Raw genomic sequence first — 57,671 nt, forward strand, 5'->3', positions numbered from 1 at the left:
CAAGGTGATCCCGCTGCGCCTGCAGGGTGAGGATATTCCCGAGGTGCTGGAAGTGCGCGGCGAAGTCCTGATGTTCAAGCAGGACTTCGAGCGCCTGAACCAGCGCCAGCGCGAGCTTGGGCAGAAGGAATTCGCGAATCCGCGCAACGCCGCCGCCGGCAGCCTGCGCCAGCTCGACGCCCGCATCACGGCCCAGCGCAAACTGCGCTTCTTCGCCTACGGTATCGGCGTGCTCGAAGGCGCGGCGATGCCGCAATCGCACTCCGCTGTGCTGGACTGGTTCGAACGCCTCGGCCTGCCGGTGTCGAAGGAGCGCGCGGTGGTGCAGGGCTGCGAAGGCATCCTCGACTACTTCGGCTCGATCGGCGAGAAGCGCAAGTCCCTGCCTTACGAGATCGACGGCGTGGTCTACAAGGTCGACCGCATCGCCGACCAGGCGCGGCTCGGCTTCGTCTCGCGCGCCCCGCGGTTCGCGCTGGCCCACAAATTCCCGGCCGAGGAAGCGCTGACCACGGTCCAGGCGATCGACGTGCAGGTGGGCCGTACCGGCGCCATCACACCGGTGGCGCGCCTGACGCCGGTGTCGGTCGGCGGCGTGACCGTCACCAACGCCACCCTGCATAACGAGGATGAAGTGCGCCGCAAGGACGTGCGCATCGGCGACACCGTAATCGTGCGGCGCGCCGGCGACGTCATCCCCGAGGTGCTGGCGGTGGTGCTGGAGCGCCGTCCGCAGCCCGCGCCGGCCGTCTACGAGCTGCCGAAGACCTGCCCGGTGTGCGGCTCCCACGTGGTGCGCGAAGAGGGCGAGGCGGTGGCGCGCTGCTCCGGCGGCCTGACCTGCGCGGCCCAGCGCAAGGAAGCGATCCGCCACTTCGCCGGCCGCCGCATGATGGACATCGAAGGCCTGGGCGACCGCTACATCGACAGCCTGGTCGAGTGCAACCTGATCCACGGCGTGGCCGACCTCTACCGCCTGACCCTGGACGACCTGCTGGCCATGAAACGCCTGGCCGACGAGCGCGACGGCAGCACGCCCGAATCGGACAAGCCCGCGCTCAAGCAGGGCAAGGTGGCGACCAAGTGGGCCGACAACCTGCTGGCCGCGATCGCCGCCAGCAGGCGCCCGCCGCTGGAGCGCCTGCTGTTCGCGCTCGGCATCCGCCACGTGGGCGAATCGACCGGCAAGACCCTGGCCGACTGGCTGGGCAGCCTGGCGCTGGTGCGACGCGCCCCGGCCGCGCTGCTGCGCGTCCTGCCCGACATCGGCGGCACCGTGGCCGAGGCGATTGCCGAATTCTTTGCCGAACCGAAGAACCAGGCCGCGCTGGATGCGCTGCTGGCCGCCGGGGTCGAACCGCAGGGCGAACATGCGCCCAGGGCCCAGCTGCGCGAGCGCCTCGACGAGGTGCAGCTGCTGGCCGCGCTGGGCATCCCGAAACTGACCGAGCCGCGCGCAAGGCAGCTGCTGGCGGACGGCCGCACGCTCGACGAGCTGGCCCACCTGAAGATCTTCAGCGTGTTCGGCCTGCCGTCGACGGTCGCGGAGTCGCTGGAAGAGTGGATGGCTGCGGACGGCCACCGCGAGACCGTGCAGAAGCTCGCCGACCTGCGACGCGAGCTGCTGGCGCACTTGCCGGAACAGGCGCCGGCGGGCGAGGAAGGCCCGCTGGCCGGCAAGACCTTCGTGCTGACCGGAACGCTGCCGACCATGTCGCGCGACCAGGCCGGCGCCCTGATCGAGGCGGCCGGCGGCAAGGTGTCCGGCTCGGTGTCGAAGAAGACTTCCTATGTGGTGGCGGGGCTTGAGGCGGGCAGCAAGCTGGAAAAGGCCGAGAGCCTGGGCGTGACCGTGCTGGACGAGGCAGGCTTGCTGGCGCTGCTGCCCAAATGAACCCTGACGGAGGCAGAATGAGTGCAATCAAGAAGGCCGTATTCCCGGTGGCCGGCCTCGGCAGCCGCTTCCTGCCGGCCACCAAGGCGCAGCCGAAGGAAATGCTGCCGATTGTCGACAAGCCGCTGATCCAGTACGCGGTCGAGGAGGCGGTCGCCGCCGGCGTCACCGAGCTGATCTTCATCACCGGCCGCAATAAGCGCGCCATCGAAGACCACTTCGACAAGGCCTACGAACTCGAGGCCGAGCTGGAGGCCCATGGCAAGGAAGAGCTGCTGAAGCTGGTGCGCGGCGTGATCCCGAAGAACGTCAACTGCATCTACATCCGCCAGTCCGAGCCGCTGGGCCTGGGCCACGCCGTGCTGTGCGCCCGGCCGGTGGTCGGCAACGAACCGTTCGCAGTGCTGCTGGCCGACGACTTCATGGACAGCGCGCCCGGCCACAAGCCGGTGCTGGCCCAGATGACCGACCTCTACGACTACGAGAAATGCAGCGTGCTGGCGGTGCAGGACGTCCCGCGCGCGAACACCCGCCAGTACGGCATCGTCAGCGCCAGCGCCTACCGCCCGGACCTGGAGCTGGTGTCGGGCATCGTCGAGAAGCCGCAGCCGGACGAGGCGCCGTCGACCCTGGCGGTGGTCGGCCGCTACGTGCTGTCCGGCTCGATCTTCGGACACCTCGCCAGGATCGGCGCCGGCGCCGGCGGCGAAATCCAGCTCACCGACGGTATCGCCTCGCTGATGGCCGACGAGCGCGTGCTGGCCTACCGCTATGCCGGACAGCGCTATGATTGCGGTTCCAAGCTCGGTTACCTGAAGGCGACCGCGGCGATGGGCCTGAAGCATCCGGAAACGGCGGCCGGTTTCGCCGAGTTCCTGAAGGAGCTGAAATGATCCGCGAGATTCTGAAGATGGGCGATCCACGCCTGCTGCGCCTGGCCGAACCGGTGAAGGAGTTCGACACGCCCGGGCTGCACGCGCTGGTTGCCGACATGTTCGAGACCATGCACGCGGTCGACGGCGCCGGCCTGGCCGCGCCGCAGATCGGCGTCAACCTGCAGCTGGTGATCTTCGGCTTTGGCCAGAACCAGCGCTATCCGGACGCCCCCGCGGTGCCGGAGACGGTGCTGATCAATCCGGTCCTGACCCCGTTATCAAGCGAGATGGAAGAGGGCTTCGAAGGCTGCCTGTCGGTGCCGGGCCTGCGCGGCAGCGTGCCCCGTCATACGCGTTTGCATTACGAAGGCTTCGATCAATATGGAAAACATATCAGTCGTGAGGTCGACGGTTTCCATGCGCGCGTGGTGCAGCACGAGGTCGACCACCTGCTGGGCATCCTCTACCCGATGCGCATCAAGGACTTTTCCCGCTTCGGCTTCACCGAAGTGATGTTCCCCGATCTCGATCCGAAAGCAGACGATTGAACACGTTTTTCCCTAAGACCGCGGCAGCCTGCCTGGCGCTGGCTGCGCTGGCGCTGGCGCTGGCACCGGCCGCCCATGCCGACGAGCTGTTCACGAAGATCGACGCCGCGCCGAAGAGCGAGTTCTGGATCGACAGCGGCTTCGCCACCTGGCACTTCAACCGCGACAAGGACCTGAACGGCGCCAACTGGGGCCTCGGCGGCGAGTACCGCTTCTCGGGCACGATGGCGGCCACCGTCGGCCGCTTCTACAACAGCGACCGCGAATACTCGAACTATGCCGGCGTGATCTGGCAGCCCTATGCGATCGGCCCGGTGCGCCTGGGTGCGGCGATCGCCGCCTTCAACGGCTATCCACACATGCGCGACGGCGGCTGGTTCCCGGCCGTGGTGCCGACCCTGACCTACGAATACCGGCGGGTGGGCGTCAATGTCGGCATCATCCCGAGCTACAAGGATCGCTTGTACGGCGGGATTTCGGTGCAACTCAAGCTGAAGCTGTTCGAATAAGCCGACCCCGAACCGGAGCCGCCATGCGCCTCGACTGGACCCAGCCTCTCCCGCGCGAGCAGATCCGTCCTTTCCTGGCGAAGTCCGACCTGGCGGGCTGGCGCATGCTGGCCTTCAACTGGGGCCTGATCGCGGCCTGCTTCGGGCTCGTCATGTGGCACCCCAATCCCTTGACCGTGGCGCTCGCGCTGATCGTGCTGGGCGGCCGCCAGCTCGGTCTCGGCATCCTGATGCACGAGACCGCGCACCGTTCGCTGTTCAGGACCGCCGCGCTGAACGAATGGGTCGGCCAGTGGCTGTGCGCGGCGCCGATGTTCGTCGAACTCGGCATCTACCGCCGCTACCACTTCACCCATCACCAGCAGGCGGGCACCGATGGCGATCCCGACCTGCCGAATTACGAACACTACCCGGTCAGCCCCGCCTCGCTGCGCCGCAAGCTGTTGCGCGATCTGAGCGGACGCTCAGGCCTGCGCGCCTTCGCCGCCCTGATGCTGCTGTATGCGAGCGCCGACCAGCGCAGCGGCTACAGCTACCGCGCCGGCGCCGGGGAGAAGCGCGTGCTGAGCGCGCGTACGCTGCTGCGCAACAGCTGGCGTTGCGCGCTGGCGAATGCGCTCATGCTCGCCGCCTGCGCCGCCGCCGGGCAGGCCTGGACCTATCTGTTGTGGCCAGTCGCCTGGCTGACCACCTATATGCTGTACAGCCGCATCCGCAACGCCGCCGAGCATGGCGCGCTGCCGGGCACCCGCGAGCCCGACATCTGGCGCAATACGCGCACCGTGCTGGCTTCGTGGTGGGAGCGGCTGACGGTGGCGCCGAACTATGTCAACTACCACTTCGAACACCATCTGGTGCCGGCGGTGCCGGCCTGGCAGCTGCCGCGCTTCCATCGCTGGCTGCGCGAGCATGGGGCCTATGAGGCCGGCGCGCCGCTCGAACGCGGCTACGTGCAGGTGCTCAGGCGCATGACAGGTCGAGGAGGGTTCAGTCCTTGCGCGGATACGGCGACTTCCCGCCCTCCGCAATGAAGGTATCGATGCGCGCTTCCAGCACCGGCAGCGGCACGGACCCGAGCTGCAGCACGGTGTCGTGGAAGGCGCGGATGTCGAATTTCGGCCCCAGCGCCGCCTCGGCCTTCTTGCGCGCATTCATGATCGCCATCTCGCCCAGGTAGTAGGACAGGGCCTGGCCCGGCCAGGAGATGTAGCGGTCGACTTCGGTCTCGATCTCGTGATCGGACAGTGCCGTGTTGTCGTGCATATAGGCCTGCGCCTGCTCGCGGGTCCAGCCCTGGGCGTGGATGCCGGTGTCGACCACCAGGCGCGCCGCGCGCCAGGCCTGGTAGCTCAGCATGCCGAACATTTCATAGGGCGTCTCGTAGATGCCCATCTCGGTGCCGAGGCGTTCGGAATACAGGGCCCAGCCCTCGCCATAGGCCGAGATATACGCCCTGCGGAAGGGCGGCACGCCTTGCTGTTCCATTGCCACCGGCATCTGGAAGGCGTGGCCGGGCGCCGATTCGTGCAGGGTCAGGGCCGGCAGGCTGTAGAGGGCGCGGGCCGGCAGGTTATAGGTGTTCACCAGGTAGACGCCGGGACCGCCGCGCGCCGAGGTGTAGTAGGGCGCCTGGTCGGGCGGCACCGGATTGATGCCGAAGCGGCGGCGCGGCAGGTAGCCGAAGTACTGCTCGGCCTTGCCGTCGAACTTCTTGGCGATCCAGGCGGCTCGCATCAGCAGTTCTTCGGGTGTCTTCGCATAGAACTGCGGATCGCTGCGCAGGAAGGCCAGGAAGGCCGGCAGGTCACCCTTGAAGCCGGCCTGGTTCATGGTCTCCTGCATCTCGGCGCGGATTTTCGCCATCTCGGCCAGGCCGATCCGGTGGATCTCGTCGGCACTCAGCGAGGTGGTGGTGTACTCGACGATCTTCGATTGATAGTAGGCGCGGCCGTCCGGCAGGCTGCCCGCGGCCAGGGCGACGCGCGCTTTCGGGAAGTACTCGCTGCGTACAAAGGCCAGCACTTCGGCATGGGCCGGCTGCACGGCGTCGCGAATCGCGGCCGCGCCTTCCGCGCGCAGGCGCTCCTGTTCGGCCGCCGGGATCGCCGAAGGCATGTTGCGGAACGGCGTGTAGAAGATCGTGTCCTGCGGTGTCTTCGCTTCCGCCACCGAGGCCAGCGGCGCATCGCGTCCGGCCAAGGTCACGCGCGGCGGCGTGAAGCCGCGCGCCAGGCCGGCGCGCATGTTCGCCAGCTGCTCGCGGAAGTAGCGCGGCATGTCGCGCAGCTGGGCGATGTAGTCGCGGTACTCCTGCGCCGACTTGAACGGACGCCGTGCGGCATAGGTAATGTCGGTCCAGAAGGAGCTGTCGGCGTTGACCGGCTGCTCGTATTCGCGGAAGCGCTGGGCTTCGTACAGTGCCTGGATCTGGGCGCGGTAGACGGCGTAGTTGATGCGCTCCGCCTTGGACAGCGTGCCGGGATCGATGGCGTCGAGGCGCTTCAGCACGCCTTCCCAGTAGCGGCGCCGTTCTTCCTGGGTGGCGGCATCGACGTGGGGCAGTTCCGGGCGCCTGCCCTGGGGCAGGTCCTCGTCGTCGGCAAGGTGCTGGGCGATGCGCCATTGCCATTCCTGCTCATGGATCGACTGGAAGCGTTTGTCGGCAGTGGTGGCGGCGGATGATGCGTTGGCGCTGGCACACAGCGACAGCGCCAGGAAAAGGGCGGCGCCCGGTTTTCTTGTCATGTTCTTCCCGGAGTGGACGGCGGATCGGATGAGTCTGGGCTCACGGCGCAGAATAAACGAAAACGGCCCCACGCGGGGCCGTCGGCAAGCGATCAGGCAGGACTCAGCCCGTCCGTTTCTCGCGCAGCGCCTCCGCCGGAACGCCCGCCAGCAGCACGATCGCCCCCAGCACCATCAGTCCCGTCACGAAGTACAGGCCGTAGTTGACGCTGCCGGTGACGGTTTTCATCCAGCCGATCACGAAGGGGCTGACGAAGCCGCCGATAAGGCCGATCGAATTGATCAGCGCAATCCCGCCCGCCGCGGCCGGGCCGGACAGATAGGCTGTCGGCATCGCCCAGAACAGCGGCATGGTGGCGAAGATGCCGATGGTAGCGAAGGACAAGGCGACCAGGGCCAGCGGCAGGTTGCCGGTCAGGAGGCTTGCCGCCACCAGGCCGGCGCCGCCGAGGAAGGCCGCGCACGCGGAGTGCCAGCGGCGTTCGCGGGTGCGGTCCGAATGCTTGCCGAGTGCGATCATGCCGATCGCGCCGATCACGTAGGGAATCGCGGTGAGGAGGCCGATCCGCAGCGGATCGGCGAGGCCGAAACCCTTGATGATGGTCGGCAGCCAGAAGGTGATCACATAGGTGCCGGCGATAAAGGCGAAGTAGGCGAACGCCAGGATGTAGATCTTTGGATCGCGCAGCGCGCCTTTGAGGGAGCCGTGGCGCGACGGTCCCAGGGCCTGGCGGTCCCGCTGCAGGGTACGCTCGACCACGTCCTTCTCCTGCGCCGACAGCCATTTCGCTTCTGCAGGGCGGTCGCACAGCAGGAACCACACCAGCAGCCCGAGCGCCACCGCCGGCATGCCTTCGAGCAGGAACATCCACTGCCAGCCCGCCCAGCCGTTCACGCCAGCCAGGTCCTTCATGATCCAGCCCGACAGCGGGCCGCCGATGATGCCCGCCACCGCCATTCCCGACATGAACAGGGCGATGATTCTTGCCCGCATGTGCGAGGGATACCAGTAGGTGAAGTAGAGGATGATGCCGGGGAAGAAGCCGGCTTCGAACAGGCCGAGCAGGAAGCGGGCGGCGTACAGCTGCGTTGGGGTCGTCACGAACATCATGCCGGCCGAGGTCAGGCCCCACAGCAGCATGATGCGTAGCAGGGTCTTGCGCGCACCGAACTTTTCGAGTAACAGGTTGCTCGGCACCTCGAACAGCGCGTAGCCGAAGAAGAAGATTCCTGCGCCCAGGCCGTAGACGGCGTCGGAAAAGCCCAGGTCCTGTTTCATCTGCAGCTGCGCGAAGCCGATGTTGATGCGGTCCAGGTAGGACGCGACGTAGCAGATGAAAAGGAAGGGAACCAGGCGCAGGGTGATCTTGCGGTAGACGCGCGCGGTCTCGTCGGCCGCTCCTTCCTGAGGGAGCGGCACGGCTAAACGGGTGGTATCGGTATTCATGTCTTGTCTCCTCCATGGCGGCACGCCGCCCGGCACTGCGTTCAGCGAATGAACTTCTTCACGTAGTCCGTACCCAGGCCCACGGCTTCGTAGTGCTTTATGGCCGCCTCCAGCTTGGTGAACACGTCTTCGTAGCCGACCGGGCGGCCTTCCTCGTCGAGGTAGGTGTAGGCGCCGGTGACGTGGAACAGGGTGCGCATTTCGGTGACGTCTTCCGGCACGTACAGCGTGTGGATCTCGCCGGGGATCTCGTGGGCGTAGGAGCCTTCGATCGCGGTCCAGTCGTGTTCCAGGTAGTACCAGCGGCCCTTCAGCACGACGGCGTGAACCGGGCCGTCATGGCGATGGCGCGACAGCACGCCGCTCTTGCGCACCCGCAGCACGTTGACGAAGTAGCCCTGGGTGACATTCAGGATCAGTGGGCGGAACCAGACGTTCGGGGCCTGCGGCACCCATTCGCGCTCGTCTTCCGGAATGGCGTCGGGTACGACCAGGTCCTGGATCGCAAAACGGGGAATTGGCTGGGCAAAGCCGACCAGGCTGCTGGGATGGGTGCGCTCTAGGGATTTGGACACGTGATACCTCTTATCGATACGATGAATGAGGGTTGCATCTTGCGCTGCGCACGGGCCGTGGTAAATGCGATAATCGTCAATGGGCTTTGACAAAATTTCACAGATGGAGCAGCAGTGCCGATTCCCCTGGGTGAGCTGGAAGTGTTTTTTGCTGCCGTCGACAGCGGCAGTTTTTCCGCGGCTGCGCGCCGGCTGGACCTGACCCCGTCTGCGGTAAGCAAGCTGGTGTCGCGCCTCGAGGCCCGGCTCGATGCACGCCTGCTGCAGCGCAGTTCGCGCGCACTCAGCCTGACCGAGGCCGGGCGAGCGTTGTACGAGGAAGGGCAGGGCGTGTTCGCGGCCCTCGCAAGCGCGGAGAACGCGGTGAAGGCCTGCTCCGACGAGGTCAGCGGCACCTTGCGCGTCCACTCGATGGTGACCTTCGCCAAGTATCAGTTGGCGCCGGCGATCGGCGACTTCCTCGCGCGCCACCCCAGGCTGCGGGTCGAATTCGTGCTGTCAAACGAGGCAGTCGATTTCATCGAGCACCGGATCGACGTCTCGATCCAGGGCGGACCGCTGCCCGATTCGTCGCTGGTGGCGCGGCGCTTGCTGCACAGCCCCTGGATCATCTGCGCGGCGCCGGGCTACCTCGCGCGTTACGGCACGCCGGCGGTACCAGGCGACCTCGCGCATCACAACTGCCTGAACTTTACCCAGCGCACGGACTGGAACGCCTGGCCGCTGGTCGAGAACGGCGTGGAAAAGGCGGTGCCGGCGCAGGGCAACGTGGGAGCGAACCTCGGCGACATGCTGCTCGAGCTGGCGAGAAGCGGCCTGGGCCTGGTGCGTCTGGCCGAGTTCCACATCCGCGATGACCTGAGGAGCGGCCGGCTGGTGCCGGTTCTGGAAGCCTTTCGCGCGCCGGCCCAGGAGCCGCTCTATGTGGTCTACCAGGGCCGCAAGCACCTGAGCCCGCGCGTGCGGGCCTTCCTCGGCTTCATGGAAGAGTGCTTCGGCAACTGAGATTCAGCGCTTCACCCTGCCCCAGGCCTCGCCCGCGCGCCACACCGGCATCGCCGGCGCATTCGCCACTGCATACCCCAGGTTCAGGGTGAACTGGGCCTGCTGTACCATGCCCGACAGGTCCCAGCCCGGGTCGTACTGGTCGCTGACCTGGTGGTAGTCCTTGGTGAAGGCGCGCATGCGGCTGCCGGAGGCCGCCGGATCGTGGACGAAGGCGAAGCTGCCGTCGCCGGAGAACACGGCCGAGCCGACGTTGAAGGCGGGGACGCCGGCCCTGGCGAACATGAAGTGGTCGGCGCGGTAGTAGGCGCCGCCCAGGTCCGGCACGCTGGGCGCCAGGCTCAGGCCCATGGCCTTCGCCACCTGGCGCGAGGTCTCGAGCAGGGAGCTGCGCTCGGCGCCGGGTACGCCCATGTCGCGGGTCGGGCCGACGAAGTTCATGCTGTCGAGGTTGAGGTCGGCGGCGGTCCTGGCCAGCGGCCACAGCGGCGCGCGGGTATAGGCCAGGCTGCCCAGCAGCCCCTGCTCCTCGGCGCAGGGCCACAGGAAGATCTGGGTCCGGCGCGCCGGATGGGCCACCGCCGCCTGGGCCATCGCCAGCAGGGCCGCGGTGCCGGAGCCGTTGTCGATGGCGCCGTTCCAGATGTGGTCCGGCTGGCCGTTCTGTTCGTCGATGCCGAGATGGTCCCAGTGGGCCGAATAGATGACCGCTTCCTCGCGCAGCTTGGGATCGGTGCCGGGCACGATGCCCGCCACGTTGTACTCGGCCACCTGGCGTACCGCGCTCTTCACCTCGGCGTGGGCGCTGGCTTTCAGCTCGACCGGGCGGAAGCCCTTCACCTCGGCGCGGGCGCGCAGCTGGTCGAGGTCCTGGCCGGCGGCCGCGAACAGGCGGCGCGCCATGTCTTCGCTGATCCAGCCCTGCAGCGCGTTGCCGGGGCCGGCCAAGTGGAACTGCTCGTGCGAGAAGCTGTTGGCCGGCACGCTCCACGGATAGGACGCGGACGCCGTCGTATGGATCAGCAGGATCCCGGCCGCGCCCTGGCGCAGCGCCTCGTCGAATTTATAGGTCCAGCGGCCGTACCAGGTCAGCGATTTGCCGGCGAAGCGCTGCGGCTCGGTGGCGGTCGGCTGCGGGTCGTTCACCATCGCCACCAGCAGCTTGCCCTTCACGTCGGCGCCCTCGAAATCGTTCCAGTGTTCCTCGGGCGCGTCGATGCCGTAGCCGACGAAGACCAGGGGCGCGTCCAGCCGGGTCTCGGCCTGGCCGCTCGCATTGGCGTACACGGCGTCCTGGCCGAAGGCCGCCTCGATGGTCTTGCCGCCGGCTTCGAAGCGCAGGCTGCTGCCGGGCCGGGTCTTCTGGCCGACCAGCTCGACCTTCTGGCGATAGCCCTTGCCGGCGGCCGGTTTCAGGCCGATCGCGGCGGCCTGGGTTTCCAGGTAGCGCACCGTGAGTTCGCCGCCGCGCTGGCCGGTGCCGCGGCCTTCGAGCAGGTCGTCGGCGAGGAAGGACAGGTGGGCGCGCAGCGGGGCTTCCAGCACGGCGGGTGCGGCGGCGGGAGCGGCGGCGGGAGCGGCGGCGTGGATGGCGGGCAAGGCGGCAATCAGGGTGGCGCCCAGCAGGGCGGCGCGGAATCGGCGGTCTGGCATGGATACGTCTTGTTGTCGTGTTTGTCTGAAGCAAGGATCTTAGCAGTCCCTGGCGCGTGGCGGCGACTAAATCGGCCAGGAAAATATTGTCACGATTTTACAATTCTCCGTCCGGCGATCCCGTTATAATATGGACCACATGCCTTGGCCGCCTCGGCGGTGCCGCACCAAGATAAATCCAGTTGACCTGCATGGAAAGAGACGACAACAAGCGGCGACAATCCAGCGATGACGGGACGGCGCAGCCACAGGCGAGCGCTGCCGTGTACAGGCTGCGCCCGTGGCGCCGCATCAGTGGCCAGTTGGTCACGCTGATCGGCGAGAGCGGTTTTTGCGCATTGTTCGGCCGCGCCCTCCGCACGATGGCGGTCCGTTACGAGTGGTTGAGCGTGGATACTTCGCGCAAGACCATCGACGGACTGCTCGTTGCGTTGGAGCGCGACCTGGCAGGCGTCGAGCGCGCCGTGGCCGACATCGCGAACGCGGAGTTGCTGAACACATTCACCAGACAGCTGTCGTCGCTGATCGGCGAAGCGCTCACGGCCCGGCTCCTCGAGCAGGCCAGGGCTTCGGAGCAGGACGGACCGGAAGATGTACAGGAGCACAAGTAAATGACCGACAAAGTACGCCTGGGATTGCTGGCAACCGGGGTTCCGGGCCTCGATGTCCTCCTCGGCGGCGGCCTGACCGAATATTCCTTCACCCTGATCGCCGGCGCCCCCGGCAGCGGCAAGACCACGCTCGCGCACCAGATCATGTTCGCGCAGGCCGGTCCCGAACGGCGCGCCCTGTTCTTTACCGTGCTGGGCGAGCCGCCGCTGAAGATGCTGCGCTACCAGCAGCAGTTCGCCTTCTTCGACATGGCCAAGGTCGGGCCCGACATCCGCTACGTGAACCTGGCCGATGATTTACGAGCAGGCCATTTCCATGGAGTACTGGAACGCATCATGCGCGAGGTCGAGGATTTCGGTCCCGGCCTTGTCTTCGTCGATTCCTTCCGCTCGGTCATGCAATCTGCGCGCAGTGGCAACGAGGGGCTGTCGGACCTGCAGCAATTCATTCAGGAACTCGGTTCGCGGATGGCGACCTGGCAGGCCACCACTTTCCTGATCGGCGAATATTCCCAAGCCGACGTCGAAGCCAATCCGATCATCACCGTGGCCGACGGCATGATCACGCTGATCCAGGCAAACGAGGACAACTCGATGCTGCGCAAGATCCGCATCAACAAGATGCGCGGCCAGGCCCACATGACGGGCTCGCACACCATGCGCATCACCGACGACGGCATCCGCGTCTATCCGCGCGTGCTGCCGCCGCTGGCCGACGACCGCCTGCCGGGCAGCCCGGTTGACCGCAGTCCGCGCCGCATCCCGACCGGCACCGCCGGACTGGACGAGCTGCTGCGCGGCGGTCTGCCGCAAGGCCACACGATGCTGGTGTCCGGACCGACCGGCATCGGCAAGACTATCCTCGGCACCCGCTTCCTGCAGGCCGGCGCCGACCTGGGCGAGAAGGGCGTCGCCCTGTATTTCGAAAAGGGCACGGCGCGCCTGCGCAACGCCGAACTGGCCGCGCTGTCGCAGTCCGGCCAGGTCGAGGTGGTCGAGAGCCGTTCGCTTTCGCTCAGCGTCGAGGAATTGCTGGACGCGCTGATGTGCGCGATCGAGCGCACCGGCGCCACCCGGGTGGTCATCGATTCGCTGTCCGAGATCGAGCTCTACCTGGCGCCGGAAGTGCGCGCCGACCTGCGCCTGGCGGTATTCCGCACCCTGACCGCCCTGGCCAAGCGCGGTGTGACCGCGCTGGTGACGGTCGGCATGGAAGACGATTACATGGGCCTGCGCTTCAGCCCGAGCGCCTTGTCCTTCCTGACGGATGCCGTGGTGTCCCTGCGCTTTGCCGAGATCGAAGGCGAACTGCGCAAGATCATGATGGTCGTGAAGGTGCGCGGCTGCGATCACAGTTCGGAATTACGGGAATACAGGATCACGGACGCCGGCATCGAGGTCGATGGCAAGCCGAGCGAGTACGACGGACTGCTGACGGGACATCCGACGCCAAGGCGTTGACGGGAAAGGCATGGGCGAGGACGCAATGGAACCGCAAGACGACGACATCACGGCCTCGCAACAGCGCGCGAGCACGCACGAGGAGCCGCGCGTTGCCCTGCCGGAGGAATACCTGCTGCGCCGCATTCGCGTCCTCGAAGACGAAGTCGAGAGCCTGCGCGCCGCCGCCGCCGAACGGCGCCGCCTCGAATCCACTCTGGAGCAGCTGCGCGAAGCCAACGAGCACCTGGTGCTGGCGGCGGTGCAGGCCCAGCACCTCCAGGAAGACGCCGAAGCCGCCAACCGGCGCCAGAACGAGTTCCTCGCGATGCTGGCGCACGAGCTGCGCAACCCGCTGTCGCCGATCGGCATGGCGGCCTCGCTGCTGGAACGCGCCCCGGACGCCTCGCCCCAGATGCACAAGCTGTCGCGCGTGATCGCACGCCAGGTCGAGCATATGGCCAAGCTGCTCGACGACCTGCTCGACGCCGCCCGCATCAGCAGCGGCAAGATCACCCTGTCGACCCAGCCGCTGGTGCTGGCCGACGTGCTGCAGCAGGCGGTCGAGACCATGCAGCCCTGTATCCAGGAACGCCGCCAGAGCCTGCAGCTTGAACTGCCGCCGGAAAACGTGTTGGTCGAGGGCGACCAGGTGCGCCTGACCCAGGTGTTCACCAACCTGCTGGCGAATGCCTCCAAGTACACCGGCGACGGCGGCAGGCTGCACCTGCGGGCTGCTGCCTACGCCGACGAGGTGTCGGTGGCGATCGAGGACGACGGCAACGGCATCGCGCCCGAAATCATCCCCTATATCTTCGACCTGTTCACCCAGGGGCCGCGCTCGCTGGCGCGCTCCGAGGGCGGCCTCGGTGTCGGCCTGAACGTGGTGCGCAACCTGGTGTCCATGCACGCCGGCACGGTGACGGCGGAGAGCGGCGGCGCCGGCCAGGGCAGCTGCTTCACGGTGCGCCTGCCGCGCTCCGGCAGCCACAGCATCGGCCGCGGCCCGGCCCAGGTGGCCGTTACCGGCGGACGCAAGCGGGTGCTGGTGGTGGAAGACAATCCGGACACCTGCGCCACCCTGGCGGCCTGCCTGCGCGAAGAGGGACACGAGGTGGTGACCGCGCTCGACGGGCGCAGCGGCCTGGCGGCGGCGCTCGAGCGGCCTTACGACGTGATCGTGTGCGACGTCGGCCTGCCTGGCCTGGATGGATTTGGCCTGATCCGCGCGGTGCGCGCGACGATGGGAAAGGGAGAGCAGAGCACGCGGCCCCTGGCGATCGCCCTGACCGGCTACGGCCAGCCCGAGGACGAAGCGCGGGGCCGCGAGGCCGGCTTCGACCACTACCTGGTCAAGCCGGTCGGGCTGGATGCGCTGCTACCGCTGATCGACGCCTCGCAGCCGCATTTCTGATTCCTTATTTGCGCAGGAAGCCACCGAGGCGCTGCACCGCCTCTTCGATCCGCTCGTACCTGGTCGCATACGAAAAGCGCACGTGGCGGCTCGGCGCGGCGAAGCCGAAGTCGTCGCCCGGCACGATCGCCACATGGGCGTCTTCCAGCACCGCCTTGCCGAAAGCGGTGCTGTCGCCTGCGAGATGGTGCGGCAGGTGCGAGATATCCGCGTACACGTAGAATGCGCCGTCCGGCATCACCGGCACGGAAAAGCCCAGTTCGCGCAGGGCCGGCACCAGGAAATCGCGGCGGCGCTGGAATTCCAGGCGACGCGCTTCGAAGATCTCCAGCGCGTCGTCGCGGAAGCAGGCCAGGGCGGCATGCTGGGCGATGGTGGGCGCGCAGATGAACAGGTTCTGGGCCAGTTTCTCGATCGCCGGCACCAGGGCTTCCGGCACCACCAGCCAGCCCAGGCGCCAGCCGGTCATGCTGAAATACTTCGAGAAGCTGTTCACGGTGATGACATTGTCGTCGAGCGCGAGGGCGCTGACCGGCTTGCCGTCGTAGGACAGGCCCTGGTAGATCTCGTCGACGATGGCGAAGCCGCCGCGCTGCCTGACGGCGGCCAGCAGCTCGCGCGCCTGCGGCACGGTCATCGAGGTACCGGTCGGGTTCGAGGGCGAGGCCACCAGCACGCCGCGGGTGCGGTCGTGCCAATGCTCGGCCACGTGGGCCGCCGTGAGCTGGTAGCGTTCCGCGGCGCTCGCATACAGGAGGGTCGGCTTGCCGCCGAAGGCGCTCACGAAGTGGCGGTTGCAGGGATAGCAGGGGTCCGGCATCAGGACTTCGTCGCCCTCGGCCACCAGGGCGGCGCAGGCCAGCAGCAGGCCGGCCGAGGCGCCGGCGGTGACCACGATGCGGCGCGGATCGATGTCCAGGCCGTAGAAGCGGGCATAGTGGCCGGAAATCGCCTCGCGCAGCGCCGGCAGGCCCAGCGATTCGGTGTATTGGGTGGCGCCGCCGCGGATCGCTTCCATGGCGGCCTGCGCCACCATGTCCGGTGCGGTGAAGTCGGGTTCGCCGACGCTCATGCTGACGACGTCGATGCCGGCGCGGCTCATGGCGGCAGCCTGCTTGACCATTTCCATGACGCGGAAGGGTTCGATGGCGTCGACGCGGGATGCGACCTGGAGAGCGCGGGTCGCGAGCGCGCTGGTATTCTGTGTATCTGGCATCCGCTTATCTTACCTCAGGCCGGCGCCGGCTGCTCGGCGCGCAGCAGCCGGGCGCAGTCGGCGGCCGGCAGCGGCTTGCTGACGTAATAGCCCTGGATTTCGTCGCAGTCATACCTTTCCAGCTCGCGTATCTGTTCGACATTCTCGACGCCCTCGGCCACCACTTTCAGGTTCAGGCTGTGCGCCAGCCGGATCACGGCCTTGGTGATGGCGGCGTCGTCGAGGTCGTCCGGCAGGTCGCGAACAAAGGTGCGGTCGATCTTCAGGGCGTCCAGCGGGAAGCGCTTCAGGTAGGCCAGGCTCGAATAGCCGGTGCCGAAATCGTCCACCGACAGGCGCATGCCGAGCGCCTTGATGCGCGACAGGATCGCCACCGCCGCCTCCGGATTCGTCATCAGCATCGATTCGGTCAGCTCGAATTCCAGCAGGGTCGGATCGACCCCGGCCTCGCCGACGATGCGTTCGATGACGGCGGCCAGGTCGGTCTGCTGCAGCTGGCGGGCCGACAGGTTGATCGCCACCGGCGGCATGGGCAGGCCGGCCGCTTCCCAGCTGCGCAGCTGGCGGCAGACTTCGCCGATCACCCATTCGCCGGCCGGCAGGATCAGGCCGGTGTCCTCGAGGATGGAGATGAATTCGAGCGGCGCTACCAGGCCGCGCTGCGGATGGTTCCAGCGCAGCAGGGCCTCGAAGCCGCTGATGCTGCCGCTCGCGAGGTCGAGCTTGGGCTGGTAGTGCAGCAGGAATTCGTCGCGTTCCAGCGCCTGGCGCAGCTGGGACTCGAGCTGCAGGCGCTGGGCCGCGTTCTCGTGCTGGGCCGCCGAATAGAACTGCCAGGTGTTGCGGCCGCTGTTCTTGGCGCCGTACATGGCGGTGTCGGCGCTCTTGAGCAGCTGCTCGGCGCTGGTGCCGTCTTCCGGATAGCTGGCGATACCGATGCTGGCCGAGACGAACAGCTGCTGGCCCTGCAGGTGGAAGGGCTGGGCCAGCGCCTCGACGATGCGGGTCGCGATCAGCGAGGCGTCGCCCGAATGCCGCTCGTTCGCGCCGAGCCAGGGCAGCACCACCGCGAATTCATCGCCGCCCAGGCGCGCCACCACATTGTCTTCGCGCGCGCAGGCTTCCAGGCGCGCCGCGGCCTGCACCAGCAACTGGTCGCCGACGCCGTGGCCGAGCATGTCGTTGACGTTCTTGAAGCGGTCCAGGTCGATGAACATCACGGCGGCGCGGTGGCCGTGGCGGCCGGCGCGGTCAATCGCCTCTTCCAGGCAGGCACCCAGCTGGCGCCGGTTCGGCAGATTGGTCAGGGAGTCGTACTGGGCCAGGTAGGTCAGGCGCCGGCGCGCTTCCTGGCGCTCGACCCAGGTGGCGAGGATGTTGGCGATCCCGCGCAGGAACACGGCGTCGTCCTCGTCGAAGCGGCGCTGGCCGTCGCAGTAGGCGCCCAGCACGCCGTACTGGCCGACGCCGGCGTCGAGGCCGGCGCGCAGGCCGTGCATCGCCGCCAGCGGCGCGAACCAGGGGCGCAGGCCGGTTGCCGCCGGTTCCGCCAGCGGAGCGCCGGCGCAGCCGAGCTGCAGTCCGGCCGCCTGCGCCAGCCTGCCGGCGCCGCTGCGCAAGGTCAGCTGGCGCTCCGGGCCGATCTCGAACAGGGCGGCGCAGGGCGTGCCGAGGCCGTGCGCGGCGGCCTGCACGGCGTCGACGAACAGGTCGTCGAGGTCGTTGGCGGCCAGGGCCTTGCGGCCGAGCTCCGCGATCAGGGTCTGGCGCTTGGCGTTTTCCACGATCGCGCGTTCGAATTCCTTGCGCTCGGTGATGTCGATGTCGATGCACAGGTAGCGCTCGATGGCGCCGTCCGCCTCGAAGATCGGGACGATGGTCCGGTACCACTGCAGGCGGCCGGCGCGGCCTTCGACCGTGACCTCGCCGTTCCAGACCTGGGGCGAGGGACTCCAGGCCGCGGCGCTGCCGGCCGGACGGCCGAATTCGGCCAGCTCGCGGCCGAGCGCCTCGGCGCGCGTGTAGCCGCTGCTGCGCTCGAACAGTTCGTTGACGCCGACGATGCGGCCGGCCGGGTCGACGTCGCACACGATGGCGGCCTGGTCCACCGCGCTCTTGTGCTGCATGAGGGAGTTCATCAGCGAGTCGATGCGCTGGCCGTACTGCACGCGCAGGCTGGCGGCGCCCCGGTTGACGGCGCGGATCGCTTCCTGGATCTCGGTCGGGGCGTCGGCCTGCAGGTCGGCTTCGGCGGTGACGCGGCCGGCGGCGACGTCGTCCTCGAAGGAGCGCAGGCGGCCCAGGTTCGACAGCCAGCGCTTCAGCAGGGTGCGCAACAGCGCCACCCCGAGCACGAAGGCGACCAGGGCGAAGGTCGCGGTCTCGATCACCAGCGCCCATAGTTGGGAGGCGATCTTGTCGGCGTCGAACTCGAGCCGGATCACGCCGTAGTCGCGGCCGCCGACATTGGCCACGCGGTTGACCTCGTACAGCTTGGAGGCGATCAGCTGCGTCAGCCAGTCCGGCGCCGGCACGCGTTCGATTTTCGGCGCCTGCACCCGCAGCGTGCCGCCGGCGACGTCGATGAAGGCGGCGCTCTTGAACGGCGACTGGAACAGCATCTTGCCGAGGGTGCGCTGAACGGTGTCGTAGTCGCCGATCACCGCGCTGTCCTCGATGTTCTGGGCCGCGACCTCGATCAGGGTCATGGCCGCGTCCTGGGTCTCGTCGACGTGCTGCAGGAACTGGTAGCGGTAGAACAGGGCCAGGCCGATGCCGAGGAAGAGCAGCATGGTGAGGCTGAAGACGGTGAATACCCGGCCGGCCAGGGAACGCGGCAGCAGGGCGGTCGGCGACATCTTCCTGAGTGTCGAAGACATGCGGCTCAGCACGGTCATGGCGCCGTTCCTGTGTTAGCGCAGGCTGGCCGGCGCGTCGGCGTAGAAAGCCCGGTAGCCGGCGTAGTCGGCGTCGCCGGCCGGGACGAAGGCGACCGGCTTGGGTGCGCGCACCAGCTCGGTTGCGGCGTCCAGGATCTTGCGGCCTTCCGGATCGTCCCGCATGGTCAGGAAGGCCCTGGCGACGGCGCGCACCTCGGCGGCCGGCACGCGGGGTGAGGCCATCAGCGCCAGTTCGTTGTATGGCGGCGAGCTCCACAGGACCCGGAAAGCCTTGCCTTCGCGCTTCGCATAACCGTCGACCAGTTGCGAGTTGGCGCCGGTCGCCTTGACCTTGCCGGCGAACATCTGACTGAAGGCGGCGTCGTGGTTGCCGGTGAAGACCGGGGTGACGGCAATATTCTTGCGCAGCAGCTGGGCGTAGGGAATCTTGTAGGCCACCAGGGCTTCGGGTCCAGGGAAGGCGATGGCGTTGCCGGCCAGCTCACCGATGTCCTTGACCGGCGAATCGGCCGGGACCACGATCACGCCGTGCACCGGCGGCGCATCGCGGCGGCCGAACACGGTCCAGCCCATTTTTTCGCGGTCCGGGCTGAACAGGTGGTTGGTGAAGGCGAAATCGACTTCGCGCGCCAGCACGTAACTGGTGGTGTCGGCCGAGGTGCGGCCCAGCTTGAGGTTCAGATGCACGCCGCTCTTGTTCGAGACGTAGCGGATGATGGGATTCCAGAAGCTGGCCGAGATCTGCAGGTTGTACTGGTTGACCGGCGAGAAGTTGTAGCTGTGCGGTTCGGCGGCCGCGGCGCGCGCGAACAGGAGACAGGCCAGCGTCAACAGGCCGGTTTTGGGGAGCGTGTGCATGGTGTCGTGACAGGTCATGGACGCCGCTGCGCCCGGTAGAGTCACGCACTATATATCAGATTTCCTTTTTGCAACAGATCGGGTCTGTTCGCCAATCTTTCTTCTGATGCGCACACGCGACAGACGGAGCGATGGGGGAGAAGGGGGCGCAGGACGCGCCCCCGGATGGCGTTGAAACTTACTGGTGCGACTGGTGGCTGGCCGTCAGCTTGCGCATCAGGGGCAGGGCCAGCAGGGCGATCACGGTGCAGGCCACCGCGCCCATGCCCAGCTTGTTGAACAGGCTGGTGTAGATCGGCAGGGTCTGCACCGGATCGGTCAGGTCCTTCGGCACGCTGGCCAGGTTGGCGACCACGCCGCCCAGGTATTGGGAGATACCGGTGGCAACGAAATAGGCGCCCATCATGAAGCCGCTCATGCGGGCCGGCACGTAGCGCGCCACCATCGCCAGGCCCAGGCCCGACACCAGCAGTTCGCCCAGCGAGTACAGGCCGTAGCCGGCGATCATGACCCACGACGAGGTCATGCCGTTCACCGCGAAGGCGCCGGCCACGCCGTAGGCGAAAAAGCCGGCTGCCACCGCGGCGAAGCCGAGCGCGAACTTGCCGGCGATCGACAGGTCCTTGCCGGTGCGGCCTGCGGCCGAGTACACCCAGGCAAGCACCGGGCTCAGCACCATGATCCAGATCGCGTTCAGGGCCTGGAACTGGGCCGGCGACCAGGTCCACAGGTGGGCGCCGAAGACACTGAAGTCGAGCTCGACGTTACGCAGGGCGAACAGCGACAGCGAGGTCGACATCTGCTGGTAGAAGATGAAGAAGAACACGGTCTGCAGGGTCAGCACCAGGGCGGCGATCAGGCCGGCGCGCTCGCTCGGCTCGCTCTTGCGGATCAGGTGCACGAAGATGCCCAGCACGACGAAGCCGGCCAGGTAGACGAAGGCGCGCGCCAGGCCCTGGTTTTCCAGGATCTCGGCCGAGCCGAACACCACCAGCACGGCGCCGACCAGCACGGCGGCCAGCTTGCCGACCTGCAGGGGACGCTCGTCCGGCAGGCTGCCGACGTGGGCGATGGTGGCGCGCATCAGGGCCACGTTCAGCAGGCCGACCACCAGGCCGACGGCGCAGACCCCGAAGGCGGCGTGCCAGCCGAAGTTGTTGCCGTACGTGGCGTTGACGTAATCCTTGATCCAGGGCGTGGCCAGCATCGAGACGGTCGAGCCGACGTTCACGGCCATGTAGTACAGGGTGAAGGCGGAGTCGATCTTGGAATCGTCGCCTTCATAGATCTTGCGCACCAGGTTGGCGGTGTTGGGTTTGAACAGGCCGTTGCCGACCACTACCACGCCGAGGGCGCAGAACAGGAAGCGGGTGCTCTCGGTCGGTACCGACATCAGCGCGTAGCCGACGGTCAGGACCATGGCGCCGAGGTACATCGAGCGCTTGGTGCCCAGCACCTTGTCGCCGATCCATCCGCCGATTGCGGGAGCCACGTAGATCAGGGCGGCGGCCGCGCTCCAGACCAGGTTGGCGCGGCTGTCCTCGAAGCCGAGGCGTTCGACCATGTAATAGACGATCAGCGCCTGCATGCCGTAATAGCCGAAGCGCTCCCACAGCTCGATCAGAGCGACGGTGAGGAAGGAACGGGTTTGTGTGTAGGGTAGGGGTAGGGTTTCGGTTTTCATGGGTCTCCCGGATTCTCGGATGCCTGCCTTGTGGACAAGCAATCCCCGGATGCTACGCGACCCCGGCCCTTCGCGCAATGCCGGAAAACGGCGCGTAAAGACTGTCGTGGCGGGCTCTGCGGCTTTTTTCGCTGTCGTGCGGCACGAAAAAACTTGCTGAATATAAAATGGAACGTTGCCCGAGTCTGTCCGACCAATCGAGGATCGAAACGACACCATGAGAGTGCGCACCCACCTGAGCCTGCTTGCCGCGGCGGTCTTCCTGCCCATGATCGTCGGCGCCGGCGTCGCCATCAAGCTGCTGCTCGATGCGGAGCGCCATGCGGTGCTGCGCGGCATGCAGGAACTGGCGCGGGCTTCCGTGCTGGCGATGGACCAGGAACTGACGGCCGCGATCGCCGCCGGCCAGGCCCTGTCGACCTCGGCGCGCCTGCAGCAAGGCGATTTCGGCTCCTTCTATGTGCAGTCGCAGGCGGCGAATGCCGGCAGCGGCCGCCAGACCGCGGTGCTGCAAGAGGATGGCCAGCAACTTTTCAATACCGCGGTCCCCTACGGCCAGCCGGTGGCGGCCCCGGCACGCGGCGCCCTCCAGCGGGTGCGCGCCGTGTTCGCGCGCCAGCGTCCGACCGTGTCGAACCTGATCGTCGGCAGTTCCACCCACCGCTACATCATCTCGGTCGAGCTGCCGCTGGTGCTGGACGACGGCCGCCGGGTCCTGCTCGACCAGTGGTTCGGCATTTCCCACCTGAACAGCCTGCTGCCGCGCGACGTTCCGGCCGGCTGGCAGGTGGCGGTGTTCGACCGCGACGGCGCGACCCTGGCCCGCAACGGCGCCTGGTTGGCCGAGATCGCTTCGCGCGCCCGTCCCGACCTGCTGGCGGCGTTGCGCTCCGGCGCGGTCCAGGCCGATGCCGCCGATGCCAGAGGTGCGCCGATGACGGTGGCGCTGGCCCGCTCGGCCCTGTCCGGCTGGACCGCAGCGATCGGGGTGCCGTCCAGCGAACTCGCGGCCACCGCGGCGCGTGCGGTGTCGCTGATCGCCGCGACCCTGCTGTGCGCGGTGGCGCTGGCGCTGGCGGGGGCGATCCTGTTCGCGCGGCGTCTGTTGGCGGCGACGGAATACCTGGGCGCCGCCACCGAGGGCATGGCGGAAGGCTGGCTGCCGCCGCCGGCCGACCTGCGGATCACCGAACTGAACAGCTTGCAGCAGGTGCTGCACGCCGTCTCGAGGCGCCTGCAGAAGGCCGAGACCGGACGCCGCAAGCACCTGGCCGAAGTGCAGGCGGCGCGCAGCGTGGCCGAGTCGCAGAATCGCGCCAAGGACGAATTCCTGGCCATGCTGGGCCATGAGCTGCGCAATCCGCTGGGCGCGATCAGCTCCGCCATCGCCCTGATCCAGATGGGGGCGAGCGGGCCGGCGGCGGAACGCGCCCACCAGATCATCGGTCGCCAGAGCCGCCACCTGGCGCACCTGGTGGACGAGCTGCTCGACGCCAACCGCGTGTTGAGCGGCAAGGTGGTGCTGGCGCTGGCGCCGCTCGAGCTGGCCGCCGCCGTGCGCGAAGCCGCGCTGACCCTGCAGACCCGGGGTGCCACCAGCGAGCATCACGTCGAGCTCGACCTCGAGCCGGTGTGGGTGAACAGCGATCCGACCCGCCTGCAGCAGGTGATCGGCAACCTGATCGAGAACGCCGCCAAGTACACCCAGGCCGGCGGCCACATCCGCGTCAGCACGCGGCGGCGCGAAGACATGGCGGAGCTGGTCGTGGCGGACGACGGCAAGGGCATCGAGGCCGAGCTGCTGCCGCGCGTGTGGGACGTGTTCGTGCAGGGCAAGGTGGCGAACCGCAGCAAGGGCGGCCTCGGGATCGGGCTGGCGGTGGTCAAGTCGCTGGTCGAGCAGCAGCACGGTTCGGTGGCCGTGGTCAGCCGTGGCGCGCGGCAGGGCAGCACCTTCACGATCCGCTTGCCGCTGGCGCCCGAGGCCGTGGCCGCCGTCGAGGCGCCCGCGCCCGAGGCGGCGCCGCTGGACGGCCTGCGGGTGCTGGTGGTAGAGGACAACCAGGACCTGCGCGAGATGATGTGCGCACTGCTGGCCTCGCGCGGCTGCGCGGTGAGCTGCGCCGCCGATGGCCATGGCGGCATCGCGCTGGCCCGCAACGCGCTGCCGCAGATCGCCTTCATCGACATCGACCTGCCCGACATCTCGGGCCACGAGGTGGCGCGCGCGCTGGGCGAGCAGGGCGGGATCCGGCTGGTGGCCGTTACCGGCTATGGCCAGCCGGACGATGTGCGGCGCGCGCTGGCGGCCGGCTTCGACCGCCATCTCAAGAAACCGGTGCGCCTGGAAGACCTCGAACGCGCGATCGGCGAGCTCGACGTGGTGCGCTGAATACAGTCAAGCAACAAAGAATGCGCCGTCTGCCGCAAACGCTTGCGGCAGCATTTCCCTCTCTTTGGCAGCGCTACCATTTGTCCTGGGCAATCGCCCGGCGCAGGCCCGGGGTCGGAGCGTTTTCGCCGCCGCTGCCGCTCGAGCTCGTCTTTATGCAAGCAGGATCCTGTACGATTGAATTCCCATTGGAGATTATCGAGTTGTAAAGTATTCTTGGTTTCAAATGTGAGGTACCAGATACTCACAACAACCTTATATCCTCATTTATGGCTGACTCCTCCCCAGGTTCTGCCGTTGGATACCGCGATGACGCCGTCATCGCGGGACTGCTTCATGAGCGCGGTGTGCATGTCCAGGGCCGCGACCCGGCCGCCGAGCGCAGTGCGCTGGCCTTGCTGGCCCAGTGCCTGGCCGACGAGCCCGAGCTGTTGCTGCAGCGGATAGCCGAGACGGCGCGCGCGCTGTGCGGTGCGAGCGCGGTGGTGATCGCCGTGCGCGAACCCGGCAAGGATGGCGAGGAAATCTGCTGGTGTGCGGTGGCGGGCGGCGGCGACGGCCAGGTGGGAAAGCGCTTTCCGCTGCAATCCTGCCCCTGCGGCGTATGCGTGCAGGCGGATGGCGCGGTGCTGTTCGAACACCCGGAACGGGAGTTCGAATCGGTCCGTGAGGCCGGCGTGAAGGTGGCGGAAGCCCTCGGCGTGCCGTGGCGCGTGCGCGGGCGTCCGGCCGGCGCGCTGATGGCGATCCTGGCCGACGAGGGCGAGAACTTCGATGCCCACGACCTCGAGCTGCTGCGCGAACTGGCAGGCTTCGCCGCCGCCGCGCACCGGGCCGGCGGCGCCCTGCGCGACAATCCGGACCCCGAACGGCTCGAACGCGAAGTGGAGCAGCGGATGCGGCCCGTCCTCGAAAGCAAGCAGACGCTGGAGCGGGAGGTCGAGGAAAGCCGCGCCGCCGAGCGCGCGCTGCGCGAACACAAGGCCCTGGTCGATGCCACCCTCAGCATCAGCACCGTCGGCGTCGCCTACTTCGACCTCGACGGCACCATCCACGAAGTGAACGAAGCCTACCAGCGCATGACCGGCTACAGCGGGGAAGAGCTGCGCGATTTCGAGAACTGGAAGGCCTCGACCGCGCCCGAGTTCTGGGACCTGACCCTGCGCTCGGGCTACGAGCTGCGCGACATCGGGGTCACGCGTCCCTACACCAAGCAGATGCTGCGCCGGGACGGCAGTCGCTGGTGGGGCCTGTACGCGCCGGCCCGCATTTCCGGCGAGGGCGCGAACGCGCGCTGCGTCTGCTTCATCCTCGACGTCACAGAACTGAAGGAGGCCGAGGCGCGCCTGGCCGAGAGCGAGCAGCGCTTCCGCGCCCTGGTCGAGGGTTTCGGCCAGGCGGTCTGGGAGACCGATGCGGACGGCAACTTCGTCGCCCCTTCTCCCAGTTGGTGCGCGTATACCGGGCAGCGCGAGGCGTCCTCGATGGGCAAGGGCTGGCTCGACGCCGTGCACCCGGACGACCGCGACTACGTGCGCCGCGAATGGCTCGCCGCGCTGGCGATGCGGCGCGGGATCAACATGGAATTCCGCGTCCACGTGGCGATGGGCGGCTGGCGCTGGACCAATGTGCGCGCCGCGCCCCTGTTCGGCCCGGACGGCAGCCTGCGCAAGTGGTTCGGCATGAACATCGACATCGACGAGCGGCGCCGTACCCAGGCCGCGCTGGCCGAGAGCGAGCGCCGCTACCGCATGCTGTTCGAGGCGATGGACGAAGGCTTCCTGCTGGCCACCGTGCAGCACGACGAGAACGGCCGCGCGGTCGGACTGGCGTATTCGGAAGCGAATCCGGCGGCGGTGCGCATGACCAGCATTCACTACGTCGGCCCCGGCCAGCTGAAGGTGAGGCCCGAGCACGAGCCCTGCTGGCTGGATGCCTGCGCCCAGGTCGCGCGCACCGGCGTCAGTGCGCGCTCGCAGTGCTTTGCCGAGGCCTTGTCCTGCTGGTTCGATTTTTATGTGTATCCGGTCGGCGGCGGCGAGGCGCCGCGGGTGGCGATCCTGTTCCACGACATCACGGTGCGCAAGCGCGCCGAGGACGCGCTGCGCGAGAGCGAAGCCCGGTTCCGCGCGCTGGCCGACGCCTCGCCGGCCCTGATCTACCAGTTCGACGCCGACGGCTGCCTGATGTACCTGAACCAGCGCGGCCCCGACGAGGGCGGCCCGGCCGGCGAGGCCGACGGCTGGCGCGCCATCGTCCAACCGGACGACATGAACGCCTACCTGCTGGAAGTCTGCGAGGGCATCCGCCAGCGCGCCGCCTACACCCAGCGGGTCCGGGTGCCGGCGCGCGACGGCAGCTGGCGCTGGTTCGAGTCGCATGCCGCGCCCTGGTACACGGGCGACGGCCAGCACCGCGGCTACGTCGGCATCTCGCTCGACATCACCGGCGCCGTGCAGGCCGAGGAAGCGCTGAAGGAGGCCGACCGCCGCAAGGACGAGTTCCTGGCGACGCTGGCCCACGAGCTGCGCAACCCGCTGGCGCCGATCAGCAACGCGGTCCAGCTGATGCGCCGGCCCGACGGACGGCGCCAGTCCGACCGCGTGGTCGAGATGGTCGGGCGCCAGGTGCGCCAGATCGTGACCCTGGTCGACGACCTGATGGAAGTCTCGCGCATCACCCGCGGCAAGATCGACCTGCGGCTGGAGCGGGTGCCGATCGGCGAGATCATCCACAGCGCGGTCGAGACCAGCCAGCTGGCGATCGAGCGCGCCGGCCACCAGCTGGCGGTGGCCCTGCCGGAGGAGCCGCTGGTGCTGCAGGCCGACCGCGTGCGCCTGACCCAGGTGTTCGCCAACCTGCTCAACAACGCCGCCAAGTACACCGATCCGGGCGGCCGCATCTGGGTCGAGGTCTGGCGCGAGGATGGGCAGGTCCTGACCTCGGTGCGCGATACCGGGATCGGCATCCCGGCCGAGTCGCTGGGACGGGTGTTCGACATGTTCGCCCAGGCCCACCGCGCGGTCGGGCGCGGCCAGGGCGGTCTCGGGATCGGCCTGACCATGGTGCGCAGCCTGGTCGAGATGCACCACGGGAGCGTCGAGGCGCACAGCGGCGGCAGCGGGGCGGGCAGCGAATTCCTGGTGCGCCTGCCGCTGGCGCCGGTGGACGAGGGCCGCAGCGAGCGCCCGGGCCTGGCTCTGGCGCGGCCGAACGCGCCCTTCGCCGGCCAGCGCATCATGGTGGTGGACGACAACCGCGATGCCGCCGATACTCTCGGCCTGCTGCTGGAAGCCGACGGCGCCGACGTGCGCGTGGTCTACGACGGCCGCGCCGCGCTGGCGATGGCGGAAAGCTTTCTGCCGTCCAGCGTCCTGCTCGATATCGGCATGCCCGGCATGGACGGCTACGAGGTCGCGCGCCGCCTGCGCCAGGACGAGCGCTTCGCCAACATGCGCATCATCGCGCTGACCGGCTGGGGCCAGGATTCGGACCGCCGCCAGACCCGCAACCGTGGCTTCAGCCATCATTTGACCAAGCCGGTCAGCCTGGAGGACCTTCACCGAATCCTGATCTGACGCAAAATATCGACAAATCGCAATAATTTCCAGGCGTTTTCATTCACCCTGCATTTTTTATGCAAAGTGAGTTAGCTAACGTCAAAGCCCGATAGCGGCTGATAGACTGAAATCACGTCAACCCGTATTGGGAGGCAGCGATGACGTGGATTTCAGAATTTGTCAGGTATCTATCCGTGCTGGGCGACCCCAGGCTGGAGCCGGGCACGGTCGAAGGACTGCCCCCGTTCGCGCTGCGCCAGACGGCCGATGCGCTGAAGGCCGCCGGCTGGACCACGACCTATGAATACAATGGCGATGACGCCTGGGTCGATTACGCCCGCATCGACATGCGCAAGGGCCGCTCCAAGCTCAGGATCCTGTGGGACCCGGACAGCGGCGGCAGCATCGACGGGCCGCAGACCGTGCTCGAAGGGCTGCGCCCGCTCGACCCGTGGATGGACGAAGCCGGCGAGGGCCGGATCGATTATCAGAAGCGCTCGTCCGGACCCAGGTAGCGCCACTGCCCGGCGGGCAGCTCGCCCAGCTTGACGCGGCCGATCCGCACCCGCTTCAGGCCGATCACCTTCAATCCGACCATGTCGCACATGCGGCGGATCTGGCGCTTGCGGCCTTCCTTCAGGGTAAAGCTGAGCTGGTCGTCGTTCTGCCAGCGCACCTTGGCCGGCAGCAGCGGCTTGCCGTCCATCCACAGGCCGTGGTTGAGCTTCTTGAGCTCGGCGTCCGGCAGCTTGCCTGGCTTGGTGTACTGGACCCGCACCAGGTATTCCTTCTCGATTGCCGTGTCCTCGCCGATCAGCTGGCGCGCGATGCGGCCGTCCTGGGTCAGCACCAACAGGCCGACCGAGTCGATGTCCAGGCGCCCGGCCGGCACCAGGGAGCGCAGCTGGGTCGGGTGGAACTGCTCGGGCGAGGGATCGTCCTTCCAGCGGTTTTCCGGCTTGACCAGCACCACGGCCGGCTTGTAGCCGTCTTCGGCCTGGCCGCTCACATAGCCGACCGGCTTGTTGATCAGCACCGTCACGCGCTTGCTCTGCTCGGCCGCGGCCTGGCGCTCCACCGTGATCTTCTGGTGCGGCAGCACTTTGCTGCCCAGTTCGTTGACGACCTTGCCGTCGACCCGCACCCAGCCTTTGGCGATCCAGTCGTCGGCTTCGCGGCGGGAGGAGAGGCCCAGTTCGGACATGCGTTTGGAGAGGCGTACGGGTTCGGTCATAAGTGGTAAAAGTTGAACCATCGTCCCCGCCTGCGCGGGGACGACGTTGGTTAAATTTTCAAAGCGTCGAGCAGCTCGGTTTCCAACTGCACCTGCACCCGCTGATTATGCAAGGCCTGCCCATCGATCAGGAACACGTCCTCGACGCGCTCCCCGAGCGTCATGATCTTGGCGGTATGCAGGTTGATGCGGTAGCGCGCCAGCACGCTGGCGATCGCATACAGCAGGCCGTTGCGGTCGTTGGCGGCGATCGACAGCAGCCAGAACTGGCCGCGCTCGTCCGGGCGCAGCTCCACGGTCGGGATGATCGGGAAGTTGCGCGACATCCGCGACAGGCGGGCGCGCAGCGGCGGGCTGAGCGCTTCCTGGCGGGTCAGCACCTCGCACAGCTCGTGCTCGATCAGGCTGATGATGTCGCGGTAGTTGTTGGCGAAATTCTCGTCCGTGATCAGGAAGGTGTCGAGCGCGTAGCCGTCCCGGGTCGTGTGGATCTTGGCGTCGAGGATCGAGAAGTTCTTGCGGTCGAAATAGCTGCAGATGCGCGCGAACAGGTCGGGCTGGTCCTTCACGTACACCGTCACCTGCAGGCCTTCGCCGATCGGCGCCAGGCGCGATTTCACGACCGGCTTGTCGCGTCCCAGCTTGTCGACCAGGGCCCGGGTCTGCCAGGCGATGTCGGAGGCGTCATGGCGCAGGAAGTAGGCGACGTCGAGCTGTTCCCAGAGTTTCTCGTGGGCGTGCGGGCCGAGCCCGAACAGGCGCAACGTGGCCAGGGCTTCCTGCTGGCGCGCCCGCAGTTCGCGGTCGGCCGAAGGCGGTTCGCCGCCCAGCACCCGCAGGGTCATCTTGTACAGGTCTTCCAGCAGCTTGGCCTTCCAGGCGTTCCACACCTTGGGGCTGGTGCCGCGGATATCGGCCACGGTCAACAGGTAGAGGGCGGTCAGGTGGCGTTCGTCCTTCACCAGGCCGGCAAACGCCGCGATCACGTCCGGATCGGATAAATCCTGCTTCTGCGCCACCTGCGACATGGTCAGGTGCTGCTCGACCAGGAATACCACCAGCTCGGTGTCTTCCTGCGAGATGCCGTGGTCGCGGCAGAATTCGAGCACGTCCTGCTTGCCGAGTTCGGAGTGGTCGCCGCCGCGGCCTTTCGCGATGTCGTGGAAGAGGGCGGCCACGTACAGCAGCCAGCGGTCGCGGAAGTTCGCGATCAGCTGGCTGCAGAAGGGGTATTCGTGGGCGTGTTCCGTCATAGTGAAGCGGCGCATGTTCCGCACCACCATCATGATGTGCTGGTCCACCGTGTAGACGTGGAACAGGTCGTGCTGCATCTGGCCGATGATGCGGCGGAAGTTCGGCAGGTAGCGGCCCAGCACGCCCATGTCGTTCATGCGGCGCAACGCGTGCACCAGGCCGACCGGGGCTTGCAGGATGCGCAGGAACAACGCGCGATGCAGGGGATTGGCGCGGAAGGATTCGTCGATCAAGGTGCGCGCATGCCACAGCGCGCGCGTGGTGCGCGCCGTCATGCCCTTGATGTCGGGACGTTCCGTCATCACCACGAAGATTTCCAGCACCGCGGACGGGTTGGCCTCGAAGGTGTCGTCCGCGGCGATGTCGATGAAGCCGTTGACTTCGTTGAAGCGCGGATTGATCGGCATCGGCCTTGATGCCTGGGGGAACAGCTGGGCCTCGATGTTCTGCAGCAGGATGGTGTTCATCTGGGTCACCACCTTGGCGGCCCAGTAATAGCGCTGCATCAGGTATTCGCTGGCGCGGCGCGCTTCCAGGCCCAGGCCGGTCGAGGTCAGGCCGAAGGTCTCGGCGATCTGGGTCTGGACGTCGAACACCAGGCGGTCCTCGCGGCGCCGGGTCTGCAGGTGCAGGCGTACGCGGATGTCCTTGAAGGCGTACTCCTTCTCCATCAGCTGGCGCGCCTCGGCGCGCGTGATCAGGCCGCGGATCGCCAGCTGGGTCCAGGAATTGCCGAGTCCCGCCGCCTTCGCCACCCACAGGATCACCTGCAGGTCGCGCAGGGCGCCCGGGCTCTCCTTCACGTTCGGTTCCAGGCTGTAGGGCGTGAACTCGTACTTGGCGTGGCGCAGCCGCATCTCGGCGGTCTTGGCGTGGAAGAAGGCCTGCGGATCCATCGCCTCGGCATAGCGCCGCTGCAGCTCGGCGAACAGGGCCTGGCTGCCGGTGACCAGACGCGCCTCGAGCAGGCTCGTTTGCACCGTGATGTCGGCCGCCGACTCGCTCATGCATTCGTCGACGGTGCGGATGGCGTGGCCGATCTCCAGGCCCAGGTCCCACAGCAGCTGGACGAACTGCTCCAGCCTGGCCTGGGTGAGGGCGTCCGGCGGATCGCCCAGCAGGATCAGGAGGTCGACGTCCGAGTGCGGGAACAGCTCGCCGCGGCCGTAGCCACCAACCCCGACCAGCGCCGTTTCAAGCGGCAGCCCGGCCGCGCGCCAGGCGTCGCCCAGCACGCCGTCGACGCTGTGGCGCAGGCCGCGCAGCAGCTTCTCGGGTTTGCCGTTCTCGCGGAAGTCGGCAATGATGCGCTGGCGCTCGTCCTTCAGGCGCTGCCGCAGCTGCGTCTGGAGGCTGGCCTGCGGTTCGGTGGCGATGGTGCCGCTCATCTCATGCAGCGATTCAGGCCGGGACGGCGTCCTTGTTCAGCACGATCGCCGGCGGCGGCGGGGTGCCGGCCGAGGTGGTCAGCACCTCGTAGCCGGTTTCCGTCACCAGGATCATGTGCTCCCACTGGGCCGACAGGCTGCGGTCCCTGGTCTTGATGGTCCAGCCGTCCGGCATCTCGCGGATGTCGCGCTTGCCGGCGTTGATCATCGGCTCGATCGTGAAGATCATGCCGGCCTTCAGTTCCTCGCCGGTGCCCGGGCGGCCGTAGTGCAGCACCTGGGGCTCTTCGTGGAAGACCTTGCCGATGCCGTGGCCGCAGAATTCGCGCACCACCGAGAAGCCGTTCTTCTCGGCGTGCTGCTGGATCACGTGGCCGATGTCGCCCAGGTGGGCGCCCGGCTTGACCTTGCTGATGCCCAGCCACATGCATTCGTAGGTGATCTCGGACAGGCGGCGCGCCTGGATCGAGGGTTCGCCCAGCAGGAACATGCGGCTGTTATCGCCGTGGAAACCGTCCTTGGTGATCACGGTGACGTCGATGTTGACCGAGTCGCCGGCCTTCAGCACCTTGTCGCCCGGGATGCCGTGGCAGATCACGTCGTTGACCGAGGTGCAGACGGCCTTGGGGAAGGGCGGGTAGCCCGGCGGCGCGTAGTTCAGCGGGGCCGGCACGGTGCCCTGCACCTGGACCATGTATTCGTGGCAGAGGCGATCGAGTTCGCCGGTGGTGACGCCCGGCTTGACGAAGGGGGTGATGTAGTCGAGCACTTCGGCGCCGAGGCGGCCGGCGATGCGCATGCCTTCGATCTCTTCTTGGGTCTTGATGGTGATGGACATAATTTGTCTGTGACGCGAATTCAGTTCTGCAAGGGGATATCCGTCCATTATATGTGATCGGGCGGCACGTATGAACTTGAAATCGGAGGCAAATCCCGTTAGAATCTCGGGTTGCTCGTGTTCGTATCGAGCAATGTTGAAAAAAACGTCTTTTTTATTGAATCGCGAATGCGGCCGACAAGGGTGCCTGACACAGGTGTACCGGCCGTTATTCAAGACTTAACCCTGGAGAATCAAATGTCCGTTACTATGCGCGAAATGCTGGAAGCCGGTGTTCACTTCGGCCACCAGACCCGTTTCTGGAACCCGAAAATGGCACCGTTCATCTTCGGTCATCGCAACAAGATCCACATCATCAACCTGGAAAAAACCATGGCGATGTACCAGGATGCGATGAAAACCATCAAGCAGATCGCTGCCAACCGCGGCACCATCCTGCTGGTCGGCACCAAGCGCCAGGCCCGCGACATCATCGCCGCTGAAGCCCAGCGCGCTGGTGTGCCGTACGTCGACCAGCGCTGGCTGGGCGGCATGCTGACCAACTTCAAGACCATCAAGACCTCGATCAAGCGCCTGAAGGACATGGAAGCCGCGATCGAATCGGGTGAAGTCGAGAAGATGTCGAAGAAAGAAGCCCTGATGTTCTCGCGCGAGCTGGACAAGCTGCAGAAGTCGATCGGCGGCATCAAGGACCTGCAGGGCGTGCCGGACGCGATCTTCGTGGTCGACGTCGGCTACCACAAGGGCGCCGTCACCGAAGCCGGCAAGCTGGGCATCCCGGTCATCGGCGTGGTCGACACCAACCACTCGCCGGAAGGCGTTACCCACGTGATCCCGGGTAACGATGACTCCTCGAAGGCCATCACCCTGTACGCACGCGGCGTTGCCGATGCGATCCTGGAAGGCCGCGCCAACGCCACCAACGACGTCGTCGAGGCGGTCAAGGCTGGCGACGACTTCGTCGAAGTTTCCGAGCAAGCATAATGCCGGCGGGCGTCAGCCCGCTGGAGTGAAAGAAGGGGCGCCGAGCCTGGATCGAGCGCCCTTTTTTGCAAGCAGATTCAGCAAGAACAAACCTATTTAGGAGAAATGACATGGCAGCGATTACTGCAGCGATGGTTGGCGAACTGCGCGCCAAGACCGATGCCCCGATGATGGAGTGCAAGAAGGCACTGAACGAAGCCGAAGGCGACATGGCACGTGCCGAAGAGATCCTGCGCGTCAAGCTGGGCGGCAAGGCCTCGAAAGCAGCTTCGCGCATCACCGCCGAAGGCGTGGTGACGGCTTACGTTGCCGGCAACATCGGCGCGCTGGTCGAAATCAACAGCGAAACCGACTTCGTCGCCAAGAACGACGAGTTCATGGCCATGGCCAACCTGGCTGCCAAGCTGGTCGCCGAGAACAACCCGGCCGACGTCGCTGCCCTGGCCGCCCTGCCGGTCGACGGCAAGACCTTCGACGACGTGCGTACGGCACTGATCGGCAAAATCGGCGAGAATATGACCGTTCGCCGCTTCCAGCGCTTCGAAACCACCGGCAAGCTGGCTTCCTACCTGCACGGCGCGCGCATCGGCGTGATCGTCGACTACGACGGCGCCGACGAGCAAGTGGGCAAAGACGTCGCCATGCACATCGCCGCGATGAAGCCGGTCGCCCTGTCGGCTGAGCAAGTGCCGGCCGAGCTGATCGAGAAAGAGCGTTCGGTCGCCCAGCTGAAAGCCAAGGAAGACGCCGAGAAGGCCGTCGCCGAAGGCAAGCAGCCGCAATCGGAAGAGATCGTTGCCAAGCGCATCGACGGTTCGGTGCAGAAGTACCTGAAGGAAGTGTCGCTGTTCAACCAGGCTTTCGTGAAGAACGACAAGCAGAGCATCGAGCAGATGCTGAAGGCGAACAACGCCACCGTCAAGGCATTCACCATGTACGTGGTGGGCGAAGGCATCGAGAAGAAAGTCGACGACTTCGCAGCAGAAGTTGCCGCCCAGATGGCCGCAGCCAAGCAGTAATCAGCAGTAAAAAGAAGACGGGCCGAAAGGCCCGTTTTCATAGTAGTACCCCGAATTCGAATCATCTAACATCCAGGAGCCCCATTCATGACCAAACCAGCCTACCAACGAGTCCTCCTCAAACTGTCTGGCGAAGCGCTGATGGGCGACGACCAGTTCGGCATCAACCGCGCCACCATCGAGCGCATGGTGGCCGACGTGGCGGAGGTGCAGAAGCTGGGCGTGGAACTGGCGGTCGTGATCGGCGGCGGCAACATCTTCCGTGGCGTGGCTCCGGGTGCGCAGGGCATGGACCGCGCGACCGCCGACTACATGGGCATGCTGGCCACCGTGATGAACGCGCTGGCCCTGGCCGACGCCATGCGCCAGCAGGGCATCACCGCGCGCGTGATGTCGGCGATCGGCATCGAGCAGGTGGTCGAGCCCTATGTGCGTCCGAAGGCCCTGCAATACCTGGAAGAGGGCAAGGTGGTCGTGTTCGCCGCCGGCACCGGCAACCCCTTCTTCACCACCGATACCGCGGCCGCCCTGCGCGGCTCCGAAATCTCGGCCGAGATTGTTTTGAAGGCAACCAAGGTCGATGGCGTATATACTGCCGATCCGAAGAAGGATCCGCACGCTACCCGCTACGAGCAGATCACTTTCGACGAAGCGATCGCCAAGCATCTGCAGGTGATGGACGCCACCGCGTTCGCCCTGTGCCGCGACCAGAAGCTGCCGATCAAGGTGTTCTCGATCGTCAAGCCGGGCGCGCTCAAGCGCGTGATCATGGGCGAAGACGAGGGTACACTGGTACACGTTTAACATTCCTTATTTAGCAAAACACAGGAGAGCAGTATGTCCGTCGCTGACGTGAAGAAAAACGCCCAGGACAAGATGGCCAAGTCCATCGACACCCTGAAGGCCGACCTGGCCAAGGTCCGCACCGGCCGCGCCCACACCGGCATCCTCGACCACGTGATGGTGGATTACTATGGTTCGCCCACCGCGCTGCCGATGGTTGCCAACCTGACCCTGATCGACGCCCGCACCATCGGTGTGACGCCGTACGAAAAGAAGATGCTCAGCACCATCGAGAAGGCGATCCGCGATTCGGACCTCGGCCTGAATCCGTCGACCTTCGGCGAAATGGTCCGCGTGCCGACCCCGGCCCTGACCGAAGAGCGCCGCAAGGAAATGGTCAAGCTGGCCAAGTCGGAAGCGGAAGACGCCAAGATTGCCGTGCGTAACGTGCGCCGCGACGCCAACGAACAGCTGAAGCGCCTCATCAAGGACAAGGCCATCTCGGAAGACGACGAGCGCCGCGCCCAGGACGAGATCCAGAAGCTGACCGACAAGTCCGTCATCGACATCGACAAGCTCGTTACCGAAAAAGAGAAAGAAATCATGACGGTGTAAACTGCGGGGGCGGGGCGCCTTTGTGCCCGCAGCCGCAAACTGTCCGCCGGCCGGGTCCGCCCGTGCCGGCGCCTTGTTTTTACCGCCGATACCGGCCTGATTTATGATTTTCAAAAGTTCGACCACCGCAGTTCCCGACGCGCCGGCGGTACCGCGCCACATCGCCATCATCATGGACGGCAATGGACGCTGGGCGACCAAGCGCCTGCTGCCGCGCGTGGCCGGTCACGTCAAGGGCGTGGACGCCGTGCGCAAGATCGTCGAGGCTTGCGTGGAGCGCGGCGTCGAGTACCTGACGCTGTTCGCTTTTTCCTCGGAAAACTGGCGCCGTCCGGCCGATGAGGTGTCCTACCTGATGGGCCTGTTCGTCGCCGCGCTCGAGCGCGAAGTGGCGAAGATGCACGCCAATAACATCCGCCTGAAGGTGGTGGGCGACCTGTCGCGCTTCGATCCGAAGCTGCAGGACATGATCGCCAACGCCGAGCGCAAGACCGCCAACAATACCCGCCTGACCGTGACCGTGTGCGCCAACTACGGCGGCCGCTGGGACATCATGCAGGCGACCGGCAAGATGGTGGCCGCCAATCCGGGCGTGACCGAATTCACCGAAGAGATGCTGGCGCCGCACCTGGCGATGGCCTACGCGCCGGAGCCGGACCTGTTCATCCGCACCGGCGGCGAAGAGCGCATCTCGAACTTCCTGCTGTGGCAGCTGGCCTATTCTGAGCTGTACTTCACCGACGCCTTCTGGCCGGACTTCTCGCCGGAGTCGCTCGACACCGCCATCGCCTCCTACCAGAGCCGCGAACGCCGCTTCGGCCGTACCGGCGAGCAGGTAGCAACCAAGGCCGCACGCTGATGCTGAAAACCCGCGTCATTACCGCAATCGTCCTGCTGGCAGTCCTGCTGCCGGTCCTGTATTTCAACAACTTCACGGCATTTGCGGTGGTGGCCACGGTGTTTTTCGGCGCCGCCGTCTGGGAATGCGTGCGCCTCTTCAATCCCGGCACCGGCAGCGCCCACATCATCGCCCTGGTCTGGACCGCCGTGTTCGCCGTCTCGGTGCTGACCGGCCACCTGAACGCCGCCTTCTGGGCCGCGCTCAGCCTGGCGCTGTGGATCGCCCGCTTCACGCCCTCGCTCAAGTTCGGCCTGCCGCCGCTGGGCAGCCCGTCCAACACGCTGCTGAGCCTGGTCTACGGCTTCGCGATCTTCGGCTGCTTCGTGGCCATCGTGGTGCTGTTCTCGTCCTCGCCGCTGTACCTGCTGTCGGTGATGGCGATCGTGTGGGTGGCCGACATCGGCGCCTACTTCTCCGGCAAGGCCTTCGGCAAGCGCAAGCTGGCGCCGTCGATCTCGCCGGGCAAATCCTGGGAAGGCGCGATCGGCGGCGGCATCGCCGTGCTGGTCCTGGCCTCGCTGTCCGTCGCGTACGGCGGCGCCGCCTTCGCAGGCACCTTCGCCGCGCGCGTCCAGCGCGGCTACGGCTGGCCGGCCCTGCTGGCCATCCTGGTCCTGATGGTCGCCGCCAGCATCGTCGGCGACCTCTTCGAGTCCCAGCTCAAGCGCCGCGCCGGCATGAAGGACAGCAGCAAGCTGCTGCCCGGCCACGGCGGCGTCCTCGACCGGATCGATGCCCTGATCCCGGTCCTGCCGCTCGCAGCCCTCATCGGCTCGCGTCTTTAAGCGGCTCTGAAGGAGCACACAATGCAACGCGTTACCATCCTGGGCGCCACCGGCTCGATCGGCGTCTCGACCCTCGACGTGCTCGCGCGTCATCCCGAACACTATGAAGTCTACGCGCTCAGCGCTCACAGCCGCGTCGACGAGCTGGCGGCCCAGTGCCGCCGGTTCCGCCCGGCGCGCGCGGTGGTCGGCTCGCCCGGCGCTGCCGCGCGCCTGAGTCAGCTGATCGCCGACCTGCCGACCGACGTCTCCTGGGGCGAGCAGGCCCTGTGCGAGATCGCCTCCAGCAGCGGCACCGATACCGTGATGGCCGCCATCGTCGGCGCCGCCGGCCTGGCGCCGACCCTGGCCGCCGCCCGCGCCGGCAAGAAGGTTCTGCTGGCGAACAAGGAAGCGCTGGTGATGTCCGGCCAGCTGTTCATGGACGCCGTGCGCGAGCACAAGGCGACCCTGCTGCCGATCGACAGCGAACACAACGCCATCTTCCAGTCGCTGCCAAGCCACTATGCGCGCAAGCCGGACGCGGCCGGCGTGGCCAAAATCCTGTTGACGGCGTCCGGCGGTCCCTTCCTCAAGCGCGAGGTCGAGACCCTCGAACACGTGACGCCGGAAGAGGCCTGCAAGCATCCGAACTGGTCGATGGGCCGCAAGATCTCGGTCGATTCCGCCACCATGATGAACAAGGGCCTGGAAGTGATCGAGGCCCACTGGCTGTTCGGCGCGCCCGCCGACCTGATCGAGGTGGTGATCCATCCGCAGAGCGTGATCCATTCGATGGTGTCGTATGTGGATGGCTCGGTGCTGGCCCAGCTCGGCAACCCCGACATGCGCACCCCGATCGCCCACGCGCTGGCCTTCCCGGAGCGGATCGCGTCCGGCGTGGCCCAGCTCGACCTCACCAGCATGGCGGCGCTGGAATTCCATGCACCGGACTTCCGCCGCTTCCCCTGCCTGGCGCTGGCCTTCGACGCCCTGCGCGCGGGCGGCACCGCGCCGGCCCTGCTGAACGCGGCCAACGAAGTGGCGGTGCAGGCCTTCCTCGACCGCCGCATCGGCTTCCGCGACATCGACCGCGTGGTGAGTCGCGTGATGATCGAAGTGCCGCATGGCGCGGCATCGAGCATCGACGCGGTGCTGGCCCAGGACGCGCAGGCGCGCCTGGCCGCCGGCCGCATCGCAGACAGCCTGGCGCGGGCCTGACGCCATGTTCAGCCACATCCTGATCGGCTTCCTGCTTGGCCTCGGGCCGCTGATCATCGTCCACGAACTGGGCCACTACTGGGTTGCGCGACTGTGCGGCGTGAAGGTGCGCCGCTTCTCGATCGGCATGGGCAGGGTGGTGTGGTCGCGCCGCTTCGGCGCCGACCAGACCGAATGGGCGCTGTCGGTGCTGCCGCTCGGCGGCTACGTCAAGCTGGTGGACAGCCGCGACCCGTCGACCGCCCCGCTGGACGCCAGCGAGGAAGCGCGCGAGTTCACGCGCCAGAACGTGTGGAAGCGCATGGCCATCATCGCCGCCGGTCCTGCCATCAACTTCGCGCTGGCGATCCTGCTGATGGCCGGCCTGTTCATGGTCGGCAAGGAAGAGCCGGGCACGCGCCTGCGCGCCATGCAGTCCGACACGCCGGTGTACGTGGCCGGCGTGCGCGGCGGCGATGCCGTCACCGAGGTGAACGGCAAGCCGGTCGCGGCCTGGAGCGACATGCGCTGGGAGATCGTGCGCGCCGCGATCGACAAGCGCGACGCCGAACTGACCCTGCACGGCGCCGGCGGCAGACCCTACCGCGCCGTGATCCCCGCATCCACGCTGGCGCGCTTCGACCCGGACGGCAAGACCGACGTCATGGAGCAGCTCGGCATGCAGATGTGGCGCCCGCGTCCGAGCGTGGAAAAGGTGATCCCGGGCGGGGCCGCCGAACGCGCCGGCCTGCGCCACGGCGACCTGCTCACCGCCATCGACGGCAAGCCGGTCAACGACGGCATCGACGTCATCACCACCGTGCGCAAGGCGCCAGGCCGGACCCTGCAGCTGGACCTGCTGCGCGAGGGCCAGCCCCTCCACCTGGCGATCACCCCGGACCGCGACCCGGCGAGGGGAGAAGGCGTGATCAAGCTGCTGGTGGCGCAGATGCCGGAGATGGTGAAACTGCAGGCCGGCCCGTTGCAGGCGGTCGCCAAGGGCGCCGGCCGCGCCTGGGACGGCGCCGTCACCACCCTGAAGATGATCGGGAAGATGCTGACCGGCGAGGTCTCGCTGAAAAACGTGTCGGGTCCGATCACGATCGCCGGGGTGGCCGGACAGGCCGCGGACGCTGGCTTTGCGACCTATATCGAGATGCTGGCCTTCATCAGCCTGAGCCTGGGTGTAATGAATCTGTTACCAATTCCCGTTCTGGATGGCGGCCAATTGCTGTATTATTCGCTGGAAGTTTTGACCGGGCGCCCCTTGTCCGCGCGTGTCGGAGAGATCGCGCAGCTCGCCGGGTTCGGCCTGATGCTCATGCTGATGGCGCTCGCCGTCTTCAACGACCTGGTGCGGCTGCTCTGATACCGGGCGCAGAATACGAAGTTCGTCCAATGACTGACCCATTGATCTAACCAATGAAATTACACTCTGATCGTCCTGCCTTGCCCCGCTTCGCCATGCCTTCCCGTCGCAGCCTGATCGGCGCCGCCGTGCTGGCGCTTTGCGCCAGCCACGCTCAAGCCGTCGCTCCCTTCGTCGTGAAGGACATCCGGGTCGAAGGCATCCAGCGGACCGAGGCAGGCACGGTGTTCAGCTACCTGCCGGTACGCGTCGGCGAAACCTTCGACGACGACAAGGGCACCGCTGCGATCAAGGCCCTGTATGCCACCGGCTTCTTCAAGGACGTGCGCCTGGAAGAAGAGAACGGCGTGCTGGTCGTGCTGGTGGAAGAACGTCCCGCCATTTCGAGCGTGGACTTCACCGGCACCAAGGAATTCGAGAAGGACATGCTGGTCAAGGCGCTGAAGGAAATCGGCGTCGGCGAAACCAAGATCTTCGACAAGGCATCGGTCGACCGCGCCGAGCAGGAACTGAAGCGCCAGTACCTGTCGCATGGCCTGTACGGCGTGAAGATCACCACCACGGTCACCCCGATCGAGCGCAACCGCGTGACGATCATGTTCAACGTCGACGAAGGCGATGCCGCCAAGATCAAGGGCATCAACATCGTCGGCAACAAGGCCTTCTCCGACAAGCAGCTGCGCGAACTGCTGCAGCTGAATACCTCGGGCTGGTTCACCTGGTATTCGAAGGCCGACCAGTATTCGAAGCAGAAGCTGACCGGCGACCTCGAGTCGATCAAGTCCTGGTACGCCAACCACGGCTACCTGGAAGCGACCGTCGAATCGACCCAGGTCGCGATCACCCCGGACAAGAAGGACATCTACCTGACCATCAACATCACCGAGGGCGAGAAGTACACCGTCACCGGCGTCAAGATGGAAGGCGAGACCTTCGGCCGCGAACAGGAACTGAAGCAGCTGATCCTGCTGCGTCCGGGCGCGACCTATTCGGGCGAGCTGCTCGAAGCCTCGAACAAGCGCATCTCCGACCGCCTGGCGAGCTTCGGCTACGCCTTCGCCAATGTGAACGCGAACCCGGAAATCGACCAGGCCAAGCACGAAGTCAAGTTCACCTTCATCGTCGATCCGGGCAAGCGCGCCTACGTGCGCCACATGACGATCTCGGGCAATACCATCACCCGCGACGAAGTCATCCGCCGCGAATTCCGCCAGTTCGAGAGCTCGTGGTACGACCCGAACCGCGTGAAGCTGTCGCGCGACCGCGTCGACCGCCTCGGCTACTTCAAGGACGTGACCGTCGAGACCCCGGAAAACCAGGGCACCACCGACCAGGTCGACGTCAATATCGCGGTCACCGAAAAACCGACCGGTAACTTCATGATCGGCGGCGCGTTCTCGCAGGCCGAGAAGTTCACCTTCACGGCTTCGGTCACCCAGGCCAACTTCGCCGGCAGCGGCAACACGGTCGGCGTCGAACTGAACACCAGCAAGTACAACCGCACGATCTCGTTCGCGCAGACCAATCCGTACTTCACCGACGAAGGCGTGTCGCGCGCCTTCCAGCTCTACCTGCGCACCTCGCGTCCGCCGGCGCTGAACATCGGTTCCTACACCGTGCGCCAGATGGGCGGCAACCTGACCTTCGGCGTGCCGTTCTCCGAAACCGACACCGTCTACTTCGGCGCCGGCCTCGAACGCACCAAGCTGGAAACCGACGACAGCTCGCCGACGCTGTACAAGGAATTCGTGCGCCAGAACTCGAGCGACAAGCTGACCAAGCAGACCGGCGTGGGCACCGCGACCACCGATGCGATCCCGTTCACCGTGGCCTGGGGCCGTGACTCGCGCGACAGCGCCATCACGCCGACCCGCGGCCGCTACCAGCGCGCCAACTTGGAGATCGACCTGATCGGCGACGCCAAGTACTACCGCGCGATCTACGAACACCAGTGGTACCGTCCGCTGACCCGCTGGATGACCCTGGCCCTGAAGGGCGAGCTGGACATCGGCGGCGGCCTGAAGGGCCACGCCTACCCGGTCTTCAAGAACTTCTACGGCGGCGGCATCGGTTCGGTGCGCGGCTACGAGAGCTCGTCGCTGGGCCTGGTCGACCCCTACACCCTGGACGCCCTGGGCGGCGCGCGCCGCGTGATCGGCAACGCCGAACTGCAGTTCCCGTTCCCGGGCAGCGGCACCGACCGCTCGCTGCGCTGGTTCACCTTCGCCGACACCGGCCAGGTTTATCAGGAAGGCCAGCGCATGCGCCTCGACCAGCTGCGCTACTCGGCGGGTATCGGCCTGTCGTGGATTTCCCCTGTGGGTCCGCTCAAGTTGAGTTATGCTAAGCCCTTGAACGCCAAGCCGGGCGACCGCCTGGAACGCTTCCAGTTCCAGATGGGTACCGGCTTCTGACAAGGATTGCGGAGCTCATGTTGGAGATTATGTTGAATAAATCGATAGCCTCGTTGTCCAGGACTCTGGCGCTGGCCGCCGTCTGCGCGGGCGCGCTGCTGCATGTGAATGCACAGGCGCAGGTGCAGGCGCCGACCGGCCGGATCGGCTTCATCTACACCGAAAGGCTGATGACGGAGTCGCGCCTGGCAAAGTCGGCGGACGAGAAGATCCAGGCCGAGTTCTCGAAGCGCCAGAAGCAGGTCGACGACATGGTCAAGCGCTTCAAGACGGCGCGCGAGAAATTCGACGAAGACGCGCCGAAGCTCAACGACATCGACCGCACCCGCCGCACCCGCGAGCTGCTCGACATGGAGAAGGACGTCCAGCGCATGCAGCGCGAGTTCAACGAGGACCTGCTGCAGCGGAAGAACGAGGAACGCGCCGCCATCGCGCAGCGCGCCTTCAAACTGATCGAACAGGTGGCCGAACAGGAACACCTGGACGTCGTGCTGCAGGAAGCCATCTGGTCCAGCCCGCGCATCGACATCACCGACAAGATCCTCAAGCTGCTCGACAAATAAGCGGCAGCGCACAAGACGAACGCCGGCCGGACGGATGCGCCCGGCCGGCGTATCATTATCAAGATTGACTTCACCTTTTTTACGGAACGACCAGATGGGCACTCGACTGGGTGAATTGGTCGAACGCTTCGGCGGACAGCTGGTGGGAGACCCGAACCTCGAGGTTCGGGGCATCGCACCCCTCGACAGCGCCGACGCTTCGCACATCAGCTTTCTAAGCAACAGCAAACTGCGCGCACTGGCGGCGCAAAGCCGGGCGGCGGCACTGATCGTCGCCCCGCTGGACGACGCCACCGTCGCCGCCACCTACGAAGGCGCGCGCATCGTCACCACCAACCCCTATGCCTACTTTGCCCGCGCCGCGCAGTACTTTGCCGCGCTGGAAGAAGTGCCGCCCCCCTGCGGGGTCCATCCGACGGCCAGCGTGCACGAGAGCGCGCAGATCGACCCGACGGCCCATATCGGCCCGCAGGTGACGGTCGAGGCGGGCGCCCGGATCGCGGCCGGCGCGGTGATCGACGCCGGCTGCTTCATCGGCCGCGAGGCGGAGATCGGCGAGCGCACCCACCTGTTCGCCAACGTGAGCTTCCACGCGCGCTGTAAAATCGGCAAGCGCGGCATCCTGCACTCGGGCGCGGTGATCGGCACCGACGGCTTCGGCTTCGCCAAGGAGAACGGCGTCTACATCAAGATCCCGCAGACCGGCCGCGTGATCCTGGGCGACGACGTCGACGTCGGCGCCAACACCACCATCGACCGCGGCGCCATGGCCGACACCATCATCGAGGATGGGGTCAAGCTCGACAACCAGATCCAGATCGGCCACAACTGCCATATCGGCGCCAACACGGCCATGGCCGGCTGCGTGGGCGTGGCGGGCAGCGCGAAGATCGGCAAGAATTGCACCTTCGGCGGCGCCGCCATGGTGCTCGGCCACCTGGAAATCGTGGACAATGTCCATATCTCCTCGGGCAGCATGGTCTCGCGCTCGGTGCTGGAGCCGGGGCAGTACACCGGCTTCTACCCGCTGGCCAAGAATTCCGAGTGGGAGCGCAGCGCCGCCATCGTGCGCAACCTGTCCTCGATGCGCGAGAAGATCCGCACGCTGGAAAAGCAAATCAAAACCCTGACTGACAACGCAGAACAAAAATGACGACCGAACAAAACCAAGGCGCCAAGACCCTCGCATCTAAAACTCTTGGTATCACCCAGATCAAGGAATACCTGCCGCACCGCTATCCGCTGCTGCTGGTCGACCGCGTGGTCGATTATGAGCTGGGCAAGACCATCACCGCGATCAAGAACGTCACGGTGAACGAGGAATTCTTCAACGGCCACTTCCCGCACCAGCCGGTGATGCCGGGCGTGCTGATGGTCGAGGCGCTGGCACAGACCGCCGCCATCCTGTCCTTCATGACCATGGGCGTGAAGCCGGACGAGAACTCGGTGGTCTACTTCGTCGGCATCGACAACTGCCGCTTCAAGCGCCCGGTCGGCCCCGGTGACCAGCTCAGGATGGACGTCGAGATCCTGCGCAGCTCGCGCGGCATCTGGAAGTACAAGGCGCAGGCTAGCGTCGACGGCAAGGTCGCCGTCGAAGCGGAACTGATGTGCACGATCCGCGCCAACGAATCGGCGGCCGGTTCGGCTAACCCCCAAGCGGCAGCGGGGCAGTAATGAGCGGCCGGATTCACCCGACCGCGATCGTCGATCCGAAGGCGGAGCTGGACAGCTCGGTCGAGGTCGGCCCGTACTCGATCGTCGGCCCGCATGTGCGCATCGGTTCCGGCACCGTGGTCGGACCGCACGTGGTCATCGAAGGCCACACGACGATCGGCAAGGACAACCGGATCTTCCAGTTCGCCTCGCTGGGCGCGGCGCCGCAGGACAAGAAGTGGGCCGGCGAGCCGACCCGCCTCGAAGTCGGCGACCGCAATACCATCCGCGAATTCGTCACCTTCAACCTGGGCACCGCGCAGGATGCCGGCGTGACCCGCCTCGGCGACGACAACTGGATCTCGGCCTACGTCCACCTGGCGCACGACTGCCAGGTCGGCAGCAACACGATCTTCTCGAACAACGCCCAGCTGGCCGGCCACGTCCACGTGGGCGACTGGGCGATCCTGTCGGGCTACTGCGGCGTCCACCAGTTCTGCAAGATCGGCGCCCATGCCTTCATCGGCATGTACACCAGCCTGACCCAGGACGTGCCGCCGTACGTGCTGGTCTCGGGCAATCCGGCCGAGGCCCACGGCGTCAACATCGAAGGCCTGAAGCGCCGCGGTTTCACGCGCGAGCAGATCAACGCGATCCGCGCCGCGTACAAGACCATCTACCGCAGCGGCAAGACGCTGGAAGAAGCGAAGGCGCAAATGACGGAAGAGGCGGCCGAGGGCGGCGAGGGCATGGCGCAGATCCAGGCCATGCTCGACTTCCTCGGCGCCACCACCCGTGGCATCGTCCGCTGATTTGACCGCGCCTGTTCATCTGGCGCTGGTGGCGGGCGAGGTCTCCGGCGACATGCTGGCGGCGCGCCTGATGGCCGGCCTCAGGCCGCATCTGCCCGAGGTCCGCTACTCGGGCATCGGCGGCCCGCGCATGCTGGAGCAGGGCCTGGTATCCGACGTGCCGATGGACACGCTCACGGTACGCGGCCTGCTGCCGGTGCTGATGCGCTACCGCGAACTGAAGGGCATCCAGAACCGCCTGCGCGACCGCTTGATCGAGGAGCGGCCGGCCGCCTTCATCGGCGCCGACTACCCCGGCTTCAACCTGGGCCTGGAAGAGCAGCTGCGGGCGAGCGGCATCCCGACCCTGCACTTCGTCGGGCCGCAGATCTGGGCCTGGCGGGGAGGGCGGATCAAGAAGATCCAGCGCGCGGTCTCGCACATGCTGCTGATCTTCCCCTTCGAAGAAGAGATCTACCGCAAGGCCGGCGTGCCGGCGACCTATATCGGCCACCCGCTGGCCGAACAGATCCCCCTGCAGCCCGACGTGGCGGCGGCCAGGCGCCAGCTCGGCATCCCGGAAGACGCCAGGGTCGTGACCGTGATGCCGGGCAGCCGCATGTCCGAGATCAAGTACCTGAGCGGACCCTTCGCGGGCGCCGTGCAACTGCTGGCCCGGCGCGACAGGAGCATCCGTTTCATCGCGCCGATGGCGGGCGGGCGCCAGAAGGCGTATTTTATGCAGATGATGGCGAAGGCCGGGCTGCAGGATCTGATTGGCTCCGGCGTGCTCGAGCTGATCGACGGCCAGTCGCACGCGGCCATCGCGGCGGCGGACGCGGTGCTGGCGGCCTCCGGCACGGCGACGCTGGAAGTGGCGCTGTTCAAGAAGCCGATGGCGATCGCCTACAAGGTGGTGCAGGCCGAGTGGCTGCTGATCCGGAACATGGGCTACCTGCCGTGGATCGGGCTGCCGAACATCCTGGCGCGCGAGTTCGTGGTGCCGGAATTCCTGCAGCACGCGGCCACGCCGCAAGCCCTGGCGGACGCGGTCTGGTTCCAGCTGACGGACGAGGCGAATCGCCGGCGCCTGCAGCAGCGCTTCCTCGACATGCACCACAGCCTGCTGCGCAACAGCGCCGAGGCCAGCGCCCAGGCGGTGCTCGAGGTCATAGGACAAGGATAATGAGCAAGAAGAAGTTCGATTTCTATCCGGGACTGCCCGCCAGGGGCCGTCCCTTCACCATTTCCGACGTCGTCTGCGGCGTGGACGAGGCCGGCCGCGGCCCACTGGCCGGCCCGGTGTTCGCCGCCGCCGTCATCCTCGACCCCAGGCGGCCGATCGAGGGCCTGCGCGATTCCAAGAAGCTGACCGAGGCGCGCCGCGACGAGCTGGCACCCATCATCCGCGAACAGGCACTGGCCTGGGCCATCGCCGAGTGCTCGCACATTGAAATCGACACGCTGAACATCCTGCAGGCGACCATGCTGGCGATGCGCCGCGCGGTCGAGCAGCTGGGAACCCTGCCGACCATCGCCCTCATCGACGGCAACCGCTGCCCGCAGCTGCCCGAGGCGATCCGCGCCCACGCCGTGGTCGAGGGCGACGACAAGGTGCACGCCATCTCGGCCGCCTCGATCCTGGCCAAGACCGCGCGCGACGCCGCCCTGGTGGCCCTGCACGAAACCTGGCCGCAGTACGCCTTCGACCAGCACAAGGGCTATTCGACCGCCCTGCATCTGGAGCGCCTGCGCCAGCATGGGCCATGCCCGGTGCACCGCCGCTCCTTCGCGCCGGTGCGCGCGCTGCTGCAGGCCGACCTGCTGGCGCATTTCGAGGTCGATCCGGCATGAAGACCGTCAGTTCGCGCGACAACCCCTTCTACAAGGACCTCAAGCAGCTCGCCACCAGCTCGCAGGCGCGCCGCAAGGCCGGCCGCTCGCTGCTGGACGGCGTCCACCTGTGCCAGGCCTGGCTCGACCTCAAGGGCCTGCCTGCGCATTGCGTGGTGTCCGAGGATGCGCTGTCGAATCCGGAGGTGGCGGCGATCGTCGCCCGCGTCGAGGCCGATCGCGGCTTCGTCACCGCGCTGCCGGACGCCCTGTTCGGCGCCATCAGCCAGGTCGAACACGGCGTCAACCTGGTGTTCGTGGTCGAGACCCCGGCGCCGCGGGTGCCCGATGTGCTGGGCGAATCGGCGGTGCTGCTGGACGGCGTCCAGGACCCCGGCAACGTCGGCTCCATCCTGCGCAGCGCCGGCGCCGCCGGCATCCGGCAGGTATGGTGCAGCCCCGGCACCGCCTTCTGCTGGTCGCCGAAGGTGCTGCGCGCCGCAATGGGCGCCCACTTCGTGCTGGAGATCTTCGAGAACGTGGAGCTCGCGCCTGTGGTGCGCAAGGCGCAGGTGCCGGTGCTGGCGACCAGCGGCTATGCCGCCGACTGCCTGTACGACGTCGAGCTGTCCGGGCCGGTGGCCTGGATCCTCGGCCATGAGGGGCAGGGCGTGTCGCAGGAGCTGCTGGACCTCGCCAGCCGGCGCGTCGCCGTGCCGCACGCCGGCCAGGTGGAGTCGCTGAACGTGGCGGCCTGCGCGGCGGTGTGCTTTTTCGAGCAATTACGGCAAACCAGGCAACAGCCGCAGCGCCGGGCATAGACGGCACCGCCTGCGCCATGTACCCTTGGGGCTGGGCAAGCGGAGTCGAAATGGACACAATGCAGTCAGCTTTACAGAACCTACATTTCCTGGTGGCGGAAGCCGAACCGGTGCAGCGCCGCGCGCTGATCGAGGCGCTCGGCCAGCTGGGCGCGAGCCGCGTCACCGACGTCCCCGACGGCCCCACCGCGCTGCGCACCCTGCAGGCCGGCTTCACGCCGAAAGTCGACGTCGCCGTCATCGACCTGGCCCTGGGCGGCATGGACGGCCTCGAACTGCTGCGCGCGATCGCCGCGCTGAAGTCGAGCGTTCGCCTGATCGTGGTCGGCGCCCAGCCGGCCAGCGTGCTGTTCTCGGTCGAGACCCTGGCCCAGGCCTACGGCGTCGAGCTGCTGGGCACCATCGCCAAGCCGGTCTCCAGCGCCAAGCTCAAGACCCTGCTGGACAATCTCCAGCCCGCGGCGCGGCCGCGCGCGGTGGCCAGGACGCCGGCGTTCAGCTTCGCCGAAGTCGGCGCCGGCCTGCAGCAGCGCCAGTTCGAACCCTTCTTCCAGCCCAAGATCGAGCTGGCCACCGGCCAGGTCAAGGGCCTCGAGACCTTCGCGCGCTGGCGCCATCCCGAGCACGGCGTGCTGGGTCCGGGCGCCTTCATCGACGCGCTGGAGCAGAACAACCGCGTCGACTTCCTCGACTGGACCATGATCGAGCTGTCGGTCGAGCGCTGCCGCCAGTACCACGACCAGGGCATCCCGATCTCGATCTCGCTGAACCTGGCGCCCGAGACCCTGGCGCATCCGAACTTCATCCGCCAGGTGTCGTCCTGCATGAAGCGCCACGGCGTGATGCCGGACTATCTCACCTTCGAGATGACGGAATCGTCGATCCTGAAATTCGACGTCGACTTCATCGAACGCCTGGTGCGCCTGCGCATGATGGGGTTCGGCCTGGCGATCGACGACTACGGCACCGGACGCTCCAACCTGCAGCTGCTGGCGCGGATCCCGTTCTCGGAACTGAAGATCGACCGCTCCTTCGTCGACGGCGCATCGAAGAAGCGCCCGCTGGGCACCGTGCTGAAATCCTGCCTGGGACTCGCGCACAGCCTGGACCGCATGTCGGTGGCCGTGGGGGTGGAGACGCGCCAGGACTGGGACTTCCTGCAGGGGCTGGGATGCACGTATGCGCAGGGCTACCATATTGCCAATCCGATGGAGGCGGGCGCCTTCCCGGGTTGGCTGGAAGACTGGCGGCACTTTTTCTAAGCGTTGGCCGAGGGGTCCGAGCGCACACGCGAAAACCGGACTCTGACCCCTCCGCCGCCTAGTACTCCCGACGATCCGGCTTGATCTCCTGGAGTATGGTCGTCGAAATCTCTTCGATCGACTTGGTGGTCGACGACAGCCAGCGGATCCCCTCGCGCTGCATCAGGGTCTCGGCCTCGTTCACCTCATAGCGGCAATTCTCAAGCGACGCGTATTTGCTGCCGGCCCGCCGTTCGTTGCGGATCTCGGCCAGGCGCTCCGGCGTGATCGTCAATCCGAACAGCTTGTGCTTGAAGGGCGGCAGTGCCGAGGGCAGGCGGCCGCGTTCGAAATCGTCCGGGATCAGCGGATAGTTGGCGGCCTTGATCCCGTACTGCATCGCCAGGTACAGGCTGGTCGGGGTCTTGCCCGAGCGCGAGACGCCGACCAGGATCACGTCCGCATCCGCCAGGTTCTTGTGCGACTGGCCGTCGTCATGGGCCAGCGAGAAGTTGATGGCCTCGATGCGGCTCTTGTATTCCTCGCTGTCGACCACGTTGTGGATGCGGCCGATGGTGTGGGTCGACTTCACGCCCAATTCCTGTTCCAGCGGCGCGACGAAGGTCTGGAACAGGTCCATGTGCATGCCCTGGGCGGCGCGGATCACGGCCGAGAGATCGTGCTTCACGAGGGTCGAGAACACGATCGGACGCTGGTTGTCCGACAGCGCGACTTCGTTGATGCGGCGCGCCGCCTCATACGCTTTCTCGATGGTATCGATGAAGGGCAGGCGGATCTGGCGGAAGCGCATTTCGAACTGGCTCAGCACCGCGTGGCCGAAGGTTTCGGCCGTGATGCCGGTGCCGTCGGACACGAAGAACACGGTGCGCGCGCCGCTCGGGGTGGTGGGGGTGGTCAAAGAGGTCATGGTGCCTGTTTGCTAAGATGATGACAAAGTTGCAGCCGGCGCACTGTGAATCAGGCCGGCGCGCGGTAAAATGCTCGGCAACGGTTTTTGGATTGTGCTGCACGGCGCGAAGAATAACAAGAAAACACCGCCGCCCGGCACCGCCAGCGAAAGATTTCCATCATCAAAAAAGGTGTTTCATCATGACTAACCTGTCTACTGCAGCATTGAAGACACTTGACCCCGCGGCGTCGGGTGAAAGCGTCTACGTCGCTTCCTTCGAAAACCTGCGCATGACCGACGTCGAGTCGGTCGGCGGCAAGAACGCCTCGCTGGGCGAGATGATCAGCCAGCTGGCCGAAGCCGGCGTGCGCGTGCCGGGCGGCTTTGCCACCACGGCCGACGCCTTCCGCGACTTCCTGCGCCACAGCGCCGATGGCGGTCCTTCGCTGGGCCAGCGCATCGCGCAGCGCCTGGAAAGCCTGGACGTCGACGACGTGCGCGCCCTGGCCGCGGCCGGCGCCGAGATCCGCCAGTGGATCGTCGAGACCCCGTTCCAGCCGCGCCTGGAGCAGGAGATCCACGCCTTCTACGACCGCCTGGTGGCCGATTCGGACACCGAGGTCTCGTTCGCGGTGCGCTCCTCGGCCACCGCCGAAGACCTGCCGGACGCCTCCTTCGCCGGCCAGCAGGAAACCTTCCTGAACGTGGTCGGCATCGACAACGTGCTGGAAGCCATGAAGCACGTGTTCGCCTCGCTGTACAACGACCGCGCGATCTCCTACCGCGTGCACAAGGGCTTCACCCACGCCGAGGTCGCGCTGTCGGCCGGCGTGCAGCGCATGGTCCGTTCCGACACCGGCGCGGCCGGCGTCATGTTCACCATCGACACCGAGTCGGGCTTCAAGGACGTGGTCTTCATCACCTCCAGCTACGGCCTGGGCGAGACCGTGGTGCAGGGCGCCGTCAACCCGGACGAGTACTACGTGCACAAGCCGATGCTTGAGCTGGGCAAGAAGCCGGTCATCCGCCGCAACATCGGCTCGAAGCTGATCAAGATGGAGTTCACCAAGGAAGCCAAGGCGGGCCGCTCGGTGCAGACCGTCGACGTGCCGGTCGAGCTGCGCAACCGCTACTCGCTGAACGACGAGGAAGTCGTCGAGCTGGCCAAGTACGCCGTCATCATCGAGAAGCACTACGGCCGCCCGATGGACATCGAGTGGGGCAAGGACGGCCGCGACGGCAAGCTGTACATCCTGCAGGCGCGTCCGGAAACCGTGAAGTCGCAGCAGAAGGCCGGCGACGCCCAGCAGCGCTTCAAGCTGAAGGGCACCGGCACCGTGCTGGCCTCGGGCCGTGCGATCGGCCAGAAGATCGGCGCCGGTCCGGTGCGCGTGATCAGCGATCCGTCCGAGATGGAACGCGTGCAGCCGGGCGACGTGCTGGTGGCCGACATGACCGACCCGAACTGGGAACCGGTCATGAAACGCGCCTCGGCGATCGTCACCAACCGCGGCGGCCGCACCTGCCACGCGGCGATCATCGCGCGTGAGCTGGGCGTGCCGGCGGTGGTCGGCTGCGGCGACGCCACCGAAGTGCTGAAGGACGGCACCTTCGTCACCGTCTCCTGCGCCGAAGGCGACGAAGGCCGGATCTACGACGGCCTGCTGGAAACCGAGGTGTCGGAAGAAGTGCGCGGCGAACTGCCGCCGCTGAAGACCAAGATCATGCTCAACGTCGGCAACCCGCAGCTGGCCTTCGACTTCCAGTCGGTGCCGAACGGCGGCGTCGGCCTGGCCCGCCTCGAGTTCATCATCAACAACAACATCGGCGTGCACCCGAAGGCCATCCTCGAGTACCCGAACATCGACGCCGACCTGAAGAAGGCCGTCGAGTCGGTCGCCCGCGGCCACGCCTCGCCGAAAGCCTTCTACGTCGACAAGCTGGCCGAAGGCGTGGCGACCATCGCCGCCGCCTTCTGGCCGAAGCCCGTCATCGTGCGCCTGTCCGACTTCAAGTCGAACGAGTACAAGAAGCTGATCGGCGGCTCGCGCTACGAGCCGGACGAAGAGAACCCGATGCTGGGCTTCCGCGGCGCGGCGCGCTACCTGGCCGAAGACTTCGCCGAGTCCTTCGAGATGGAATGCATGGCCATGAAGCGCGTGCGCGAAGAAATGGGCCTGACCAACGTCGAGATCATGATCCCCTTCGTGCGCACCCTCGGCCAGGCCGAGAAGGTCATCGCGCTGCTGGCCAAGTACGGCCTGAAACGCGGCGAAGGTGGAGGCGAAGGCGGCCTGCGCGTGATCATGATGTGCGAAGTCCCGTCGAACGCCATCCTGGCCGAGCAGTTCCTGCAGTACTTCGACGGCTTCTCGATCGGTTCCAACGACCTGACCCAGCTGACCCTGGGCCTGGACCGCGACTCCGGCATGGAGCTGCTGGCCAAGGACTTCGACGAGCGCGACCCGGCCGTGAAAGCCATGCTCTCGCTGGCCATCAAGGCCTGCCGCGCGCAGGGCAAGTACATCGGCATCTGCGGCCAGGGTCCTTCGGACAACCCGGACTTCGCGCAGTGGCTGGTGGAACAGGGCATCGAGTCGATGTCGCTGAACCCTGACTCGGTGATCGATACCTGGAAGAAGCTGGCGGCGATGTAAGCAAGTTAGCGTTCGCCAGAACCCCCGCCCTTGTTGCACAACGGCGGGGGTTTTTCATTGGGGGCGCGGGTCAAGCCTGCGGCTGAAACGCAATCACCGCCATCCCCGCCAGCGCCAGGCCGGCACCGACCAGGTCGAAGCGGGTCAGCGCGATCCCGTCCACGAAGCGCAGCCACAGCAGGGCGACGGCGATATACATGCCGCCGTAGGCCGCATAGGTGCGGCCGGCGGCGCTCGGGTGCAGGGTGAGCAGCCAGGCGAACAGCGCCAGCGAGACGCAGGCCGGCAGCAGCAGCCAGGCGCTCCTGCCGGCCTTCAGCACCAGCCAGGGCAGGTAGCAGCCGAGGATTTCGGCCAGCGCCGTCAGTGCGAACAGGGCTGCGTATTTGGCGGCGAGGAGCATGTCGGTCGTGTCAGGCTGAACTGGCTAAACGGGCAATGCGATTTTCGCGAGCACGGCGCGGGCATCGACCACCGCGTTGCGGCCGCCGGCCTTGGCCGCGTAGAGGGCGGCGTCGGCGCGCGACAGCATGGCATCGATGCTCTCGCCCGGATGCAGGGTGGCGGCGCCGATGCTGACCGTGTAGCCGACGCCGATGTGGTCGTCCTCGCCCGGCGTGCGGTCGAGGCCGCGGCGCAGGCGCTCGGCCACCAGCAGGGCCGTCTCGGCGGCGGTATCGGGCAGCAGCACCGCGAACTCTTCGCCGCCCAGGCGGGCGACGGTGTCGATGCTGCGTACCACCGCGCCGGTGCGCTCGACGATGTCGGCCAGCACCTGGTCGCCGGTGGCGTGACCGTGGGTGTCGTTGATGCGCTTGAAGTAATCGACGTCGAACAGCAGCAGCGACAGCGGGCTGCTGCGGCGCTGGGCGCGCGCCAGCTCGCGCTCGGCCACCGCGAAGAAGGCGCGGCGCGAGTGCGCGCCGGTCAGGTGGTCGTGGTTGGCCGCGTGCTGGGCACGCGCGATCAGGTCGGCGTTCGCCATCATGACGGCGCCAAGTGTCAAGCCCGGCAGGGCAAGCGCCCCGGCCGCGAAGAACACCATGCCGACCGCGACTTCATTCCACGGCAGGACAACGCCGGCCAGCTGGACGCCATACACCAGCGCGCGCACCAGCTGTACGGCGGCATTCGCAAGCGCAGCGTACATCGTGAACAGGATCGGATAGCGCCGCGCCGATCTTTTGAGCGCCTCACGCAGCAGCATGGCCAGCTCGAGCTGCAACGCGCTGTGCAGGAGCGACATCGAAATTACGCGTCCCGGCAGCGTGTCGATACCATGGTGGAGGGCGACAATGAGAAACAGGCCCAGCGCCACGAACCCGCCCAGGCGCAACCACGAAATCTCCAGGCCCAGGTGGCGCCGGAATCCGGCCATGAGCATGACTGCGGTGCCGAGCAACAAGGCGTTCGCGACTTCGATCGTCAGGAATGCAGGGACGATTCCGCGCGCCGCGAACAGCGGCAGCGACAACACCGCCAGGGCGTTACCCGCGCACCACTCGCGAATACCGAGCGCGCCGCTGTCGCGCAGCGAAAACAGCACGAGCAGCATGACGGCGGAAAGCGCCATCGTTACCAGCAGAAGGCTTACGACGGTCAACATGGAGGGGTAGGGCAAGGGAAGGATAGATTTCCGTATGGTATCAAAAATTGACGAAAAATTGACATCAAACCCCCTTTGCATATCAATTTTCGTCCCCAAAATGGTGCAGAAGCAACTATAACGTTGACTCCTCGTACAGACGCGATAGACTAGGGATAATGAATTGTCTATTCAAGTCATCATCGAAACCGCAAAAGACATAGCGAACCCTCGTCACCCAAGCCGGGAGACGGGGGTTTTCGACTTTTTCAGGCAAGTGGGAAGAGAAGGAGGAAACCATGGCTGAGTGGATGGGCTGGCTCGTCGCCGCCGGCGTGCTCGTGATCCTGGAGCTGTTCACCGGGACGTTTTATCTCTTGATGATCGCCATCGGACTGGCGATCGGCGGGCTGGTGGCCCTGCTTGGCGCCGGCGGTCCCGTGCAGACCATCGCGGCGGCCGGGGTCGGCGTGCTGGCGACCGCGCTGCTGCACCGTTCGCGCTTCGGCCGGCCGGCCAGGCACGACGCCGCGCGCGACCGCAACGTCAACCTCGACATCGGCCAGCGCGTGACGGTGCCGGGCTGGGACAACGGCCGCGCCCGCGTGATGTACCGCGGCGCGATGTGGGACGTCGAGCTGGGCCAGGGCGCCACGCCGCAGGCCGGCGAGTACCGCATCGTCGAGGTGCAGGGCAGCCGGCTGGTGGTGTCGAATGCGGTTTCGCATTCATAAGATTTGCTTAAGATAACAACTCATCTATAAGGGATGCTCATGGAATTTTCATTCGGTACGGTGGCACTGGTGATCTTCGTCATCGCGCTGGTCTTCGTGTTCAAGACCATCAACGTGGTGCCCCAGCAGCACGCCTGGGTGGTCGAGCGGCTCGGCAAGTACCACGCCACGCTCGCGCCCGGACTGAACATCGTCGTGCCCTTTGTCGACCGCATCGCCTACAAGCACAGCCTGAAGGAGATTCCGCTCGACGTGCCGCCCCAGGTCTGCATCACCAAGGACAATACCCAGCTGCAGGTGGACGGCATCCTGTACTTCCAGGTGACCGACGCCATGCGCGCTTCCTACGGCGCCTCGAACTACATCCAGGCCATCACCCAGCTGGCCCAGACCACGCTGCGTTCCGTGATCGGACGGATGGAGCTGGACAAGACCTTCGAGGAGCGCGACCACATCAACACGACCATCGTCAACGCGATCGACGAGTCGGCCGCCAACTGGGGCGTGAAGGTACTGCGCTACGAGATCAAGGACCTGACGCCGCCGGCCGAGATCCTGCACTCGATGCAGCGCCAGATCACCGCCGAGCGCGAGAAGCGCGCCCTGATCGCGGCCTCCGAGGGCCGCCGCCAGGAAGCGATCAACATCGCCAGCGGCGAGCGCGAGGCCGCCATCGCCCGGTCCGAAGGCGAGAAGCAGGCCGCCATCAACCGCGCCCAGGGCGAGGCGGCCGCCATCGTGGCGCTGGCCGACGCCAGCGCGACCGCGCTGCGCCAGGTGGGCGATGCGATCCGCAGCCCGGGCGGCGTCGACGCCGTCAACCTGCGCGTCGCCGAAGAGTATGTCCACGCCTTCGGCAACCTGGCCAAGACCAACAACTCCATCATCGTGCCGGCGAATCTGGGCGAGATGAGCGGCCTGATCGCGAGCGCCCTGCAGATCGTCAAGGTGCAAAAGTAATGCGGGTGGTGGTCGTCACCGGCGGCTCGGACGGCATCGGCGCCGAGATCGCCCGCCGGCTGGCGGCGCGGGACGGTGCCGCGGGCGGTCGAAACTTGGCGTTGGTGCTGGGCGCGCGCGACCGCGAAAAGCTGGAGCAGGTGGCAGGCCAGTGCGCGGCCCTCGGCGCACAGGCGCTTGCGGTGCCCACCGACGTCGCCGACCCGGACCAGTGCCGGCGCCTGATCGACATGGCCGAGCAGCGCTTCGGCCGCATCGACGTGCTGGTCAACAATGCCGGTCGCTCGGCCCATGCCTTGTTCGAGGAAGTGCCGGATCTCGGCTGGTACGAAGAGCTCATGCGCATCAACCTGTGGGGCAGCGTGTGGTGCACCCAGGCCGCCTTGCCGCACCTGAAGGCGGCGCGCGGACGGATCGTCGCCGTGTCTTCGCTGGCCGGCCTGATCGGCGTGCCGGGACGCACCGCCTACAGCGCCAGCAAGTTCGCGATGACCGGCTTCTTCGAGGCCCTGCGCGCGGAGCTGAAGGGCGCCGGCGTCTCGGTCACGATCGCCTATCCGGGCGTGGTCGATACCCGGATCCGCTACCGCGGTTTCAACGCCCTGGGCCAGGAGATGGGCAGCAGCGGCCTGCGTGAGGAGGGCGCGATGACGGTGCAGGAATGCGCGCGTCTGATCGTCGACGGCATGGAAGCGCGCCGGCGCGAAGTCGTGATGACGGCCAAGGGCAAGCTTGGCCGGCTTCTCAAACTTCTTGCGCCGGGCCTGGTGGAGAAGATGGCGCTGGCGGCATTGAAGGACGAGGTCAAGCCGCTCTAAGCCATCAGAAATCGACGCTGGCCGACACGCTCACGTTGCGCGGCGCGCCCAGCACCAGGTAGCCGGCGCCCGGATAGCCGCCCGCCGAGGCCCAGTAGTTGCGGTCGAAGGCATTGTCGATGCGGGCGCGGAAGCTCACGTCGCGGTCCATGATGCGGGTGAGGTAGTTCGCGCCCAGGTCGAAGCGGCTCCAGGACGGCAGCTGCTGGGTGTTGGCGGCGTCCGCGTACTGCTTCGAGGTGGTGACGGCGCGCGCGTTCAGCGACAGGCCCGGCACCTGCGCGATGTCCCATTCGGCGCCCAGGTTCAGCTGGGTCCCGGGCACGCCGATCGCATCCTTGCCCTGGTTGACGCCGCCGGCGGTGCGGCGCTGTTCGGCGTCCAGCAGGGTCAGGCCGCCCAGCACGCGCAGGCCGTGCATCGGCATGCCGAACACGGACAGCTCGAGGCCGCGGTTGCGCTGCTCGCCGAAGATGCCGAACACGCGGTTCTCGACATAGGCCATCGGCTGGGCGGTGGTGAAGACGGCCGCCGTCATGCCCAGTTTGCCGCTGTCGTACTTCACGCCGATTTCCTTCTGGCGCGAGGTGTAGGGCGCGAAGACCTGGCCCTGGTTGATCGGCACCACGGTGGAGCCGGAAGCGGTCGGGCCCTGCTGCAGCGCCTCGGCATAGTTCGCGTACAGCGACAAATTCTTCATCGGCTTGTAGACGATGCCGGCGACCGGGGTGTTGGCGCTTTCGTCGTAGGCGGCGTTCTGCAGGCCGCTCGTGTAGTCGTAGCTGGTGTCCTTGATGCGCTGGTGGCGCAGGCCGACCGTGATGCGCAGCGCGTCGTCCAGCAGGGCCATCGAGTCGGCGATCGCGTAGCTGCCGAGGATGGACTTGTGGGTCAGCAGCGGATGGTCCATCGAGCCGCCGGTGAAGAAGGTGGGCGAGGGCGCCGTCACGTCGACCGGGCGATACAGATTGGTCGGCCAGCCGGCGAAGTCGCTCATGCCGTAGGCGTTGAAG

The 57,671-nt window shown here is 66.7% G+C and carries 48 protein-coding genes (2 of these 48 only partly in view); 33 read left to right on the forward strand and 15 right to left on the reverse strand.

Annotated features, from left to right (window positions below; genetic code table 11):
• The 5 genes in view from ligA to AB4Z32_RS03350 are tightly spaced (at most 23 nt apart) and all read left to right on the forward strand, a layout consistent with a single transcriptional unit that may run on beyond the window.
• Positions 1–1,894 carry the 3' portion of an NAD-dependent DNA ligase LigA gene (ligA, locus tag AB4Z32_RS03330; RefSeq protein WP_441934336.1) on the forward strand. The gene continues 470 nt to the left of window position 1, outside the view, so only the last 1,894 of its 2,364 coding nucleotides appear in the window; the start codon falls outside the window, past its left edge; it ends in the stop codon at positions 1,892–1,894.
• Positions 1,895–1,911: 17 nt separating this feature from the next.
• Positions 1,912–2,787 (forward strand): UTP--glucose-1-phosphate uridylyltransferase GalU, encoded by an 876-nt coding sequence (gene galU, locus AB4Z32_RS03335; protein ID WP_441934338.1) that lies wholly within the window; start codon positions 1,912–1,914, stop codon positions 2,785–2,787.
• Entirely contained in the window at positions 2,784–3,317 is a 534-nt protein-coding gene (def, locus tag AB4Z32_RS03340; protein ID WP_441934340.1) for a peptide deformylase, read from the forward strand. The genes galU and def overlap by 4 nt, the downstream gene beginning before the upstream one ends.
• Positions 3,314–3,826: a hypothetical protein gene (locus tag AB4Z32_RS03345; protein WP_441934342.1), complete on the forward strand. Its 513-nt coding sequence runs from the start codon at positions 3,314–3,316 to the stop codon at positions 3,824–3,826. The genes def and AB4Z32_RS03345 overlap by 4 nt, the downstream gene beginning before the upstream one ends.
• A gap of 23 nt (positions 3,827–3,849) precedes the next feature.
• Positions 3,850–4,857: a fatty acid desaturase family protein gene (locus tag AB4Z32_RS03350; RefSeq protein ID WP_441934343.1), complete on the forward strand. Its 1,008-nt coding sequence runs from the start codon at positions 3,850–3,852 to the stop codon at positions 4,855–4,857.
• Here the strand turns inward: AB4Z32_RS03350 and AB4Z32_RS03355 are convergent.
• The 3 genes from AB4Z32_RS03355 to AB4Z32_RS03365 all read right to left on the reverse strand — a co-directional run bounded on the left by AB4Z32_RS03355 (position 4,814) and on the right by AB4Z32_RS03365 (position 8,593).
• The gene (locus AB4Z32_RS03355) at positions 4,814–6,571 is read right to left on the reverse strand and encodes a DUF885 domain-containing protein (protein ID WP_441934345.1); all 1,758 of its coding nucleotides are present in this window, start codon (positions 6,569–6,571) and stop codon (positions 4,814–4,816) included. The two genes, AB4Z32_RS03350 and AB4Z32_RS03355, sit on opposite strands and share 44 nt — an antisense overlap.
• Before the next feature lie 103 nt (positions 6,572–6,674).
• Positions 6,675–8,018 (reverse strand): MFS transporter, encoded by a 1,344-nt coding sequence (locus AB4Z32_RS03360; RefSeq protein WP_441934347.1) that lies wholly within the window; start codon positions 8,016–8,018, stop codon positions 6,675–6,677.
• A gap of 41 nt (positions 8,019–8,059) precedes the next feature.
• Positions 8,060–8,593, reverse strand: coding sequence for a 2,4'-dihydroxyacetophenone dioxygenase family protein (locus AB4Z32_RS03365; RefSeq protein ID WP_441934349.1), 534 nt, complete (start codon positions 8,591–8,593; stop codon positions 8,060–8,062).
• A 114-nt stretch (positions 8,594–8,707) separates the two neighbouring features.
• Here AB4Z32_RS03365 and AB4Z32_RS03370 point away from each other — a divergent pair, with 114 nt between their 5' ends.
• Positions 8,708–9,598: a LysR family transcriptional regulator gene (locus tag AB4Z32_RS03370; protein WP_441934350.1), complete on the forward strand. Its 891-nt coding sequence runs from the start codon at positions 8,708–8,710 to the stop codon at positions 9,596–9,598.
• Positions 9,599–9,601: 3 nt separating this feature from the next.
• Here AB4Z32_RS03370 and AB4Z32_RS03375 read toward each other — a convergent pair whose 3' ends face one another.
• A complete protein-coding gene (locus tag AB4Z32_RS03375) occupies positions 9,602–11,251 on the reverse strand; it encodes a M28 family peptidase (protein ID WP_441934352.1) in 1,650 nt (549 codons plus the stop codon).
• Between the two features lie 191 nt (positions 11,252–11,442).
• Between AB4Z32_RS03375 and AB4Z32_RS03380 the strand changes: the two genes are divergently transcribed.
• The 3 genes from AB4Z32_RS03380 to AB4Z32_RS03390 are packed head-to-tail and all read left to right on the forward strand — an operon-like array spanning position 11,443 to position 14,716.
• Positions 11,443–11,862: a hypothetical protein gene (locus tag AB4Z32_RS03380; protein WP_441934354.1), complete on the forward strand. Its 420-nt coding sequence runs from the start codon at positions 11,443–11,445 to the stop codon at positions 11,860–11,862.
• Positions 11,863–13,323 carry an RAD55 family ATPase gene (locus AB4Z32_RS03385; protein ID WP_441934355.1) on the forward strand — a complete coding sequence of 487 codons (1,461 nt, stop codon included), beginning with the start codon at positions 11,863–11,865 and terminating at the stop codon, positions 13,321–13,323.
• Positions 13,324–13,348: 25 nt separating this feature from the next.
• Positions 13,349–14,716, forward strand: a complete 1,368-nt coding sequence (locus AB4Z32_RS03390) for a hybrid sensor histidine kinase/response regulator (RefSeq protein WP_441934357.1) — start codon at positions 13,349–13,351, stop codon at positions 14,714–14,716.
• A gap of 4 nt (positions 14,717–14,720) precedes the next feature.
• Here AB4Z32_RS03390 and AB4Z32_RS03395 read toward each other — a convergent pair whose 3' ends face one another.
• The 4 genes from AB4Z32_RS03395 to AB4Z32_RS03410 all read right to left on the reverse strand — a co-directional run bounded on the left by AB4Z32_RS03395 (position 14,721) and on the right by AB4Z32_RS03410 (position 21,374).
• Positions 14,721–15,932 carry a pyridoxal phosphate-dependent aminotransferase gene (locus tag AB4Z32_RS03395; protein WP_441934359.1) on the reverse strand — a complete coding sequence of 404 codons (1,212 nt, stop codon included), beginning with the start codon at positions 15,930–15,932 and terminating at the stop codon, positions 14,721–14,723.
• 14 nt (positions 15,933–15,946) lie between these two features.
• Positions 15,947–18,829 carry an EAL domain-containing protein gene (locus tag AB4Z32_RS03400; RefSeq protein ID WP_441934361.1) on the reverse strand — a complete coding sequence of 961 codons (2,883 nt, stop codon included), beginning with the start codon at positions 18,827–18,829 and terminating at the stop codon, positions 15,947–15,949.
• Positions 18,830–18,844: 15 nt separating this feature from the next.
• Entirely contained in the window at positions 18,845–19,690 is an 846-nt protein-coding gene (locus AB4Z32_RS03405; protein ID WP_441934363.1) for a phosphate/phosphite/phosphonate ABC transporter substrate-binding protein, read from the reverse strand.
• A 178-nt stretch (positions 19,691–19,868) separates the two neighbouring features.
• Positions 19,869–21,374, reverse strand: a complete 1,506-nt coding sequence (locus AB4Z32_RS03410; protein ID WP_441934365.1) for a peptide MFS transporter — start codon at positions 21,372–21,374, stop codon at positions 19,869–19,871.
• A 217-nt stretch (positions 21,375–21,591) separates the two neighbouring features.
• Here AB4Z32_RS03410 and AB4Z32_RS03415 point away from each other — a divergent pair, with 217 nt between their 5' ends.
• From AB4Z32_RS03415 to AB4Z32_RS03425, 3 genes are all read left to right on the forward strand, one after another.
• Entirely contained in the window at positions 21,592–23,766 is a 2,175-nt protein-coding gene (locus AB4Z32_RS03415) for a hybrid sensor histidine kinase/response regulator (RefSeq protein WP_441934367.1), read from the forward strand.
• 347 nt (positions 23,767–24,113) lie between these two features.
• Positions 24,114–27,344 carry a PAS domain S-box protein gene (locus AB4Z32_RS03420; RefSeq protein ID WP_441934369.1) on the forward strand — a complete coding sequence of 1,077 codons (3,231 nt, stop codon included), beginning with the start codon at positions 24,114–24,116 and terminating at the stop codon, positions 27,342–27,344.
• Between the two features lie 140 nt (positions 27,345–27,484).
• Complete coding sequence (locus AB4Z32_RS03425; RefSeq protein ID WP_441934371.1) at positions 27,485–27,841, forward strand: hypothetical protein; 357 nt, start codon at positions 27,485–27,487, stop codon at positions 27,839–27,841.
• Here AB4Z32_RS03425 and AB4Z32_RS03430 read toward each other — a convergent pair.
• Genes AB4Z32_RS03430 through map form a run of 3 tightly spaced genes read right to left on the reverse strand, consistent with a single transcriptional unit; the run spans position 27,814 to position 32,088 of the window.
• On the reverse strand, positions 27,814–28,560 hold the full coding sequence (locus tag AB4Z32_RS03430) for a pseudouridine synthase (RefSeq protein ID WP_441934373.1): 747 nt from the start codon (positions 28,558–28,560) through the stop codon (positions 27,814–27,816). The genes AB4Z32_RS03425 and AB4Z32_RS03430 overlap by 28 nt on opposite strands.
• A 50-nt stretch (positions 28,561–28,610) precedes the next feature.
• Entirely contained in the window at positions 28,611–31,202 is a 2,592-nt protein-coding gene (locus AB4Z32_RS03435; RefSeq protein ID WP_441934374.1) for a [protein-PII] uridylyltransferase, read from the reverse strand.
• 13 nt (positions 31,203–31,215) lie between these two features.
• Complete coding sequence (gene map / locus AB4Z32_RS03440; RefSeq protein WP_441934376.1) at positions 31,216–32,088, reverse strand: type I methionyl aminopeptidase; 873 nt, start codon at positions 32,086–32,088, stop codon at positions 31,216–31,218.
• A gap of 189 nt (positions 32,089–32,277) precedes the next feature.
• Between map and rpsB the strand changes: the two genes are divergently transcribed.
• The 17 genes from rpsB (at position 32,278) to AB4Z32_RS03525 (ending at position 49,015) form a co-directional block, all read left to right on the forward strand.
• Positions 32,278–33,024 (forward strand): 30S ribosomal protein S2, encoded by a 747-nt coding sequence (gene rpsB / locus AB4Z32_RS03445; protein WP_441934378.1) that lies wholly within the window; start codon positions 32,278–32,280, stop codon positions 33,022–33,024.
• 110 nt (positions 33,025–33,134) lie between these two features.
• The gene (tsf, locus tag AB4Z32_RS03450; protein ID WP_441934380.1) at positions 33,135–34,043 is read left to right on the forward strand and encodes a translation elongation factor Ts; all 909 of its coding nucleotides are present in this window, start codon (positions 33,135–33,137) and stop codon (positions 34,041–34,043) included.
• An 87-nt stretch (positions 34,044–34,130) separates the two neighbouring features.
• The gene (gene pyrH, locus AB4Z32_RS03455; RefSeq protein ID WP_441934382.1) at positions 34,131–34,847 is read left to right on the forward strand and encodes a UMP kinase; all 717 of its coding nucleotides are present in this window, start codon (positions 34,131–34,133) and stop codon (positions 34,845–34,847) included.
• A gap of 33 nt (positions 34,848–34,880) precedes the next feature.
• On the forward strand, positions 34,881–35,441 hold the full coding sequence (frr, locus tag AB4Z32_RS03460; RefSeq protein ID WP_441934384.1) for a ribosome recycling factor: 561 nt from the start codon (positions 34,881–34,883) through the stop codon (positions 35,439–35,441).
• Positions 35,442–35,544: 103 nt separating this feature from the next.
• Positions 35,545–36,300 carry a polyprenyl diphosphate synthase gene (gene uppS / locus AB4Z32_RS03465; RefSeq protein WP_441934386.1) on the forward strand — a complete coding sequence of 252 codons (756 nt, stop codon included), beginning with the start codon at positions 35,545–35,547 and terminating at the stop codon, positions 36,298–36,300.
• Complete coding sequence (locus AB4Z32_RS03470; protein ID WP_441934388.1) at positions 36,300–37,127, forward strand: phosphatidate cytidylyltransferase; 828 nt, start codon at positions 36,300–36,302, stop codon at positions 37,125–37,127. The genes uppS and AB4Z32_RS03470 overlap by 1 nt, the downstream gene beginning before the upstream one ends.
• Positions 37,128–37,148: 21 nt before the next feature.
• The gene (gene ispC / locus AB4Z32_RS03475; protein ID WP_441934390.1) at positions 37,149–38,327 is read left to right on the forward strand and encodes a 1-deoxy-D-xylulose-5-phosphate reductoisomerase; all 1,179 of its coding nucleotides are present in this window, start codon (positions 37,149–37,151) and stop codon (positions 38,325–38,327) included.
• 4 nt (positions 38,328–38,331) lie between these two features.
• Entirely contained in the window at positions 38,332–39,675 is a 1,344-nt protein-coding gene (gene rseP, locus AB4Z32_RS03480) for an RIP metalloprotease RseP (protein WP_441934392.1), read from the forward strand.
• 53 nt (positions 39,676–39,728) lie between these two features.
• A complete protein-coding gene (bamA, locus tag AB4Z32_RS03485; protein ID WP_441934394.1) occupies positions 39,729–42,089 on the forward strand; it encodes an outer membrane protein assembly factor BamA in 2,361 nt (786 codons plus the stop codon).
• Between the two features lie 53 nt (positions 42,090–42,142).
• On the forward strand, positions 42,143–42,652 hold the full coding sequence (locus tag AB4Z32_RS03490; RefSeq protein ID WP_441934396.1) for an OmpH family outer membrane protein: 510 nt from the start codon (positions 42,143–42,145) through the stop codon (positions 42,650–42,652).
• 94 nt (positions 42,653–42,746) lie between these two features.
• Positions 42,747–43,805 (forward strand): UDP-3-O-(3-hydroxymyristoyl)glucosamine N-acyltransferase, encoded by a 1,059-nt coding sequence (gene lpxD / locus AB4Z32_RS03495; protein WP_441934398.1) that lies wholly within the window; start codon positions 42,747–42,749, stop codon positions 43,803–43,805.
• Positions 43,802–44,329 carry a 3-hydroxyacyl-ACP dehydratase FabZ gene (gene fabZ, locus AB4Z32_RS03500; RefSeq protein ID WP_441934400.1) on the forward strand — a complete coding sequence of 176 codons (528 nt, stop codon included), beginning with the start codon at positions 43,802–43,804 and terminating at the stop codon, positions 44,327–44,329. Before lpxD ends, fabZ begins: the two co-directional genes overlap by 4 nt.
• The gene (lpxA, locus tag AB4Z32_RS03505; RefSeq protein ID WP_441934402.1) at positions 44,329–45,120 is read left to right on the forward strand and encodes an acyl-ACP--UDP-N-acetylglucosamine O-acyltransferase; all 792 of its coding nucleotides are present in this window, start codon (positions 44,329–44,331) and stop codon (positions 45,118–45,120) included. Before fabZ ends, lpxA begins: the two co-directional genes overlap by 1 nt.
• On the forward strand, positions 45,104–46,285 hold the full coding sequence (lpxB, locus tag AB4Z32_RS03510; protein WP_441934404.1) for a lipid-A-disaccharide synthase: 1,182 nt from the start codon (positions 45,104–45,106) through the stop codon (positions 46,283–46,285). The genes lpxA and lpxB overlap by 17 nt, the downstream gene beginning before the upstream one ends.
• Positions 46,285–46,953, forward strand: coding sequence for a ribonuclease HII (rnhB, locus tag AB4Z32_RS03515; protein WP_441934406.1), 669 nt, complete (start codon positions 46,285–46,287; stop codon positions 46,951–46,953). The genes lpxB and rnhB overlap by 1 nt, the downstream gene beginning before the upstream one ends.
• On the forward strand, positions 46,950–47,753 hold the full coding sequence (locus AB4Z32_RS03520) for a TrmH family RNA methyltransferase (RefSeq protein WP_441934408.1): 804 nt from the start codon (positions 46,950–46,952) through the stop codon (positions 47,751–47,753). The genes rnhB and AB4Z32_RS03520 overlap by 4 nt, the downstream gene beginning before the upstream one ends.
• A 59-nt stretch (positions 47,754–47,812) precedes the next feature.
• On the forward strand, positions 47,813–49,015 hold the full coding sequence (locus AB4Z32_RS03525) for an EAL domain-containing response regulator (protein ID WP_441934410.1): 1,203 nt from the start codon (positions 47,813–47,815) through the stop codon (positions 49,013–49,015).
• A gap of 58 nt (positions 49,016–49,073) precedes the next feature.
• On the opposite strand, the gene ppsR is transcribed toward AB4Z32_RS03525, so the two are convergent.
• Entirely contained in the window at positions 49,074–49,922 is an 849-nt protein-coding gene (gene ppsR / locus AB4Z32_RS03530; protein WP_441934412.1) for a posphoenolpyruvate synthetase regulatory kinase/phosphorylase PpsR, read from the reverse strand.
• Between the two features lie 272 nt (positions 49,923–50,194).
• Between ppsR and ppsA the strand changes: the two genes are divergently transcribed.
• Positions 50,195–52,561, forward strand: coding sequence for a phosphoenolpyruvate synthase (gene ppsA, locus AB4Z32_RS03535; RefSeq protein WP_441934462.1), 2,367 nt, complete (start codon positions 50,195–50,197; stop codon positions 52,559–52,561).
• Positions 52,562–52,631: 70 nt separating this feature from the next.
• Here ppsA and AB4Z32_RS03540 read toward each other — a convergent pair whose 3' ends face one another.
• Together AB4Z32_RS03540 and AB4Z32_RS03545 are read right to left on the reverse strand one after the other, a co-directional pair.
• Entirely contained in the window at positions 52,632–52,964 is a 333-nt protein-coding gene (locus tag AB4Z32_RS03540) for a YnfA family protein (RefSeq protein ID WP_441934414.1), read from the reverse strand.
• A gap of 24 nt (positions 52,965–52,988) precedes the next feature.
• On the reverse strand, positions 52,989–54,167 hold the full coding sequence (locus AB4Z32_RS03545; RefSeq protein ID WP_441934416.1) for a GGDEF domain-containing protein: 1,179 nt from the start codon (positions 54,165–54,167) through the stop codon (positions 52,989–52,991).
• Between the two features lie 278 nt (positions 54,168–54,445).
• Between AB4Z32_RS03545 and AB4Z32_RS03550 the strand changes: the two genes are divergently transcribed.
• The 3 genes from AB4Z32_RS03550 to AB4Z32_RS03560 are packed head-to-tail and all read left to right on the forward strand — an operon-like array spanning position 54,446 to position 56,658.
• Entirely contained in the window at positions 54,446–54,880 is a 435-nt protein-coding gene (locus AB4Z32_RS03550; RefSeq protein ID WP_441934418.1) for an NfeD family protein, read from the forward strand.
• 39 nt (positions 54,881–54,919) lie between these two features.
• Complete coding sequence (locus AB4Z32_RS03555) at positions 54,920–55,840, forward strand: SPFH domain-containing protein (RefSeq protein ID WP_441934420.1); 921 nt, start codon at positions 54,920–54,922, stop codon at positions 55,838–55,840.
• Complete coding sequence (locus tag AB4Z32_RS03560; protein ID WP_441934421.1) at positions 55,840–56,658, forward strand: SDR family oxidoreductase; 819 nt, start codon at positions 55,840–55,842, stop codon at positions 56,656–56,658. The genes AB4Z32_RS03555 and AB4Z32_RS03560 overlap by 1 nt, the downstream gene beginning before the upstream one ends.
• Positions 56,659–56,662: 4 nt before the next feature.
• Here the strand turns inward: AB4Z32_RS03560 and AB4Z32_RS03565 are convergent, their stop codons facing one another.
• Positions 56,663–57,671 carry the end of a TonB-dependent receptor gene (locus AB4Z32_RS03565; RefSeq protein WP_441934423.1) on the reverse strand. The gene runs 1,205 nt beyond the window's last position, so only the last 1,009 of its 2,214 coding nucleotides appear in the window; its start codon lies off the right edge, out of view — the gene reads right to left on this strand; the stop codon is at positions 56,663–56,665.

Source organism: Massilia sp. 2TAF26, from assembly GCF_052115005.1.
Lineage (GTDB): Bacteria > Pseudomonadota > Gammaproteobacteria > Burkholderiales > Burkholderiaceae_D > Telluria.

Coding starts and splice junctions, on each gene's coding strand:
- def (WP_441934340.1), top strand. CDS start 2,784: ATGATCCGCGAGATTCTGAAGATGGGCGATCCACGCCTGCTGCGCCTG.
- lpxD (WP_441934398.1), top strand. CDS start 42,747: ATGGGCACTCGACTGGGTGAATTGGTCGAACGCTTCGGCGGACAGCTG.
- AB4Z32_RS03395 (WP_441934359.1), bottom strand. CDS start 15,932: ATGCCAGATACACAGAATACCAGCGCGCTCGCGACCCGCGCTCTCCAG.
- rseP (WP_441934392.1), top strand. CDS start 38,332: ATGTTCAGCCACATCCTGATCGGCTTCCTGCTTGGCCTCGGGCCGCTG.
- ppsA (WP_441934462.1), top strand. CDS start 50,195: ATGACCGACGTCGAGTCGGTCGGCGGCAAGAACGCCTCGCTGGGCGAG.
- fabZ (WP_441934400.1), top strand. CDS start 43,802: ATGACGACCGAACAAAACCAAGGCGCCAAGACCCTCGCATCTAAAACT.
- AB4Z32_RS03545 (WP_441934416.1), bottom strand. CDS start 54,167: ATGTTGACCGTCGTAAGCCTTCTGCTGGTAACGATGGCGCTTTCCGCC.
- AB4Z32_RS03400 (WP_441934361.1), bottom strand. CDS start 18,829: ATGACCGTGCTGAGCCGCATGTCTTCGACACTCAGGAAGATGTCGCCG.
- bamA (WP_441934394.1), top strand. CDS start 39,729: ATGAAATTACACTCTGATCGTCCTGCCTTGCCCCGCTTCGCCATGCCT.
- tsf (WP_441934380.1), top strand. CDS start 33,135: ATGGCAGCGATTACTGCAGCGATGGTTGGCGAACTGCGCGCCAAGACC.
- AB4Z32_RS03350 (WP_441934343.1), top strand. CDS start 3,850: ATGCGCCTCGACTGGACCCAGCCTCTCCCGCGCGAGCAGATCCGTCCT.
- ppsR (WP_441934412.1), bottom strand. CDS start 49,922: ATGACCTCTTTGACCACCCCCACCACCCCGAGCGGCGCGCGCACCGTG.
- AB4Z32_RS03390 (WP_441934357.1), top strand. CDS start 13,349: ATGGAACCGCAAGACGACGACATCACGGCCTCGCAACAGCGCGCGAGC.
- map (WP_441934376.1), bottom strand. CDS start 32,088: ATGGACGGATATCCCCTTGCAGAACTGAATTCGCGTCACAGACAAATT.
- AB4Z32_RS03520 (WP_441934408.1), top strand. CDS start 46,950: ATGAAGACCGTCAGTTCGCGCGACAACCCCTTCTACAAGGACCTCAAG.
- frr (WP_441934384.1), top strand. CDS start 34,881: ATGTCCGTCGCTGACGTGAAGAAAAACGCCCAGGACAAGATGGCCAAG.
- AB4Z32_RS03525 (WP_441934410.1), top strand. CDS start 47,813: ATGCAGTCAGCTTTACAGAACCTACATTTCCTGGTGGCGGAAGCCGAA.
- AB4Z32_RS03425 (WP_441934371.1), top strand. CDS start 27,485: ATGACGTGGATTTCAGAATTTGTCAGGTATCTATCCGTGCTGGGCGAC.
- rpsB (WP_441934378.1), top strand. CDS start 32,278: ATGTCCGTTACTATGCGCGAAATGCTGGAAGCCGGTGTTCACTTCGGC.
- AB4Z32_RS03560 (WP_441934421.1), top strand. CDS start 55,840: ATGCGGGTGGTGGTCGTCACCGGCGGCTCGGACGGCATCGGCGCCGAG.
- AB4Z32_RS03550 (WP_441934418.1), top strand. CDS start 54,446: ATGGCTGAGTGGATGGGCTGGCTCGTCGCCGCCGGCGTGCTCGTGATC.
- AB4Z32_RS03540 (WP_441934414.1), bottom strand. CDS start 52,964: ATGCTCCTCGCCGCCAAATACGCAGCCCTGTTCGCACTGACGGCGCTG.
- AB4Z32_RS03380 (WP_441934354.1), top strand. CDS start 11,443: ATGGAAAGAGACGACAACAAGCGGCGACAATCCAGCGATGACGGGACG.
- lpxA (WP_441934402.1), top strand. CDS start 44,329: ATGAGCGGCCGGATTCACCCGACCGCGATCGTCGATCCGAAGGCGGAG.
- ispC (WP_441934390.1), top strand. CDS start 37,149: ATGCAACGCGTTACCATCCTGGGCGCCACCGGCTCGATCGGCGTCTCG.
- AB4Z32_RS03410 (WP_441934365.1), bottom strand. CDS start 21,374: ATGAAAACCGAAACCCTACCCCTACCCTACACACAAACCCGTTCCTTC.
- galU (WP_441934338.1), top strand. CDS start 1,912: ATGAGTGCAATCAAGAAGGCCGTATTCCCGGTGGCCGGCCTCGGCAGC.
- AB4Z32_RS03405 (WP_441934363.1), bottom strand. CDS start 19,690: ATGCACACGCTCCCCAAAACCGGCCTGTTGACGCTGGCCTGTCTCCTG.
- AB4Z32_RS03385 (WP_441934355.1), top strand. CDS start 11,863: ATGACCGACAAAGTACGCCTGGGATTGCTGGCAACCGGGGTTCCGGGC.
- AB4Z32_RS03355 (WP_441934345.1), bottom strand. CDS start 6,571: ATGACAAGAAAACCGGGCGCCGCCCTTTTCCTGGCGCTGTCGCTGTGT.
- uppS (WP_441934386.1), top strand. CDS start 35,545: ATGATTTTCAAAAGTTCGACCACCGCAGTTCCCGACGCGCCGGCGGTA.
- AB4Z32_RS03435 (WP_441934374.1), bottom strand. CDS start 31,202: ATGAGCGGCACCATCGCCACCGAACCGCAGGCCAGCCTCCAGACGCAG.
- AB4Z32_RS03430 (WP_441934373.1), bottom strand. CDS start 28,560: ATGACCGAACCCGTACGCCTCTCCAAACGCATGTCCGAACTGGGCCTC.
- AB4Z32_RS03415 (WP_441934367.1), top strand. CDS start 21,592: ATGAGAGTGCGCACCCACCTGAGCCTGCTTGCCGCGGCGGTCTTCCTG.
- pyrH (WP_441934382.1), top strand. CDS start 34,131: ATGACCAAACCAGCCTACCAACGAGTCCTCCTCAAACTGTCTGGCGAA.
- AB4Z32_RS03555 (WP_441934420.1), top strand. CDS start 54,920: ATGGAATTTTCATTCGGTACGGTGGCACTGGTGATCTTCGTCATCGCG.
- AB4Z32_RS03375 (WP_441934352.1), bottom strand. CDS start 11,251: ATGCCAGACCGCCGATTCCGCGCCGCCCTGCTGGGCGCCACCCTGATT.
- rnhB (WP_441934406.1), top strand. CDS start 46,285: ATGAGCAAGAAGAAGTTCGATTTCTATCCGGGACTGCCCGCCAGGGGC.
- AB4Z32_RS03470 (WP_441934388.1), top strand. CDS start 36,300: ATGCTGAAAACCCGCGTCATTACCGCAATCGTCCTGCTGGCAGTCCTG.
- AB4Z32_RS03360 (WP_441934347.1), bottom strand. CDS start 8,018: ATGAATACCGATACCACCCGTTTAGCCGTGCCGCTCCCTCAGGAAGGA.